Source organism: Serratia sp. Z4, assembly GCF_009900725.1.
Taxonomy (GTDB): Bacteria; Pseudomonadota; Gammaproteobacteria; order Enterobacterales; family Enterobacteriaceae; genus Serratia; species Serratia nematodiphila.
The window spans coordinates 57,672-114,031 of the sequence record NZ_JAAABD010000006.1 but is presented as its reverse complement, the minus strand read 5'-3'; the positions used below and the strand labels follow the sequence as shown (position 1 = coordinate 114,031).

54 protein-coding genes, 2 pseudogenes and 1 riboswitch (2 of these 57 cut by a window edge) are annotated in these 56,360 nt (G+C 61.5%); of the genes and pseudogenes, 37 read left to right on the top strand and 19 right to left on the bottom strand.

Annotated elements, in window-relative coordinates; all coding sequences use genetic code 11:
- On the top strand, window positions 1-506 hold the final stretch of the coding sequence (locus GT753_RS19675) for a 3-phenylpropionate MFS transporter (RefSeq protein WP_021504511.1). The gene continues 640 nt to the left of window position 1, outside the view; only the last 506 of its 1,146 coding nucleotides appear in the window; the start codon falls outside the window, past its left edge; the stop codon is at window positions 504-506.
- On the opposite strand, the gene csiE is transcribed toward GT753_RS19675, so the two are convergent.
- Complete coding sequence (gene csiE, locus GT753_RS19670) at window positions 507-1,772, bottom strand: stationary phase inducible protein CsiE (RefSeq protein ID WP_160125868.1); 1,266 nt, start codon at window positions 1,770-1,772, stop codon at window positions 507-509. It abuts the gene before it with no gap.
- Window positions 1,773-1,954: 182 nt separating this feature from the next.
- On the opposite strand from csiE, the gene GT753_RS19665 reads away from it, so the two are divergent.
- Together GT753_RS19665 and GT753_RS19660 are read left to right on the top strand one after the other, a co-directional pair.
- Complete coding sequence (locus GT753_RS19665; RefSeq protein WP_031299949.1) at window positions 1,955-2,590, top strand: DUF1007 family protein; 636 nt, start codon at window positions 1,955-1,957, stop codon at window positions 2,588-2,590.
- Window positions 2,581-3,603, top strand: a complete 1,023-nt coding sequence (locus GT753_RS19660; RefSeq protein ID WP_015378782.1) for a nickel/cobalt transporter — start codon at window positions 2,581-2,583, stop codon at window positions 3,601-3,603. The genes GT753_RS19665 and GT753_RS19660 overlap by 10 nt, the downstream gene beginning before the upstream one ends.
- A 56-nt stretch (window positions 3,604-3,659) precedes the next feature.
- Here GT753_RS19660 and suhB read toward each other — a convergent pair whose 3' ends face one another.
- Entirely contained in the window at window positions 3,660-4,463 is an 804-nt protein-coding gene (suhB, locus tag GT753_RS19655) for an inositol-1-monophosphatase (RefSeq protein ID WP_004941400.1), read from the bottom strand.
- Between the two features lie 119 nt (window positions 4,464-4,582).
- On the opposite strand from suhB, the gene trmJ reads away from it, so the two are divergent.
- The 22 genes from trmJ (at window position 4,583) to GT753_RS19545 (ending at window position 24,680) form a co-directional block, all read left to right on the top strand.
- Entirely contained in the window at window positions 4,583-5,317 is a 735-nt protein-coding gene (gene trmJ / locus GT753_RS19650) for a tRNA (cytosine(32)/uridine(32)-2'-O)-methyltransferase TrmJ (RefSeq protein ID WP_015378781.1), read from the top strand.
- A gap of 193 nt (window positions 5,318-5,510) precedes the next feature.
- Complete coding sequence (gene iscR / locus GT753_RS19645) at window positions 5,511-6,005, top strand: Fe-S cluster assembly transcriptional regulator IscR (protein ID WP_004941404.1); 495 nt, start codon at window positions 5,511-5,513, stop codon at window positions 6,003-6,005.
- 54 nt (window positions 6,006-6,059) lie between these two features.
- Window positions 6,060-7,274, top strand: a complete 1,215-nt coding sequence (iscS, locus tag GT753_RS19640; protein ID WP_015378780.1) for a cysteine desulfurase — start codon at window positions 6,060-6,062, stop codon at window positions 7,272-7,274.
- 24 nt (window positions 7,275-7,298) lie between these two features.
- Window positions 7,299-7,685, top strand: coding sequence for a Fe-S cluster assembly scaffold IscU (gene iscU, locus GT753_RS19635; RefSeq protein ID WP_004941408.1), 387 nt, complete (start codon window positions 7,299-7,301; stop codon window positions 7,683-7,685).
- A 54-nt stretch (window positions 7,686-7,739) separates the two neighbouring features.
- Window positions 7,740-8,063 (top strand): iron-sulfur cluster assembly protein IscA, encoded by a 324-nt coding sequence (iscA, locus tag GT753_RS19630; RefSeq protein WP_004941410.1) that lies wholly within the window; start codon window positions 7,740-7,742, stop codon window positions 8,061-8,063.
- A gap of 62 nt (window positions 8,064-8,125) precedes the next feature.
- Window positions 8,126-8,647, top strand: a complete 522-nt coding sequence (hscB, locus tag GT753_RS19625) for a co-chaperone HscB (RefSeq protein WP_004941412.1) — start codon at window positions 8,126-8,128, stop codon at window positions 8,645-8,647.
- Window positions 8,648-8,679: 32 nt separating this feature from the next.
- The gene (hscA, locus tag GT753_RS19620; RefSeq protein WP_015378779.1) at window positions 8,680-10,530 is read left to right on the top strand and encodes a Fe-S protein assembly chaperone HscA; all 1,851 of its coding nucleotides are present in this window, start codon (window positions 8,680-8,682) and stop codon (window positions 10,528-10,530) included.
- Window positions 10,531-10,532: 2 nt separating this feature from the next.
- Window positions 10,533-10,868, top strand: a complete 336-nt coding sequence (gene fdx, locus GT753_RS19615) for an ISC system 2Fe-2S type ferredoxin (protein ID WP_004941417.1) — start codon at window positions 10,533-10,535, stop codon at window positions 10,866-10,868.
- Between the two features lie 32 nt (window positions 10,869-10,900).
- Window positions 10,901-11,101: a Fe-S cluster assembly protein IscX gene (gene iscX / locus GT753_RS19610; protein ID WP_006327336.1), complete on the top strand. Its 201-nt coding sequence runs from the start codon at window positions 10,901-10,903 to the stop codon at window positions 11,099-11,101.
- An 83-nt stretch (window positions 11,102-11,184) separates the two neighbouring features.
- The gene (gene pepB, locus GT753_RS19605; RefSeq protein ID WP_015378778.1) at window positions 11,185-12,480 is read left to right on the top strand and encodes an aminopeptidase PepB; all 1,296 of its coding nucleotides are present in this window, start codon (window positions 11,185-11,187) and stop codon (window positions 12,478-12,480) included.
- A gap of 89 nt (window positions 12,481-12,569) precedes the next feature.
- Window positions 12,570-13,400 carry an enhanced serine sensitivity protein SseB gene (gene sseB, locus GT753_RS19600; protein ID WP_015378777.1) on the top strand — a complete coding sequence of 277 codons (831 nt, stop codon included), beginning with the start codon at window positions 12,570-12,572 and terminating at the stop codon, window positions 13,398-13,400.
- A 162-nt stretch (window positions 13,401-13,562) separates the two neighbouring features.
- Window positions 13,563-13,988, top strand: a complete 426-nt coding sequence (ndk, locus tag GT753_RS19595) for a nucleoside-diphosphate kinase (RefSeq protein WP_004941424.1) — start codon at window positions 13,563-13,565, stop codon at window positions 13,986-13,988.
- A 237-nt stretch (window positions 13,989-14,225) separates the two neighbouring features.
- Window positions 14,226-15,422, top strand: a complete 1,197-nt coding sequence (locus GT753_RS19590) for a bifunctional tRNA (adenosine(37)-C2)-methyltransferase TrmG/ribosomal RNA large subunit methyltransferase RlmN (protein ID WP_004941426.1) — start codon at window positions 14,226-14,228, stop codon at window positions 15,420-15,422.
- A 98-nt stretch (window positions 15,423-15,520) separates the two neighbouring features.
- Entirely contained in the window at window positions 15,521-16,270 is a 750-nt protein-coding gene (gene pilW / locus GT753_RS19585; RefSeq protein WP_015378776.1) for a type IV pilus biogenesis/stability protein PilW, read from the top strand.
- The gene (rodZ, locus tag GT753_RS19580) at window positions 16,260-17,234 is read left to right on the top strand and encodes a cytoskeleton protein RodZ (protein ID WP_004941432.1); all 975 of its coding nucleotides are present in this window, start codon (window positions 16,260-16,262) and stop codon (window positions 17,232-17,234) included. Before pilW ends, rodZ begins: the two co-directional genes overlap by 11 nt.
- 47 nt (window positions 17,235-17,281) lie before the next feature.
- Window positions 17,282-18,403, top strand: coding sequence for a flavodoxin-dependent (E)-4-hydroxy-3-methylbut-2-enyl-diphosphate synthase (gene ispG, locus GT753_RS19575; RefSeq protein WP_004941434.1), 1,122 nt, complete (start codon window positions 17,282-17,284; stop codon window positions 18,401-18,403).
- A 139-nt stretch (window positions 18,404-18,542) separates the two neighbouring features.
- The gene (hisS, locus tag GT753_RS19570) at window positions 18,543-19,817 is read left to right on the top strand and encodes a histidine--tRNA ligase (protein ID WP_004941437.1); all 1,275 of its coding nucleotides are present in this window, start codon (window positions 18,543-18,545) and stop codon (window positions 19,815-19,817) included.
- A 13-nt stretch (window positions 19,818-19,830) separates the two neighbouring features.
- Window positions 19,831-20,451 carry a YfgM family protein gene (locus tag GT753_RS19565; protein WP_015378775.1) on the top strand — a complete coding sequence of 207 codons (621 nt, stop codon included), beginning with the start codon at window positions 19,831-19,833 and terminating at the stop codon, window positions 20,449-20,451.
- A gap of 11 nt (window positions 20,452-20,462) precedes the next feature.
- Window positions 20,463-21,644, top strand: coding sequence for an outer membrane protein assembly factor BamB (bamB, locus tag GT753_RS19560; RefSeq protein WP_004941440.1), 1,182 nt, complete (start codon window positions 20,463-20,465; stop codon window positions 21,642-21,644).
- A 255-nt stretch (window positions 21,645-21,899) separates the two neighbouring features.
- Window positions 21,900-23,390 (top strand): ribosome biogenesis GTPase Der, encoded by a 1,491-nt coding sequence (gene der / locus GT753_RS19555; RefSeq protein WP_015378774.1) that lies wholly within the window; start codon window positions 21,900-21,902, stop codon window positions 23,388-23,390.
- A 98-nt stretch (window positions 23,391-23,488) separates the two neighbouring features.
- Window positions 23,489-24,445 carry an AEC family transporter gene (locus tag GT753_RS19550; protein ID WP_015378773.1) on the top strand — a complete coding sequence of 319 codons (957 nt, stop codon included), beginning with the start codon at window positions 23,489-23,491 and terminating at the stop codon, window positions 24,443-24,445.
- 13 nt (window positions 24,446-24,458) lie between these two features.
- Window positions 24,459-24,680 carry a zinc ribbon domain-containing protein gene (locus tag GT753_RS19545; protein ID WP_004941446.1) on the top strand — a complete coding sequence of 74 codons (222 nt, stop codon included), beginning with the start codon at window positions 24,459-24,461 and terminating at the stop codon, window positions 24,678-24,680.
- A gap of 4 nt (window positions 24,681-24,684) precedes the next feature.
- Here GT753_RS19545 and GT753_RS19540 read toward each other — a convergent pair whose 3' ends face one another.
- The 3 genes from GT753_RS19540 to GT753_RS19530 all read right to left on the bottom strand — a co-directional run bounded on the left by GT753_RS19540 (window position 24,685) and on the right by GT753_RS19530 (window position 27,197).
- Complete coding sequence (locus GT753_RS19540) at window positions 24,685-25,026, bottom strand: protealysin inhibitor emfourin (RefSeq protein ID WP_004941448.1); 342 nt, start codon at window positions 25,024-25,026, stop codon at window positions 24,685-24,687.
- The gene (locus tag GT753_RS19535) at window positions 25,026-26,051 is read right to left on the bottom strand and encodes a M4 family metallopeptidase (RefSeq protein WP_160125867.1); all 1,026 of its coding nucleotides are present in this window, start codon (window positions 26,049-26,051) and stop codon (window positions 25,026-25,028) included. Before GT753_RS19535 ends, GT753_RS19540 begins: the two co-directional genes overlap by 1 nt.
- 63 nt (window positions 26,052-26,114) lie before the next feature.
- Window positions 26,115-27,197, bottom strand: a complete 1,083-nt coding sequence (locus tag GT753_RS19530; RefSeq protein WP_004941451.1) for a LacI family DNA-binding transcriptional regulator — start codon at window positions 27,195-27,197, stop codon at window positions 26,115-26,117.
- Window positions 27,198-27,555: 358 nt separating this feature from the next.
- Between GT753_RS19530 and GT753_RS19525 the strand changes: the two genes are divergently transcribed.
- Together GT753_RS19525 and GT753_RS19520 are read left to right on the top strand one after the other, a co-directional pair.
- Complete coding sequence (locus tag GT753_RS19525; protein WP_015378771.1) at window positions 27,556-28,866, top strand: MFS transporter; 1,311 nt, start codon at window positions 27,556-27,558, stop codon at window positions 28,864-28,866.
- Window positions 28,867-28,877: 11 nt separating this feature from the next.
- Window positions 28,878-31,244, top strand: a complete 2,367-nt coding sequence (locus GT753_RS19520; protein ID WP_160125866.1) for a TIM-barrel domain-containing protein — start codon at window positions 28,878-28,880, stop codon at window positions 31,242-31,244.
- Window positions 31,245-31,247: 3 nt separating this feature from the next.
- On the opposite strand, the gene xseA is transcribed toward GT753_RS19520, so the two are convergent.
- Window positions 31,248-32,624: an exodeoxyribonuclease VII large subunit gene (gene xseA, locus GT753_RS19515; protein ID WP_004941456.1), complete on the bottom strand. Its 1,377-nt coding sequence runs from the start codon at window positions 32,622-32,624 to the stop codon at window positions 31,248-31,250.
- A 170-nt stretch (window positions 32,625-32,794) separates the two neighbouring features.
- On the opposite strand from xseA, the gene guaB reads away from it, so the two are divergent.
- The 3 genes and pseudogenes from guaB to GT753_RS19500 form a co-directional block, all read left to right on the top strand.
- Window positions 32,795-34,258, top strand: coding sequence for an IMP dehydrogenase (gene guaB / locus GT753_RS19510; RefSeq protein WP_004941460.1), 1,464 nt, complete (start codon window positions 32,795-32,797; stop codon window positions 34,256-34,258).
- Between the two features lie 103 nt (window positions 34,259-34,361).
- On the top strand, window positions 34,362-35,939 hold the full coding sequence (gene guaA, locus GT753_RS19505) for a glutamine-hydrolyzing GMP synthase (protein ID WP_015378768.1): 1,578 nt from the start codon (window positions 34,362-34,364) through the stop codon (window positions 35,937-35,939).
- A 213-nt stretch (window positions 35,940-36,152) separates the two neighbouring features.
- Window positions 36,153-36,284: pseudogene (locus tag GT753_RS19500) on the top strand (type II toxin-antitoxin system Phd/YefM family antitoxin); the annotation flags it as partial.
- A gap of 162 nt (window positions 36,285-36,446) precedes the next feature.
- On the opposite strand, the gene GT753_RS19495 reads toward GT753_RS19500, so the two are convergent.
- The gene (locus GT753_RS19495; protein ID WP_160125865.1) at window positions 36,447-38,228 is read right to left on the bottom strand and encodes a hybrid sensor histidine kinase/response regulator; all 1,782 of its coding nucleotides are present in this window, start codon (window positions 38,226-38,228) and stop codon (window positions 36,447-36,449) included.
- A complete protein-coding gene (locus GT753_RS19490) occupies window positions 38,225-38,857 on the bottom strand; it encodes a response regulator transcription factor (protein WP_160125864.1) in 633 nt (210 codons plus the stop codon). The genes GT753_RS19495 and GT753_RS19490 overlap by 4 nt, the downstream gene beginning before the upstream one ends.
- Window positions 38,858-39,032: 175 nt before the next feature.
- On the opposite strand from GT753_RS19490, the gene GT753_RS19485 reads away from it, so the two are divergent.
- Complete coding sequence (locus tag GT753_RS19485) at window positions 39,033-39,347, top strand: hypothetical protein (protein WP_015378764.1); 315 nt, start codon at window positions 39,033-39,035, stop codon at window positions 39,345-39,347.
- 194 nt (window positions 39,348-39,541) lie between these two features.
- Window positions 39,542-42,619: an autotransporter domain-containing protein gene (locus GT753_RS19480; RefSeq protein WP_160125863.1), complete on the top strand. Its 3,078-nt coding sequence runs from the start codon at window positions 39,542-39,544 to the stop codon at window positions 42,617-42,619.
- A gap of 138 nt (window positions 42,620-42,757) precedes the next feature.
- Here the strand turns inward: GT753_RS19480 and rluF are convergent, their stop codons facing one another.
- From rluF to GT753_RS25985, 3 genes and pseudogenes are all read right to left on the bottom strand, one after another.
- Window positions 42,758-43,627 (bottom strand): 23S rRNA pseudouridine(2604) synthase RluF, encoded by an 870-nt coding sequence (gene rluF / locus GT753_RS19475; RefSeq protein ID WP_021504493.1) that lies wholly within the window; start codon window positions 43,625-43,627, stop codon window positions 42,758-42,760.
- A 125-nt stretch (window positions 43,628-43,752) separates the two neighbouring features.
- Complete coding sequence (locus GT753_RS25990; RefSeq protein ID WP_041922362.1) at window positions 43,753-44,556, bottom strand: aminoglycoside nucleotidyltransferase ANT9; 804 nt, start codon at window positions 44,554-44,556, stop codon at window positions 43,753-43,755.
- A gap of 42 nt (window positions 44,557-44,598) precedes the next feature.
- Window positions 44,599-45,036, bottom strand: a pseudogene (locus GT753_RS25985) (winged helix-turn-helix transcriptional regulator); the annotation flags it as partial.
- Window positions 45,037-45,131: 95 nt separating this feature from the next.
- Between GT753_RS25985 and GT753_RS19465 the strand changes: the two are divergent.
- The gene (locus GT753_RS19465; protein ID WP_160125861.1) at window positions 45,132-46,355 is read left to right on the top strand and encodes an MFS transporter; all 1,224 of its coding nucleotides are present in this window, start codon (window positions 45,132-45,134) and stop codon (window positions 46,353-46,355) included.
- Here GT753_RS19465 and GT753_RS19460 read toward each other — a convergent pair.
- The 4 genes from GT753_RS19460 to GT753_RS19445 all read right to left on the bottom strand — a co-directional run bounded on the left by GT753_RS19460 (window position 46,352) and on the right by GT753_RS19445 (window position 50,128).
- Complete coding sequence (locus GT753_RS19460; protein WP_160125860.1) at window positions 46,352-46,777, bottom strand: GNAT family N-acetyltransferase; 426 nt, start codon at window positions 46,775-46,777, stop codon at window positions 46,352-46,354. The genes GT753_RS19465 and GT753_RS19460 overlap by 4 nt on opposite strands.
- 70 nt (window positions 46,778-46,847) lie before the next feature.
- A complete protein-coding gene (locus tag GT753_RS19455; protein WP_160125859.1) occupies window positions 46,848-48,812 on the bottom strand; it encodes an FUSC family protein in 1,965 nt (654 codons plus the stop codon).
- Between the two features lie 4 nt (window positions 48,813-48,816).
- Window positions 48,817-49,854 (bottom strand): multidrug transporter subunit MdtN, encoded by a 1,038-nt coding sequence (gene mdtN / locus GT753_RS19450; protein ID WP_015378757.1) that lies wholly within the window; start codon window positions 49,852-49,854, stop codon window positions 48,817-48,819.
- Window positions 49,855-49,864: 10 nt separating this feature from the next.
- On the bottom strand, window positions 49,865-50,128 hold the full coding sequence (locus GT753_RS19445) for a YtcA family lipoprotein (RefSeq protein ID WP_004941494.1): 264 nt from the start codon (window positions 50,126-50,128) through the stop codon (window positions 49,865-49,867).
- Between the two features lie 217 nt (window positions 50,129-50,345).
- Between GT753_RS19445 and GT753_RS19440 the strand changes: the two genes are divergently transcribed.
- From GT753_RS19440 to GT753_RS19425, 4 genes are all read left to right on the top strand, one after another.
- The gene (locus tag GT753_RS19440; RefSeq protein WP_004941499.1) at window positions 50,346-50,960 is read left to right on the top strand and encodes a TetR/AcrR family transcriptional regulator; all 615 of its coding nucleotides are present in this window, start codon (window positions 50,346-50,348) and stop codon (window positions 50,958-50,960) included.
- A 91-nt stretch (window positions 50,961-51,051) separates the two neighbouring features.
- A riboswitch (TPP riboswitch) is annotated at window positions 51,052-51,148 on the top strand.
- A 35-nt stretch (window positions 51,149-51,183) separates the two neighbouring features.
- Window positions 51,184-51,975 (top strand): hydroxyethylthiazole kinase, encoded by a 792-nt coding sequence (gene thiM, locus GT753_RS19435; protein WP_015378755.1) that lies wholly within the window; start codon window positions 51,184-51,186, stop codon window positions 51,973-51,975.
- Complete coding sequence (gene thiD / locus GT753_RS19430) at window positions 51,975-52,775, top strand: bifunctional hydroxymethylpyrimidine kinase/phosphomethylpyrimidine kinase (protein ID WP_015378754.1); 801 nt, start codon at window positions 51,975-51,977, stop codon at window positions 52,773-52,775. Before thiM ends, thiD begins: the two co-directional genes overlap by 1 nt.
- An 84-nt stretch (window positions 52,776-52,859) precedes the next feature.
- Window positions 52,860-53,318, top strand: a complete 459-nt coding sequence (locus GT753_RS19425) for an inhibitor of vertebrate lysozyme family protein (RefSeq protein ID WP_033644072.1) — start codon at window positions 52,860-52,862, stop codon at window positions 53,316-53,318.
- A 39-nt stretch (window positions 53,319-53,357) separates the two neighbouring features.
- Here the strand turns inward: GT753_RS19425 and gutQ are convergent, their stop codons facing one another.
- The 4 genes from gutQ to srlD all read right to left on the bottom strand — a co-directional run.
- Window positions 53,358-54,329, bottom strand: coding sequence for an arabinose-5-phosphate isomerase GutQ (gutQ, locus tag GT753_RS19420; protein ID WP_049278613.1), 972 nt, complete (start codon window positions 54,327-54,329; stop codon window positions 53,358-53,360).
- The gene (locus tag GT753_RS19415; protein ID WP_160125858.1) at window positions 54,322-55,095 is read right to left on the bottom strand and encodes a DNA-binding transcriptional repressor; all 774 of its coding nucleotides are present in this window, start codon (window positions 55,093-55,095) and stop codon (window positions 54,322-54,324) included. The genes gutQ and GT753_RS19415 overlap by 8 nt, the downstream gene beginning before the upstream one ends.
- Before the next feature lie 83 nt (window positions 55,096-55,178).
- Window positions 55,179-55,535 (bottom strand): transcriptional regulator GutM, encoded by a 357-nt coding sequence (gutM, locus tag GT753_RS19410; protein WP_160125857.1) that lies wholly within the window; start codon window positions 55,533-55,535, stop codon window positions 55,179-55,181.
- Between the two features lie 46 nt (window positions 55,536-55,581).
- Window positions 55,582-56,360 carry the 3' portion of a sorbitol-6-phosphate dehydrogenase gene (gene srlD, locus GT753_RS19405; protein WP_015378751.1) on the bottom strand. The gene runs 1 nt beyond the window's last position, so only the last 779 of its 780 coding nucleotides appear in the window; the start codon is cut by the window's right edge — 2 of its three bases fall inside, at window positions 56,359-56,360; its stop codon occupies window positions 55,582-55,584.

Below are 56,360 nucleotides of genomic sequence, written 5' to 3'. Positions count from 1 at the left end.
TGCTGCAGGGGGCGCACGCCGGTTACTACAGCTTCGGCTCCATTTACTGGCAGGAGGCGGGCTATTCGGCCTCGACCATCGGTTATCTGTGGTCGCTGGGCGTGGTGGCGGAGGTGATTATTTTCGCCAGCAGCAACGTGCTGTTCCGCCGCTGGAATGCGCGCAACCTGCTGCTGCTCTCCGCCTGCTGCGGCGTGTTGCGCTGGAGCCTGATGGCCTACAGCACCGAGCTGGGTTGGCTGCTGCTGATCCAGATCCTGCACTGCGGCACCTTCACCGTCTGCCATCTGGCGGCGATGCGCTTTATCGCCGCGCGTCAGGGGCAAGAGGTGATCCGGCTGCAGGCGGTGTATTCGGCGTTGGCGATGGGCGGCGGTATCGCCGTCATGACGGTGATTGCCGGGTTCCTGTTCGAACATTGGCAGGGCGGAGTGTTCTGGGTGATGGCGGCGGTCGCGGCGCCGGCCTTGTTCATCCGGCCGCCGGCGGTCAGCGTCAGCCGTTGATTAAGGCGCTTCCAGCAGCGCGCGGATGGCCTGGCGCTGCCGGGTTTCCAGCGGCAGCTCGGTGTAGATCAGCGGCGGGTGCGGAGCGCTGTGCACCGCCGCGTAGGGGGTGATCACCAGCGTGACGCCCTGCGGCGCGCCGCCGCACAGATAGTCGCTCAGCGGCAGATACTTGATGTTCAGCGGCAGCAGCGTGAGCTCGCGGATCTGATATTCCACTTCCTCTTCCAGCTGCGGATTGTCCAGCGTCAGCAGCAGCACCTGTTTTTCCTGCAGCGCGTTGTCCTGCATCAGCCAGGCGCCGAAGCTGATGGCCACCAGGCCCGCCTCCTCGTTGGAAAAATGCACGCCGTACTCCTGCTCCAGCGGTATCAGCGCTTCCTGTGTGGTGCGCATCAGCCGCGGGTATTTGCGCACCACGTCTTCCAGCAGCATATTGTCGATGCCGATGGCGAAACGGCAGCGCTCCAGCGCCGGCGCCAGGTGGGCGAACAGCTGGCTGACCAGCTCGGCCTTGCTGCTGAAGGCCATGCCGGAAAGTTGCTGGAAACGCTCGACCATGCTGCCGATCGCCGCCATCAACCGCTGCTCTTGCGCCGAGTCATTGCTGTGGTAGCTGTGATTTTTCAACAGGGTGAAGGTCAGCGCTAAAAAATCGCGCTCGTCCGCCTGCGGCGGCTGGTTAAACAGCCGGTTGCAGGCCTGATGCAGCCAGGCGGCGGCTTGCTGTTCCGGCTTTTGCCGCAGCCAGTCGCGCTGAACGGCGTCGAAACGCGGATGGCGCTGCAGGCGATTTTGCCAGGCGCAGTAGAGCAGATAATGCTGCAGGAATTGGCGGTCGCGCGCGTCGAAGTGGCGGTTGAGCAGCGGCTCGTAGGCGTCTATCGCTTGAGCCAGCTGCGACGCCGACCCGGCATCGGCCGCCAGCGCCAGCCGCAGGCGCGGGGCGAAGTCGCTTTCGACGAACTGCGGGCTGCAGCGCAGGGCCCGCCGCAGCCAATGGATCAGGCACAGGCGTTGGTCGAGCGCGCTGCCCCGCAGTTGGTAGCCATGGTCGGGATCGACGGCGATCTCCAGATGGTGGAAACGCTGGATTTCACTGGCCACCTCGGCTATATCTTGCCGGGTTATCGGGGGGGCGACGCCATTGATTCGGCTTAAGGTCTCCAGCTGTAACTCGGGCTCCGGCGTGTACAGCATCAGCAGCAGATGACAGCGCCGTTGTTGTCCGGAGAGCTCGGGCACGGGAGAGGTGTCCAGGCTCATTATCACCTTCCGGCATTAAAGGTTGCGATTATGCCTAAGCATAGCAAAAGGCTTTGTAACGTCAGGATGACAGCGCGGCTTTTACTTCGGCTTACAACTTTCGTCACAAATATCGCCGGGAGAGGCGGGCCGTTCGGCAGTTATTTGTGTTACGTTATAACAAATGCAGGTAAGACAGGATAATGATGAAGTTACGTCGTCTTTTGGCTGCCCTCGGCGCCGTGTTCAGCGCTGGAGCGGCCGCTCATCCGCACAGCTTTATCGACATGAACACCACCTTCGTCGCCAAGGACCAGCGGCTGGTCGGCCTGAAAATGGTGTGGGTGATGGATGAAATCACCTCGGCGGATCTGCTCTACGATGCGAAAAACGCCAAGAGCGATTCGGAAGTGTGGAAAAAGCTGGCGGCGGAAGTGATGGCCAACGTGCTGGGGCAGCACTATTTCACCGATCTTTACCGCGACGGCAAGCCGGTGAAATACCTGAACTTGCCCAGCGAATATCACCTGTCGCGCCAGGGCAACCAGGCGGTGCTGGAGTTCGTGCTGCCGTTGGCCGAGCCGCAGCCGCTGGCGGGCAAGCCGTTCGAGCTTTCTACTTACGATCCGACTTATTTCGTGGATATGACCTATAAAGACCAAAATGCGCTGCATTTGCCGCCGGAGATGGCGCAGCAGTGCAGCTACAAGCTGATCACGCCGAAGCCGAATGCGTCGCTGCAGGCCTATGCGCTGTCGCTCGACAAGAACGACTCGCCCGGCGAAGACCTGGCGCTGGGGCAACAGTTTGCCCAGCGGGTGACGCTGCAATGTCGCTAAATTTCTCGCCGCCGACGATAAGCCGACGCCATTGGGCCTTTGGCCTGTGGCCGCTGCTGCCGTTCACGCTGGCGCTGATGGCCGCCGCGTTGCTGGCGTGGCACTACTGGCCGCAGCTGCTGATGCAGAGCGTGGTATGGCAAAAAGCGCTGCATCAACAGATGGCGGGGCTGTTGCAGCAGGTGAAGGCCGCGCCGCAGCAGGCCGGGCTGGCGCTGATGCTGTTCAGCCTCGGTTATGGCGTTTTGCATGCGCTTGGGCCCGGCCACGGTAAAGTGGTGATCGCCACCTATCTGGCCACCCACCCGGCGCGGCTGAAAAGCAGCCTGAAGCTGACCTTCGCCGCTTCGCTGGTGCAGGGGCTGGTGGCGATCGCGCTGGTGACGTTGATGCTGGTGGTGTTGCAGCTCTCTTCGCGCCAGCTGCACCAAAGCAGCTTTTGGCTGGAGAAGGGCAGTTTTATTCTGGTGATGCTGCTTGGCGTGCTGCTGAGCTGGCGCGCGCTGAAACGTCTGTTTGCGGCGATCAAAGCGATGCGCCCGGCGCCGGCGCTGCGCATCAACAGCCTGACGCCGCTGGCGGCTGATCATGTGCACAGCGCCGACTGCGGCTGCGGCCACCGGCATCTGCCGAGCGACAGCGAGCTGCAGGCGGGGAGCGACTGGCGCACCCGAACCGCCATCGTGCTGGCGATGGGCATGCGCCCCTGCTCGGGGGCGATTTTGGTGCTGCTGTTCTCCAAGGTGATCGGCGTGTTCGGCTGGGGCGTGCTTTCCGCGCTGGCGATGGCGTTCGGCACCTCGTTGACCATCTCCATGCTGGCGTTGCTGGTGCATTACAGCCGCCGGCTGGCGGTGCGCCTCAGCCGTTCGCGCGCGCCCGCCGCCTGGAGCGCGGTAGCCTGGGGGGCGTTGGCGCTGGCCGGGGGGCTGATCCTGTTGGCCGCCGGGCTGTTGCTGTACGTCAGCGCGCAGCCGGAATTCGGCGGCGGTATCCGCCCCTTCTCCCGCTAACGGGCATAAAAAAAGCGCTGCATCGGCAGCGCTTTTTTTCGATTCGCTTCTGGCGATTAACGCTTCAGCGCTTCGCTCAGTTCTTCACGCATGGTGGCCAGCATGGCTTTCACCACGCGCGGGTTGCCTGCGACCACGTTGCCGGAGCTGAAGTGGTTGTGGCCGCCGACGAAGTCGGTGACCAGGCCGCCGGCTTCACGTACCAGCAGTTCGCCTGCGGCGAAGTCCCACGGCTTCAGGCCGATTTCGAAGAAACCGTCCACGCGGCCGGCGGCGACATAGGCCAGATCCAGCGCAGCGGAACCGGTGCGGCGGAAGTCCGCGCACTGGGTGAACAGTTTGCCGACGATGTTGATGTAAGGCGTGGCGTGCTGTTTGACTTTGAACGGGAAGCCGGTCGCCAGGATGGTGCCATCCAGATCTTTGGCGTTGGTGCCGCGCAGACGGTAACCGTTGAGCTGTGCGCCCTGGCCGCGCGTGGCGGTGAACAGTTCGTTGCGCATTGGATCGTAAACCACGGCCACTTCAGTACGGCCTTTGATGCGTACGGCGATGGAAACGGAGAAATGAGGGAAGCGTTTGATGAAGTTTGCAGTGCCATCCAGTGGATCGATCACCCATTGCACATCGCGATCTTCGCCGATCAGCTCACCGCGTTCTTCGCTCACGATACTGTGTTGCGGATAAGACTTGCGGATGACGTCGATGATCAGATGCTCTGCATCGCGATCGACGTTGGTGACGAAGTCATTGGTCCCTTTCTGGCTCGCTTCTACAGCGTCCGGGGTTTCGTAGTTTTTGGCAATCAGGTTACCGGCCTTGCGCGCAGCGCGCACGGCGATAGTCAGCATCGGATGCATGGGTATCTTCCAACTAGGATGTTAAAGAACAGGAAACGGCGCGAAGTATAGCAGCTGTTCGGCAAATTGCCTACGGCTGTGTTAAGATGCTGCGATTTTCCGCCACGCTCAGAGTTTGTATGCTGCACAATATCCGCATTGTTCTGGTAGAGACTTCACATACCGGCAACATGGGCTCGACCGCCAGAGCCATGAAAACCATGGGTTTAACCAACCTTTATCTGGTTAATCCGCTGATCAAACCCGATTCTCAGGCCATCGCCCTGGCCGCCGGCGCCAGCGACGTGATCGGCAACGCCACTATCGTCGATACCCTCGATGACGCCATCGCCGGCTGCAGCCTGGTGGTGGGTACCAGCGCACGTTCTCGCACCTTGCCGTGGCCGATGCTGGAGCCGCGCGAATGCGGCGTGCGCGCGGTGCACGAAGGCGAGCACGCGCCGGTGGCGCTGGTGTTCGGCCGCGAACGCGTCGGGCTGACCAACGATGAATTGCAAAAGTGCCACTACCACGTTGCCATTCCGGCCAACCCGGACTACAGCTCGCTGAACCTGGCGATGGCGGTGCAGATCCTGGCGTACGAAGTGCGCGTGGCTTACCTCGATCGCCAACAGGCGGGCGCGCCGCAGTTGGAAGAGACACCGTATCCGCTGGTGGACGACCTCGAGCGTTTCTATCAGCATCTGGAGCAGACGCTGCAGCGCACCGGTTTCATTCGCCCGTCGCATCCGGGCCAGGTGATGAACCGTCTGCGTCGGCTGTTCACCCGCGCGCGCCCGGAAGGGCAGGAGCTGAATATCCTGCGCGGCATGCTGACGTCGATCGAGAAACAGGATAAACATCAAGGTAATTAATTGATGTGGCATCACGGTGGGCGACAATAGTATTAGTTATCCAAAGGTTATAACATGTATTTTATATACCTTTGTTCTTGCTAAGTTCAAAACGTGCTAATACTTGAGTTAATTACTGGGTTAAATAGTTGACTGTTTTACTCGGGAATGTCAGACTTTCGGCCATATTTGACCAACAGGTAACCATTGAGCTATGAGACTGACATCCAAAGGCCGTTATGCCGTAACCGCTATGCTCGACGTAGCGCTGCATTCTCAGGAAGGGCCGGTGCCACTGGCGGACATTTCCGAACGCCAGGGTATTTCGCTCTCTTATCTGGAACAATTATTCTCCCGTCTGCGCAAGAATGGCCTGGTGGCCAGCGTGCGCGGTCCGGGCGGTGGTTATCTGCTGGGTAAAGACGCGGGTGAGATCGCCGTTGGCGCTGTCATTACTGCTGTCGATGAATCGGTAGATGCAACCCGTTGCCAGGGCAAAGAAGGCTGTCAGGGCGGCGATCGCTGCTTGACCCACGCCCTGTGGCGCGATCTGAGCGAGCGCATCAGCGGGTTCCTGAACAATATTACGCTGGCAGAACTGGTCAACAACCAGGAAGTGCTGGTGGTGGCGGATCGTCAAAACAACGATACGCGCCGCACGGCCAACGGCCGTCCGCAAGAAACTATCAACGTTAATCTGCGCGCATAAGCAGCTGGCGAAATTATTTTAGTTTTTGGAAGTGATGTACGGAGCACAAGAGCAATGAAATTACCGATTTATCTGGATTACTCAGCAACGACGCCGGTTGACCCGCGCGTTGCTGAGAAGATGATGCAGTTTTTGACCCTGGACGGCACTTTCGGCAACCCGGCTTCCCGTTCCCACCGTTTCGGTTGGCAGGCGGAAGAGGCGGTAGACATCGCCCGTAACCAAATCGCCGAACTGGTGGGTGCTGACCCGCGCGAAATCGTCTTCACCTCCGGGGCGACCGAATCCGACAACCTGGCGATCAAAGGCGCTGCCAATTTCTACCAGAAAAAAGGCAAGCACATCATCACCAGCAAAACCGAACACAAAGCCGTGCTCGACACCTGCCGTCAGCTGGAGCGCGAAGGGTTTGAAGTGACCTACCTGGCGCCGCAGAGCAACGGCATCATCAGCCTGCAGGATCTCGAAGCCGCGATGCGCGATGACACCATTCTGGTCTCCATCATGCACGTCAACAACGAAATCGGCGTGGTGCAGGACATCGAAGCGATCGGCGAAATGTGCCGCGCGCGCGGTATCATCTACCACGTTGACGCCACCCAGAGCGTGGGCAAACTGCCTATCGATCTGAGCAAGCTGAAAGTCGACCTGATGTCGTTCTCCGGCCACAAAATCTATGGCCCGAAAGGCATCGGCGCGCTGTACGTGCGTCGCAAGCCGCGCATCCGCATCGAAGCGCAGGTACACGGCGGCGGTCACGAGCGCGGCATGCGTTCCGGCACCTTGCCTGTCCACCAGATCGTCGGCATGGGCGAAGCTTATCGCATCGCCAAAGAAGAGATGACCGAAGAGATGGCGCGTCTGCGCACCCTGCGTGACCGTCTGTGGAACGGCGTGAAAGATATGGAAGAAGTGTATCTGAACGGCGATCTGGAGCACGGCGCACCGAACATCCTGAACGTCAGCTTCAACTACGTTGAAGGCGAGTCGCTGATCATGGCGCTGAAAGACCTGGCCGTTTCTTCCGGTTCAGCCTGTACCTCCGCCAGCCTCGAGCCGTCCTACGTGTTGCGCGCGCTGGGCATGAGCGATGAATTGGCGCACAGCTCGATCCGTTTCTCCCTGGGGCGTTTCACCACGGAAGAAGAGATCGACTACACCATTCAACTGGTGCGTAAATCCATCGGCCGTCTGCGCGATCTGTCCCCGCTGTGGGAGATGTTCAAGCAGGGCGTGGACATCAACAGCATCGAATGGGCGCATCATTAATTCTCAGGTTTCAGGAGCAAGGTCATGGCTTACAGCGAAAAAGTAATCGATCATTATGAAAACCCGCGCAACGTGGGTTCTTTCGACAACGAAGATCCTACCGTCGGCAGCGGCATGGTAGGGGCGCCGGCTTGCGGCGACGTGATGAAGCTGCAAATCAAGGTTAACGATGAAGGCATCATCGAAGACGCGCGCTTTAAAACTTATGGCTGCGGTTCCGCCATCGCCTCCAGCTCGCTGGTGACCGAATGGATGAAAGGCAAGTCGCTCGATCAGGCTGAAGCGATCAAAAACACCCAGATCGCCGAAGAGCTGGAATTGCCGCCGGTCAAAATTCACTGCTCGATCCTGGCTGAAGACGCCATCAAAGCAGCGATTGCCGACTATAAGAGCAAGCATAGCGCCAAGTAATTTGTCTGAGTCGGCCCGGCCGCGCCGGGCTTTGATGTGAAGTGTGAGGTTGTGATGTCTATTACCATGAGCGACAGCGCTGCGCAGCGTGTTCAGGCGTTTTTGACGAACCGCGGCAAAGGTCTCGGCCTGCGTCTGGGAGTGCGAACTTCCGGCTGCTCCGGGATGGCGTACGTGCTGGAATTTGTTGACGAAGCCAACGATGACGACATCGTGTTTGAAGACAAAGGCATCAAGGTGATCATCGACGGCAAGAGCCTGGTCTACCTTGACGGCACCGAGCTTGATTTCGTTAAGGAAGGCCTGAACGAAGGCTTCAAGTTCAACAACCCGAACGTCTCAAGCGAGTGCGGCTGCGGCGAGAGTTTCAACGTCTGACAGTCCATCGTGCTCCCCCGTTTCGGCGGGGGAACTTCATCCGCTAACGCCCAGAGCACGCTATGGATTACTTTACTTTATTCGGGCTGCCAGTTCGCTACACCGTGGACGGCAGCCTGCTTGCGTCCCGCTTCCAGGATCTGCAACGCCAATTCCACCCCGATCGTTTCGCCAACCAGCCGGAGCGCGAACGCCTGATGGCGTTGCAGCAGGCGGCGACCATCAACGAAGCCTACCAGGCGCTGAAGCACCCGTTAAAACGCGCGGAGTATATGCTATCTTTGCACGGCTTCGATCTGGGCAACGAACAGCATACGATGCGCGACACCGCGTTCCTGATGGAACAGCTGGAACTGCGCGAAGAGCTCGACGCCATTGAGCGCAAGCCGGAGGCGGAAAGCCTGCTGGCCGATTTCGGCGCGCGGCTGGCCGTCTCCATCAAACAGCGCAGCGCGCTGATGCTGCAGCAGTTGGACAGTGAGCAGTGGGCGGACGCCGCCGACACCGTGCGCAAGCTGCGCTTTTTGGACAAACTCCAGCAACAGGTTGAACAACTCGAAGAAAAACTGCTGGGTTTTGAGTAACACCTTCTGATTCTGATTGTGGAAGCTTCAACATGGCCTTATTACAAATTAGTGAGCCTGGCCTCAGCGCCGCGCCGCACCAGCGACGCTTGGCCGCCGGCATCGACTTAGGCACCACCAACTCGTTGGTCGCCACGGTGCGCAGCGGGCAGGCGGAAACGCTGGCCGACGAACAGGGGCGCCATTTGCTGCCTTCGGTGGTGCATTATCAGGCGGACGCGCAGCGCGTCGGCTGGGAGGCGCGCCAACAGGCGGCGCAGGATCCGGCCAATACCGTCAGCTCCATCAAACGCATGATGGGCCGCTCGTTGGCGGACGTGCAGCAACGTTACCCGAACCTGCCGTATCAATTTCAGGCCAGCGACAACGGCCTGCCGCTGATCGTCACCGCCGCCGGCCCGGTTAACCCGGTCGGTGTCTCCGCTGATATCCTGCGGGCCCTGTCCGCGCGCGCGCAAGCGGCGCTGGAAGGCGAGCTGGATGGCGTGGTGATCACCGTTCCCGCCTACTTCGACGACGCGCAGCGCCAGGGCACCAAAGACGCAGCGCGTCTGGCCGGCTTGCACGTTCTGCGCCTGTTGAACGAACCGACCGCGGCGGCGATCGCCTACGGGCTGGATTCCGGCCAGGAAGGGGTGATCGCGGTTTACGATCTGGGCGGCGGCACCTTTGATATCTCCATTCTGCGCCTCAGCCGCGGCGTGTTCGAAGTGCTGGCCACCGGCGGCGATTCCGCGCTGGGCGGCGACGACTTCGATCATCTGTTGGCCGACTGGCTGCGCGAGCAGGCCGGCGTGGCCGATCGCAGCGACCACGGCGTGCAGCGTCAACTGCTGGATGCCGCCATCGCCGCCAAAATCGCGTTGAGCGATGCCGACAGCGTGCGCGTCGAGGTGGCCGGCTGGCAGGGCGAGGTGACCCGCGCCCAGTTTGAAGCGCTGATCGCTCCGTTGGTGAAACGCACGCTGATGGCTTGCCGCCGGGCGCTGAAAGACGCCGGCGTCGCCGCCGACGAGGTGCTGGAAGTGGTGATGGTCGGCGGTTCCACCCGCGTGCCGTTGGTGCGTGAGCAAGTGGGCGCCTTCTTCGGCCGCACGCCGCTGACGTCGATCGATCCGGATAAAGTGGTCGCCATCGGCGCCGCGATCCAGGCCGACATCCTGGTGGGCAACAAGCCGGACAGCGATATGCTGCTGCTGGACGTGATCCCGCTGTCGCTGGGCCTCGAAACCATGGGCGGCCTGGTGGAGAAAGTGATCCCGCGCAACACCACTATCCCGGTGGCGCGCGCGCAGGAGTTCACCACCTTTAAAGACGGCCAGAGCGCGATGATGATCCACGTGCTGCAGGGCGAGCGCGAGCTGGTGCAGGATTGCCGTTCGCTGGCGCGCTTTACGCTGCGCGGCCTGCCGCCGCTGCCTGCCGGGGGCGCGCACATTCGCGTCACCTTCCAGGTGGATGCCGACGGCCTGCTGAGCGTCACCGCGATGGAGAAATCCACCGGCGTTGAAGCCTCGATCCAGGTCAAGCCGTCGTATGGCCTGTCGGACAGTGAAATCGCCGGCATGATCAAGGATTCGATGGCCAATGCGCAAAGCGACGTGGGCGCGCGCAAGCTGGCGGAGCAACGCGTGGAAGCTGCGCGGGTGCTGGAAAGCCTGCAGGGCGCGCTGGCCACCGACGCCGCGCTGCTGAGCGAGGCGGAAAGCCAGGCGATCGCCGCCGCGACCCAGGCGTTGCAGCAGGCGGCGCAGGGTGAAGATCCCGCCGCTATCGAAGACGCCATCAAAACATTAGATGCACAAACGCAAGATTTTGCCGCGCGCCGCATGGACGCTTCCATTCGCCGCGCGCTGGCTGGCCATTCTGTGGATGAGGTTTAACCATGCCTAAAATTGTTTTCCTGCCCCATCAAGATCTTTGCCCGGAAGGGGCGGTTCTGGAAGCCGAAAAAGGGGAGTCGATCCTCAACGTTGCGCTGCGCAACGGCATTGAAATCGAGCACGCCTGTGAGAAATCCTGCGCCTGCACCACCTGCCACTGCATCGTGCGTGAAGGCTTCGATTCGCTGGAAGAGAGCAGCGAGCTGGAAGACGACATGCTGGACAAAGCCTGGGGGCTGGAGCCGGAAAGCCGTCTGAGCTGCCAGGCGCTGGTCGCCGACGAAGATCTGGTGGTCGAAATGCCGCGCTACACCGTCAATCACGCGCGTGAGCATTAATTGTTAGCCGCAGCGTCAACCCGGAGATCATAATGGGACTGAAGTGGACCGACAGCCGTGAAATCGGCGAAGCCCTGTACGACCAATACCCGGACACCGATCCGAAAACCGTGCGTTTTACCGACATGCATCAGTGGATCTGCGATCTGGAAGAGTTCGATGACGATCCGCAGGCTTCCAACGAAAAAATACTGGAAGCGATCCTGCTGGTCTGGTTAGATGAAGCGGAGTAAATAGCGTAACGGGCTGCCATGGGCGGCCCGTTTATTTTGTATCCGACAAGATTAATAAAAGAATAATCCGGAGTAAGAAGGCTATGACAACAGAATTCATGCAGGTCACGCTGTCGCAACAACCTGCCGACGCCCGCTGGGGCGAGAAAGCGCTGCTGAGCACCAACGGCGAAGGGATGACCATTCACCTGACCGGCGCCGACAAGCTGGGCGCGATCCAGCGCGCGGGCCGCAAAATTGATGGCCAGGGCATCAAAAACGTCAAGCTGGCCGGCGACGGTTGGGATTTGGAAAACAGCTGGGCGTTCTGGCAAGGCTATCGCGGGCCGAAAGGGCAGCGCAACGTCGAATGGCCCGAGCTGCCGGAAGCCGCGCGTCAGGAACTGGATAAGCGCCTGAAGATCGTCGACTGGGTGCGCGACACCATCAACATGCCGGCGGAAGAGCTGGGGCCGGAGCAATTGGCGACCCGCGCCGTCGATCTGATGTGCGACGTCGGCTGCGATGCCGTCAGCTACCGCATCACCAAGGGCGAAGATCTGCGCGAGCAGAACTATGCCGGCATCCACACCGTCGGCCGCGGCTCCGAGCGCCCGCCGGTGCTGCTGGCATTGGACTTCAACCCGACCGGCAACCCGGATGCGCCGGTGTTCGCATGCCTGGTCGGCAAGGGCATCACCTTCGACAGCGGCGGCTACAGCCTGAAGCAAAGCGCCTTTATGGATTCGATGAAATCCGACATGGGCGGCGCGGCCACCATCACCGGCGCCCTGGCGCTGGCGGCGGCGCGCGGCCTGAAGCAGCGCGTGAAGCTGTACCTGTGCTGCGCCGACAACATGGTCAGCGGCAACGCCTTCAAACTGGGCGACATCATTCGCTACCGCAACGGCAAAACCGTTGAGGTGATGAACACCGATGCGGAAGGGCGCCTGGTGCTGGCCGACGGCCTGATCGACGCTTCTGAGCAGAACCCGCAGCTGATTATCGACTGCGCCACCCTGACCGGCGCGGCGAAAACGGCGGTAGGCAACGACTATCACGCGCTGTTCAGCTTTGACGACGCGCTGGCGCAGGAGCTGCTGAGCAGCGCCGCCGCCGAGCACGAGCCGTTCTGGCGTCTGCCGCTGGCCGAGTTCCACCGCAGCCAGCTGCCGTCCAACTTCGCCGAGCTGAACAACGTGGCCGGCCCGGCCTATACCGCCGGTGCCAGCACCGCGGCGGCCTTCCTGTCGCATTTCGTTAAGAACTACCAGCAAGGCTGGTTGCACATCGACTGTTCCGCCACCTACCGCAAAGGCGCGGTGGATCAGTGGTCGGCCGGCGCGACCGGTTTGGGCGTGCGCACCCTGGCCAATCTGTTGCTGAGCAAAGCCAAATAATTGAACGCCCGCCGCGTCGGGCGCTAGAATGCGCATTATCTTCGGGGCCCAGCATGCTGGGCCTCGCTATTTGATCCCTGGAGTTTGCCATGAGTGCCCATCATCACGATGCCGCCCCGAGCGAGAACGAACTTGAACGCCTGCTGAAGCTGGCGGTGACGGAGCCGGCCCACCGCCCGGCGTTCTTCCGTGAACTGCTCGAGGCCACGGTGCTGATCCTCGGCGACAGCGAGCAGGTGCAGCAGGACGGCGACATTACGCTGAACGCGGATACGCCGGTCAATATCCAGCATTGGGAAAAACAGGACGGCGGCAGCATTATTCCGTTCTTCACCTCGCTGGAAGCGCTGCAGAAGGCCGTTGAGGATGAACAGCCGTTCATCGCCATGCCGGCGCGGGTGCTGTTTGAAATCACCCAGGGCGCGGATCTGTTCCTCAACCCGAAGGCGGAATACGGCAAAGAGTTCTACCCGGAAGAGGTGGCGATGCTGCTGGCGACCGGCGGCGTCGTCAAACCGGTGGAGCACTACGTCGACAAAGAGACCCAAATCCTGCTGGGGCAGCCCGAAGAGTATCCGTCGGCGATGGTGGATGCGCTGACCACGCTGTTCAGCCAGCGCAAGCCGGTGCGCCGCGCGTTTCTGGCGCTGATGCACGACCAGGCGGCGGACGAGAAGCCGAATCTGCTGATCGGGCTGGAAGTGGATGCCGAGCCGGCGGAGATCGAGGCGTTGATCAACGAGGCCGGCAGCGTCGCCAGCGAAACGGCGCCGAATGACGAACCGGTGGATTTCTGCCTGGTATCGGAGAAAGAGCGGGGCATCAGCCACTACCTGATCGCCCATACGCAGCCGTTTTATCAGCGCCGCTGGGGCAGTTGGCTGCGCAATGTGATCCCGTCTACCGACAAGACCCAATAACGTCGGTGCGCCGCTGAAAGTGGCGAATGAAGATCATATTTTTTTAATGAAATGTTGATTTTCCCGTAGGCAAGCGTTAACGGCGCACATATAATCTGCGCCACTTGAGAAGGCCGGCAACATTGCAGACCGGCCTGTTTTGGAAGTCATACAGAGGCCATCATGACCGTAGAACGTACCTTTTCCATCGTTAAACCAAACGCTGTAGCCAACAACGACATCGGCGCTATCTACGCGCGTTTCGAGCGCGCCGGTTTCAAAATCATCGCCGCTAAAATGCTGCGTCTGACTCGCGAGCAAGCTGAAGGCTTCTACGCTGAGCACAAAGGCCGCCCATTCTTCGACGGTCTGGTAGAGTTCATGACCTCCGGCCCAATCATGGTGCAGGTTCTGGAATCTGAAAACGCCGTGCAGCGCAACCGCGACATCATGGGCGCAACCAACCCGGACAACGCACTGGCCGGCACCCTGCGCGCCGACTACGCGGACAGCTTCACCGCTAACGCCGTTCACGGTTCCGACTCCGTTGAATCCGCACAGCGTGAAATCGCTTACTTCTTCAACGAAAGCGAAATCTGCGCACGTTAATCGTGCCGTTTCTGAGCTGATAGCCAGGCATTCACCGGCTGAAACAATAAAAATGCCCTGAATGCCTTTCAGCCATAGAAACCCGCTACTAAAATTTGTACAATGCCGCGCCCCTGATAAGACGACTTGTCAGGGGCGTGTTTTTAGTGCCGCCACCCGAATCTCGCGGGCTGAAATGCACAACTTACTTTCCATTCTTTAGCGCCATAACGTGTAATAACGAGGCCAGAGATCATTATGTTAGAACCCATCACGTCCGAGCACACCGTGTCTGAAAATAATTCGCTGACTACCCCCTCCGTTAACGTGGAGCAACCGGCTGCGGCCAAAATCAACCTGCTGGATCTGAACCGCCAGCAAATGCGCGAGTTCTTCGCCGAAATGGGCGAAAAACCGTTCCGCGCCGATCAGGTGATGAAGTGGATTTACCACTACTGCTGCGACGATTTCGAGCAGATGACCGACATCAACAAAGTCCTGCGCGGCAAGCTGCAGCGCGTAGCGGAAATCCGCGCGCCGGAAGTGGCGGAAGAACAGCGTTCGGCCGACGGCACCATCAAGTGGGCGATCAAGGTGGGCGATCAGCAGGTCGAAACCGTGTATATCCCGGAAGCCGACCGCGCGACGCTGTGCGTCTCCTCGCAGGTAGGCTGCGCGCTGGAGTGCAAATTCTGTTCGACGGCGCAGCAGGGCTTCAACCGCAACCTGCGCGTGTCGGAAATCATCGGCCAGGTGTGGCGCGCGGCGAAGATCATCGGCGCGCTGAAGGTGACCGGCCAACGCCCGATCACCAACGTGGTGATGATGGGCATGGGCGAGCCGCTGCTCAACCTGAACAACGTGGTGCCGGCGATGGAAATCATGCTGGACGATTTCGGCTTTGGCCTGTCCAAACGCCGCGTGACCCTGTCTACCTCCGGCGTGGTGCCGGCGCTGGACAAGCTGGGCGACATGATCGACGTGGCGCTGGCCATTTCGCTGCACGCACCGAACGACACCATCCGCGATGAGATCGTGCCGATCAACCGCAAGTACAACATCGAGACCTTCCTGTCCGCGGTGCGTCGCTACCTGGAGAAATCCAACGCCAACCAGGGCCGCGTTACCGTCGAGTACGTGATGCTGGATCATATCAACGACAGCACCGACGACGCGCATCAGCTGGCGGAAGTGCTGAAAGACACGCCGTGCAAGATCAACCTGATCCCATGGAACCCGTTCCCGGGCGCTCCGTACGGCCGCAGCTCCAACAGCCGGGTGGATCGTTTCTCCAAGGTGTTGATGGAATACGGCTTTACGACTATTGTTCGTAAAACCCGTGGTGACGATATCGACGCCGCCTGCGGGCAACTGGCGGGTGAAGTGATCGACCGTACCAAGCGTACCCTGAAGAAGAAAATGGCCGGGGAACCTATCAACGTACGGGCGGTCTGAATCCTATAGCACCATTTTTTGTTATCTAACAGCCTGTTATGCGAAAGCGTGTCGCTGGCGGGCGTTAGCTGACGGCCGATAAGGAAATGAATGCGGGCATGAAGCTGAAACTGTGGGGGATGTGGCTGGCGGCCGGGTTGTTGGCCGGGTGTTCCGGTTCAGCGCCGGAAAAGGAAGCACAGGTCTCTGAGGCGGGCCAGACGCGCCTGCAGCTGGGGCTGGAGTACCTGCAGCAAGGCGACATGGACGCCGCGCGCCAGAACCTGGAAAAGGCGCTGGACGCGGCCCCGCAGGATTACCGCACGCAGTTGGGCATGGCGCTCTACGCGCAGCGCAGCGGTGAAAACGCCGAGGCCGAACAGCGTTATCGGCAAGCGCTCAAACTTGCGCCGGGCAATGGCACCGTACTGAATAATTACGGTGCGTTTCTTTGCGGTTTAGGGCAGTATGTACCGGCGCAACAGCAGTTTAGCGCTGCGGCGCTGGCGCCCGATTATGGCCAGGTCGCCGACAGCCTGGAAAACGCAGGTTACTGTTTTCTCAAGGCCGGACAAAACGACGAAGCGCGCACGCTGTTGAGCCGCGCGCTGAAAGTCGATCCGGACAAAGGCGCTCCGCTGCTGGCGGAGGCCGAAAAGCAATTTGGAGAAGGGAAGCGCGCCCAGTCGCAACTTTTATTGGATGTTTATCAGCATGTTCTGCCGGCCAGCGCCAGCAGCTTATGGTTACAGATTCGTTTCGCCGCGTTAGCCGGCCGCCAGGATAGCGTTCAACGCTATGGCAAGCAGCTAGCGCGAAGTTTTCCACAATCCAAACAGTACCAGCAGTTCTTAGCTAATGAATACTGAAGCCTCCCAAGATAAAACCGTATCCATGACGACGGGCCAGCGCCTGCGTCAGGCCCGTGAGCAACTCGGGCTGAGCCAACAGACCGTTGCAGAACGCCTGTGTCTCAAAATGTCCACCGTGCGCGATATCGAGGAAGACAGCGTGTCCGCTGACCTCGCGTCCACCTTCGTGCGCGGCTACATCCGTTCCTACGCCAAGCTGGTGCATCTGCCGGAAGACGAACTGCTGCCGATGTTGGCCAAGCAGGCGCCGTTGAAGATGGCGAAAGTGGCGCCGATGCAAAGTTTCTCGCTGGGCAAGCGCCGCAAGAAACGCGACGGCTGGCTGATGAGCTTCACCTGGCTTATCGTGTTCGTGGTGATCGGCCTGACCGGCGCCTGGTGGTGGCAAAACCACAAGGCGCAGCAGGAAGAGATCGCCACCATGGCCGATCAATCCTCGGCGCAGCTTTCACAGAATAACGAAGGGCAGTCCGTGCCGCTGACCGACGGCAATGCCGACGCCGGCACCAACGTGCCGTTGACCGACAACAGCGCCGCGCCGGCCGATACCGGCGCAGCGGCTCAGGCGCCGGCGGCGACCGCCCAGGCGCCGAGCGCGGCTCAGCAGCAGCCTGCCGTGGTGTCGCCAAGCCAGACCACCCTGCCGGAAACCGCGCCGGCGGCGCAAGCGCCGTTGCCGACCGCCGATGCGGGCGTGGCTGCGCCGGCGGCCGATCCGAACGCGCTGGTGATGGATTTCTCCGCCGACTGCTGGCTGCAGGTGACCGACGCGAGCGGTAAAACGCTGTTCAGCGGCACCCAGAAGCAAGGCGGCAAGCTGAACCTGACCGGCACTGCGCCGTATAAACTGACCATCGGTGCGCCGGCGGCAGTTCAGATCCAGTATCAGGGTAAACCGGTTGATTTAAGCCGGTTCGTTAAGTCAAACCGTGTTGCTCGCCTGACCGTCGCCGCGCAGTAATCGCGCGGCACCGGTCGTGATGTCAGAGCAGCAATGGAGAGTAAGTAATGCATAACCAAGCGCCCATCAACCGTCGAAAATCTACACGCATTTACGTCGGCAAGGTGCCTATTGGTGATGGCGCGCCGATTGCCGTGCAGTCGATGACCAACACCCGTACCACCGATGTTGAAGCAACGGTTAATCAGATCAAAGCGCTGGAGCGCGTGGGCGTCGACATCGTCCGCGTTTCGGTTCCAACCATGGACGCCGCCGAGGCGTTCAAACTGATCAAGCAGCAGGTCAACGTGCCGCTGGTCGCCGATATCCACTTCGATTATCGCATCGCACTGCAGGTGGCCGAATATGGCGTAGACTGCCTGCGCATCAACCCGGGCAACATCGGCAACGAATCGCGCATTCGCTCGGTGGTGGACTGCGCCCGTGACAAGAACATCCCGATTCGCATCGGCGTCAACGGCGGCTCGCTGGAAAAAGACCTGCAGGAAAAGTACGGCGAACCTACGCCGGAAGCGCTGCTGGAATCCGCCATGCGCCACGTGGACATCCTCGATCGCCTCAACTTCGACCAGTTTAAGGTCAGCGTCAAGGCGTCGGACGTGTTCCTGGCGGTGCAATCCTACCGCTTGCTGGCGTCGCGCATCGATCAGCCGCTGCACCTGGGCATCACCGAAGCCGGCGGCGCGCGCAGCGGGTCGGTCAAATCGGCCATCGGCCTGGGCATGCTGCTGTCTGAAGGCATCGGCGATACCCTGCGCATCTCGCTGGCGGCGGATCCGGTCGAAGAGGTGAAGGTCGGTTTCGACATCCTGAAGTCGCTGCGCATCCGCGCGCGCGGCATCAACTTCATCGCCTGCCCGACCTGCTCGCGTCAGGAGTTCGACGTGATCGGCACGGTGAACGCGCTGGAGCAGCGCCTGGAAGACATCATCACGCCGATGGACGTTTCGATCATCGGCTGCGTGGTGAACGGTCCGGGTGAAGCGCTGGTGTCCACCATGGGCGTAACCGGCGGCCACAAGAAGAGCGGCTTCTATGAAGACGGCGTGCGCCAGAAAGAGCGTTTCGACAACGAACAGATGATCGACCAGCTGGAAGCGAAAATTCGCGCCAAGGCCGCGATGATGGACGAAAGCAAACGCATCACGGTCAACCTGCTGGAAAAATAAGCGTTATCGCTACACGGCGGGCCTGTTGGCCCGCTTGTTTATGAACCTGAAGGGCAGAAAACCGCATCCGCGTTGAATACCGGGCGGCAAAGTCCCTATAATCGGGTTCATTTTTACAGACAACGGACAGAGAACTCACGTGGCAAAGAACATTCAAGCCATTCGCGGCATGAACGACTACCTGCCGGAAGAAACGGCATTATGGCAGCGTATTGAAGGCACCCTCAAGCAGGTGCTGGGCGGCTACGGTTACAGCGAAATCCGGTTGCCGATTGTAGAGCAGACCCCGTTATTCAAACGCGCGATCGGCGAAGTGACCGACGTCGTGGAAAAAGAGATGTATACCTTCGAAGACCGCAACGGCGAAAGCCTGACGCTGCGTCCGGAAGGGACGGCTGGCTGCGTGCGCGCCGGCATCGAACATGGTCTGCTGTACAATCAGGAACAGCGTCTGTGGTACATCGGCCCGATGTTCCGCTACGAGCGCCCGCAGAAGGGGCGTTACCGTCAGTTCCATCAGCTGGGCGCGGAAGTGTTCGGCCTGCAAGGCCCGGATATCGACGCCGAGCTGATCCTGCTGACCGCCCGCTGGTGGAAAGCGCTGGGCATCGCCGAGCACGTCACGCTGGAGCTGAACTCCATCGGTTCGCTGGAGGCGCGCGCCAACTACCGCGACGCGCTGGTGGCGTTCCTGGAGCAGCACGTCGAGGTGCTGGACGAAGACTGCAAACGCCGCATGTACAGCAACCCGCTGCGCGTGCTGGACTCCAAGAATCCTGAGGTGCAGGCGCTGCTGAACGACGCGCCGCGCCTGTCCGAGTACCTGGATGAAGAATCCCGTGCTCACTTCGCCGGTCTGTGTGAACTTTTGGCGCAGGCAGGTATCCCATATACCGTTAACGAGCGCCTGGTGCGCGGTCTGGATTACTACAACCGCACCGTGTTTGAGTGGGTGACCACCAGCCTGGGCGCGCAGGGCACCGTCTGCGCGGGCGGCCGTTACGACGGCCTGGTCGAGCAACTGGGCGGCCGCGCCACCCCGGCGGTCGGTTTCGCCATGGGCCTGGAGCGTCTGGTGCTGCTGGTGCAGGCGGTCAACCCGGAATTCAAGGCGCCGTCGGCTATCGACGTGTACGTCATTTCTTCCGGCGCGGGCACCCAGAGTGCGGCAATGCGGCTGGCTGAACAGGTGCGCGACGCGGCGCCGCAGCTGAAGCTGATGACCAATTACGGCGGCGGCAACTTCAAGAAGCAGATCACCCGTGCGGACAAATGGGGCGCGCGCATCGCGCTGATCCTGGGTGAGAGCGAAGTGGCGGCGCAGCAGGTGGTGGTGAAAGACCTGCGCAGTGGTGAACAAGAAACGCTGGCGCAAAGCGAAGTCGCTGCGCGTCTGGCTTTGATGTTAGGTTAAGGAGAAGGACACCGTGGAAGTCTATACCACTGAAAACGAACAAGTCGACGCACTGCGTCGGTTCTTTGCCGAGAACGGCAAAGCGCTGGCGGTGGGCGTGGTGCTCGGAATTGGTGCCCTGGTTGGCTGGCGTTATTGGCAGAGCCATGAAAACTCCAACATGATGGCGGCATCGCAATCCTATCAGGAAGCCAGCGATCGTCTGGCGGCCGGCAAGCCGGATGACGTGGCTGCCGCAGAGAAATTTGTCCAGGCTAACGGCAACAGCTACGGCGTACTGGCCGCGCTGCAGTTGGCCAAGCACTTTGTCGAACAGAATGATTTCGCCAAGGCGGAACAACAATTGGTGCTGGCGCAGGGCCAGACCAAAGACGACAACCTGTTGGCGATGATCGACCTGCGTCTGGCGCGCGTCCAGCTGCAGGAGAAAAAGCTGGATGAAGCGCTGAAAACGCTGGATGGCGTGAAAGGCGAAGGCTGGGTGGCGATGATGCAGGATGTGCGCGGCGATGTATTGCTGGCCAAGGGCGACGCCAAGGGCGCGCGCGAAGCTTACAGCAAAGGCATTGAGTCCAATGCTTCTCAGGCGCTGCAGGTTCTGCTGCGCATGAAATTGAATAACTTGTCCAGCTAAGGGGAATTCCCATGCAATTGCGTAAAACACTCTTGGTCGGACTGGTTTCCGCTGCCTTGCTGAGTGGTTGCTCGCTGTTTAACAGCGAAGAAGACGTGGTTACCATGTCGCCGTTGCCGAAAGTTGAAAATCAGTTTACGCCGAGCAAGGCGTGGAGCACCTCGGTGGGCGACGGTATCGGTGAGTATTACTCCCACCTGCGCCCGGCCTATCAGGACAGCACCATTTACGCCGCCGATCGCTTTGGCATCGTGAAAGCGATGGACGCCGACAGCGGCAACGAGAAGTGGAAGGTCAATCTCTCCGAGAAGACCGGCTTCTTCTCCAGCAACCTGTCTGCGCTGCTGTCGGGCGGCCTGACGGTTGCGGGCGACAAGGTTTACGTCGGCAGCGAAAAAGCGGTGGTTTACGCATTGAACACCGCCGACGGCGCCATCGCCTGGCAGACCAAAGTGGCCGGCGAAGCGATCTCCCGTCCGGTTGTCAGCGACGGCATGGTGTTGGTGCACACCTCCAACGGCATGCTGCAGGCGCTGAACGAAGCCGACGGCGCGGTGAAGTGGACGGTTAACCTGGACATGCCTTCGCTGTCGTTGCGCGGTGAATCCGCGCCGGCCGTCGCTTTTGGCGCCGCCATCGTCGGCGGTGACAACGGCCGCGTCAGTGCGGTGCTGATGCAGCAGGGCCAGATTATCTGGCAACAGCGTATTTCTCAGCCGAGCGGCGCGACCGAAATCGATCGTCTGAACGACGTGGACACCACGCCGGTGATCGTTGACGGCGTGGTCTACGCGCTGGGTTACAACGGCAACCTGACGGCGCTGGATCTGCGTTCCGGCCAGATTATCTGGAAACGCGAGCTGGGTTCGGTGAATGATTTCATCGTCGACGCGGGCCGCATCTACCTGATCGACCAGAACGATCGCGTAGTGGCACTCAGCACCGAAGGCGGCGTGACCGTGTGGACGCAGAGCGATCTGCTGCACCGCAACCTGACGCCGCCGGTGATGTATAATGGTTATCTGGTGACCGGTGACGCCGAAGGTTATCTGCACTGGATCAACACCACCGATGGCCGTTTTGTCGCCCAGCAGGAAGTGGACAGTTCCGGCTTCCTGTCTGCGCCGATGGTGGCCAGCGACAAGCTGATCATCCAGGCTCGCGGCGGGAAAGTTTACGCTTTCACCCGCTAACGCCGCTCGTCGTGACCCTTCTTGCACCCGAAAGCTTTCGGGTTGCAGCCAGGCGGCAAGCGCATGAGTCCTCGGGAGCTCAGTGAACTGAGTGACCGAGGCGAGGGTGCGCAGACAACGCCGCTGTGGCGCGAAAGATGAAGGGGAAAACGGCTCCTGAGTGTTCAGGGGCCGTTTCGTATTTTATAAGCTGCACCGCTGGTGTCTATCCACAGTGCAGTAACGCATTGATTATTAAGTAATGAGGCTTCAACAATGATACCTGTCGTCGCGCTGGTCGGGCGCCCGAATGTGGGTAAATCCACCTTGTTCAACCGTTTAACCCATACGCGTGATGCGCTGGTGGCGGATTTCCCGGGGCTGACGCGTGACCGCAAGTATGGTCGTGCTGAAATCGAAGGCAATGAATTTATCATCGTCGATACCGGCGGCATCGACGGCACCGAAGACGGCGTCGAAACGCGCATGGCCGGTCAGTCGCTGCTGGCGATCGAAGAAGCGGACATCGTGCTGTTCATGGTCGACGCCCGCGCCGGCCTGATGCCGGCGGATCAGGGCATCGCCCAGCACCTGCGCAGCCGCCAGAAGGCGACCTTCCTGGTGGCCAACAAGACCGACGGTCTGGATCCGGACACCGCCACCGCCGATTTCTACTCGCTCGGCCTGGGTGAAGTGTTCGCTATCGCCGCTTCTCACGGCCGCGGCGTGACCCAGCTGATTGAACACGTGCTGGTGCCGTTCGTGCCGGAAAAACCGGAAGACGTCGAGCTGACCGAGGAAGAGGCCAACGCCGCTTACTGGGCCGAGCAAAACGGCGAAACGCTGGAAGGCGAAGAAGACGAAGAGCCGGAAGAAGCGTTCAATCCGCAGGATCTGCCGATCAAACTGGCGATCGTCGGCCGCCCGAACGTCGGTAAGTCTACGCTCACTAACCGCATCCTCGGCGAGGAGCGCGTGGTGGTGTATGACATGCCGGGCACCACCCGCGACAGCATCTACATTCCGATGGTGCGCGACGAACGCGAATACGTGCTGATCGACACCGCCGGGGTGCGCAAACGCGGCAAGGTGACCGAAACCGTCGAAAAATTCTCGGTGATCAAGACCCTGCAGGCGATTGAAGACGCCAACGTGGTGCTGCTGGTGATCGACGCGCGTGAAGGCATTTCCGATCAGGACCTCTCGCTGCTCGGCTTTATCCTCAATAGTGGGCGCTCACTGGTGATTGCGGTCAACAAGTGGGACGGCATGAGCGAAGAAGATCGCGAGCACGTGAAAGAGATGCTCGATCTGCGCCTGGGCTTCGTCGACTTCGCGCGCGTGCACTTCATTTCCGCCCTGCACGGCAGCGGCGTCGGCAACCTGTTCGAATCGGTACAGGAAGCCTACGAATGCGCAACCCGCCGCGTAAACACCTCGATGCTGACCAAAATCATGCAGATGGCGGTTGACGATCACCAGCCGCCGTTGGTGCGCGGCCGCCGCGTGAAGCTGAAATATGCCCATGCCGGCGGTTATAACCCGCCGATCGTGGTGATCCACGGCAACCAGGTCAGCGATCTGTCCGATTCGTACAAACGCTATCTGATGAACTACTTCCGCCGCTCGCTGAACGTGATGGGGACGCCGATCCGCATCCAGTTCAAAGAGGGGGACAACCCGTTCGCCGGCAAACGCAACCTGCTGACGCCAACCCAGATGCGTAAGCGCAAGCGCCTGATGAGCCACCTGAAAAAGAGCAAGTAATCGCTTATGAGGGGCGCGGCAGTGATGCCGCGCCCTTTTTTATTGGCCCGAAATCGTTTTATTATCTGAAGATTACCTCGCCTGCCTGAAGGAACACCATGTCCTGGGAAACCTGGAGTTTTGCGTTTAACGTCACCGTGCCGAATCTGCTGATGATGCTGCTGGGGATCCTGCTGCGCCATTGGCGCCTGATGGATGACCGCTTCGTCGACGGTGCGACCCGCCTGGTGTTCAATCTGGCGCTGCCGTGCCTGCTGTTTTTCAGCATTGCCACCAACCATCCGCAGCTGCTCGGCAACCTGCCGCTGGTGCTGTTCGGCGCGGTCGGCACGCTGGCGACCTTCCTGCTTTTGGAGCTGGCGGCCAGGTGGTTGGTGAAAGAACCGCGTGAGCGCGGGGTATTCGTGCAGGGCGGCTTCCGCGCCAATACCGCCATCGTCGGCCTGGCCTACGCCATGACCGCCTACGGCAGCGAAGGCATTGCGCTCGCCTCGCTGTACCTGACGGTGACGGTGATCCTGTTCAATATACTGTCGGTCATCACCCTCACGCGCAGTCTGCAGGGCGGGCAGGGCAAGAAAATCAGCCACCTGTCGCTGCTGCGCAGCATCGTCACCAACCCGCTGATCATCGGTCTGGTGTGCGGGCTGGCGTATGCGCAAACCGGGCTGGGGATCCCGGCCGTGATCCGCCAAACCGGCAGCTATATCTCCGCGCTGTCGCTGCCGCTGGCGCTGCTTTGCACCGGAGCCAGCCTGGATTTTCGCGCCATGTTCCGTTCGTCCAACGTGGCGGCGCTGTCGTCGGCGGCCAAGCTGTTTCTGGTGCCGTGCCTGATGACACTGGCCGGCTGGCTGTGCGGGTTCCAGGGCGCGGCGCTGGGCATTATCTTCCTGTTTTCCGCCACGCCGACCGCTTCGGGCAGCTATGTGATGACGCGCGCCATGGGCGGCAACGCCACGCTGGCGGCCAATATTATCGCCATCACCACCGTCGGTTCGTTCTTCACCACCGCGTTGGGGATCTATTTTTTGCGCTCATGGGGCGCGATTTAACCTGGGAGTCGTTATGGACGCGCACTGTCCGCACTGTCGTCAGACCATGAATTGGGTAGCGGGTCACTACCATTGTGCCGCCTGTCAGCGCGATTATCGGCAGCTGGCGAGCTGCCCGGAGTGCGGGCAGCCGCTGCAAGAATTGAAAGCCTGCGGGGCGGTGGATTACCTGTGCCAGAACGGGCACGGGCTGATCTCCAAAAAGCGGGTGAATTTCAGCTATCAGCCGCTGTAAGCCCTCACTCATCCACCTGGCCGGTTTTCCACAGATCCACCAGCGCCTGCGGCGCGCTGCTTTCCGGGATTAACAGCACGATCTCGGTGCTCAGGGTGGGGCTGGTGTAGTTGATCTGTATGCGGTAGTAGCGTTGGTCGCCGCAGCCGGGGGAGTTGGGCTGGCCTTCTTCCTGCGCATAAGGCAGCGTCTGGTTCAGCAGCTGATTCAGGCGCTGCCGCTGCTCCGGCGTGATATCGGCCAGCGCGATGCGGCGCTGGCCCGCCAGTTTGGGAATGTAGGCGAAGCCTCCCTCGCGCGCCAGCTCAATGACCGTATCCTGATTGAGCGTCGGCAGCGGTTTCATTATTCCACCCCCACCTGATGCCAGGCCTGCTGCACCTTGTCCGCCACGCTCTGGTCGAAACGCGCTTGCGCATGTTTCACCGTGGCGCGGGCGAAGGTGGCGAAATCGGCATTTTGCGGCAGCGCTTTGTCGCATACCGTGTCATACCAGACGTAGCCGGCTTTCTCCCAGGCGAAGCTGCCCAGCGCCGTCGCCGCCAGGTAGAAGGCGCGGTTGGGGATGCCGGAGTTGAGGTGCACGCCGCCGTTGTCTTCCTTGGTCTGGATATAATCCTTCATGCTGGCGGGCTGCGGGTCTTTGCCCAGCAGCGGGTCATCGTAGGCGGTGCCGGGCGCCGACATCGAGCGCAGCCCTTTGCCTTTGATGCCCTTGGCGAGCAGCCCGGCGCCGATCAGCCAGTCGGCTTTATCGGCGGTTTGCTGCAGGTGGAACTGCTTGACCAGCGAACCGAACACGTCGGACAGCGATTCGTTGAGCGCGCCGGACTGCTGGTAGTAGATCAGCCCGGCTTCGCTCTCGGTCACGCCGTGCGCCAGCTCGTGGCCGACCACGTCGATGGCGATGGTGAAACGGTTGAAAATCTCGCCGTCGCCGTCGCCGAACACCATCTGCTGGCCGTTCCAGAAAGCGTTCTGGTACTCCTTGCCGTAGTGCACGCTGCCGACCAGCGGCAGCCCCTGGTTATCCAGTGAGTTGCGGCGGTAGGCCTGCCAGAAGAAATCGTAGGTGACGCCGAGGTAGTCGTAGGCTTCGTCCACCGCCACGTCGTGGTTGCTGGGCTGGCCCTCTTTACGCACCTGTTTGCCGGGCAGTTGGGTGCCGTTCTGGGCGTCGTAGATATCGCGGAGCGCTTCGCCGGCTCGGGCGTTTTTCTCGGTCGGTGAACGCAGCGGCTTGTTGCCGAGCAGGCTTTGCACGTGGTTCAGGGTGTGCAGCGCGCAGTCGCGCTGCGGGGCGTTGCCGTGTTCAATGATGCGGCGCAGCATGTAGGGAGGAATGACGGAACGCATGCGCTGGGCTGGCATAGTGGCTCTCCTTAGGCAAAAAATTTTACCTCATCGAATGAATGCACTGTGCCTAAGTGTAGCCTACTCGTCATAAAGCCTGTGGTCATGCGTGCTCACCGCCGGCGCAGTCTTGTGCGGGCTGATGCGCCGCACCGAGGCGCGTACCGCCAGCCGACCGTGCAGCAGCAGGTTGCACGGCGGCGCGTCGGCGCGCAGCATGCGCCGCTGCAGCAGTTGGATCGCCTCGTAACCCAGTTCGTCGCGCGGCACCTGCACCGAGGTCAGCGGCACGTCATGGATTTCCGCCAGGTTGAAGCCGTCGGTGCTCATCACCGACACGTCGCCCGGCACGTTCAGCCCTCGCTTGTTGAGCGCCTTGACCGCCCCGACCGCCATGTAATCGCCGCCGGCCAGGATCGCCGTCGGCAGCGGGGCGTGGCCGTGGATGCCATCGAGATAGGTGGTCAGCGCCTGCTCGGCCTCTTCGCTGCCGAAGCCGGAGGTGGTGACCAGATGGCGGCCGTCGTCGAACGGCAGATGATGCCGCGCGTAGGCTTGCCGGATGCCCGCCAGCCGCAGCTCCATGGTGTGGCGGCGCAGACACTGCAGGTTGAGAATATGGCTGTGCCCCTGCTGGAACAGGTAGCTGGCGGAGTAATCGCCGATCAACTGATGATCCGGCGAGACGCTGTCCAGCCGCATCTGCCGATCGCTGCAGTTGATCAGCACGCAAGGTTTGTGCAGATCGGCCGCCAGGGTGTGGATATGCTCGTCGTCGATGCCGATGATCAGCGCCGCTTCGGTGTGCGGATCGCTCATCTTTTCCAGAAACAGCGCGCCGTCGCTGCGCTGCTCTTCCAGCCCGCAGTAGCGGATGCGCACCTCATGCTCCATCAGCGCGGCGGCAATGCCCTGAATGACCTTGTAGTAGAAGATGTCGGTGCGCACGTCGAACGCGCGCTGCGGCGCGAACACCATCACGTTGTTCAGCATCAGCCGGCCGCTGGAAATGCCCTGCAGAATGCCGTTTTGCTGCGCACAGTCCAGCACCTTGCGGCGCGCCTCGGCGCTGGTGTTGGCCTTGCCGGCCAGCACGCGGGAAACGGTGCTGATCGACAGCCCGGTTTGGCGGGCGATCTCCTGGATTTTCAGCTTTCCGTTCATTTTGTGATCTCCTTCAAATTCATCCGTGAGAATATTTTCACTACGGATTTTCAGCATTTTTACCGGCTTTGTCGGCCATTATGACTATTTTTTCACCCGCTTGTGAAAATCTTTGCAAAAAACCCCGTTTCGCTGTGCGTTATCGCTGAGTAGTCTGCATTGGTACACCAATTTTGGGACATGTCAGTCCAATTTTAACGGTGTGCGAAAAAGAAAACAAAAAATAAATCATGGGGTTGTGATGGACTGCCGGTCTGTTATGCGAGCGTTGGCCTGTGTTCACCGTCCCCTTTTGATAGCGCAACGTACCTTACCAATGCGCGCGTCGCTGTCACAGGCGGCCGCGGGGAGATAACCGATGAGTGTGGAGATCAATCAGGCGGTCGCGCAGAGCGGCCGGCGCAAGTTCAAATCGCTGCGCTGGTGGATGCTGGCGCTGTTCTTGCTGGGCGTCACGGTCAACTACATCACCCGCAACTCGCTGGGCATTCTGGCGCCGGAGCTGAAAACCAGCCTGAACATGAGCACCGAGCAATATGCCTGGGTGGTGGCGTCGTTCCAGCTGGCCTATACGGTATTTCAGCCGATCTGCGGCTGGCTGATCGACGTCATCGGCCTGAAGATGGGCTTTCTGATCTGCGCCGGCATTTGGGCGGTGGTATGCATGCTGCACGCCGGCGCCGGCAGCTGGCTGCAACTGGCCATTCTGCGCTTCTTCATGGGGGGCGCGGAGGCGGCGGCCACCCCGGCCAACGCCAAGGCGATCTCCGACTGGTTCCCGAAAAAGGAGCGGCCGATCGCCGCCGGCTGGGCGGGCGTCGGTTTCTCCATCGGCGCCATGTTGGCGCCGCCGATCATCGTTATCGCTCACGTCTCCTTCGGCTGGCAGGGGGCGTTCCTGTTCTCCGGCGGGCTGGCGCTGATCTGGGTCGTGCTGTGGTGGCTGTTCTACCACTCCCCGCAGCAGCACCCGAACCTCAGCCAGCAAGAGCTGGATCTGATCCGCGAAGACAACGAGCCGGTGTTGCCGAAGCTGCCGTTTTTCACTTCGCTGGCCAGCCTGTGCAAGAACAAGAAGTTTTACGGCATCGCCATCCCGGCCTTTCTCGCCGAGCCGGCCTGGGCGGTCTTCAGTTTCTGGGTGCCGCTGTACCTGGCCACCGAACGCGGCATGGATCTGAAACAGATCGCGATGTTCGCCTGGCTGCCGTTCCTGGCGGCGGATATCGGCAGCGTCGCCAGCGGCTATCTCACCACCCTGTACCGCAAATGGTTCGGCTGCAGCCGCGTCAACTCGGTGGTCGCCAGCTCGGTGACCGGCGCTTTCCTGATGGTGTCGCTGGCGTTCGTGGCGATCACCCAAGATCCCTATGTGGCGATCGCGCTGATCTCGATCGGCGGTTTCGGCCATCAGGTGATCTCCTGCATGCTCAGCGCCCTGGTGGTGGAATCGTTCGATAAAAACCAGATGGCGACGGTCAACGGCATGCGCGGCTCCAGCGCCTGGATCGCCAGCTTCCTGTTCACGCTGCTGATCGGCGCGGTATCCGACACCATCGGCTTCAACCCGCTGTTCATCGCGATGGGCTTCTTCGATCTGATCGGCGCTGTGTTCCTGATTGCCCTGATCGCCGAGCGCGGCGGTAAGAAAACCCCTTCACACAGCTAAGTGGAATATGTATGAAAACCTTGAAAAATTGGACATTGGCGGCGCAGCATGCCGACCATGTCGAGCTGCTGGTCGATGAACGCCATCGTTTCTGCCTGTACGTGCTGGAAGACGGCCTGTTCCGCGTGTTGATCAAACGTGAGGGCGAGCTGGCGCTGGATCGCACCTGGAGCATCGCGCCGCAGAACGATGTGCCCTGGGAGGGGCGCGATCGGCTCAGCGTCGCCGGTTTCAGCCTGCCGGGCTATCAGCTGCGCCAGGCGGGCGATCGGCTGGTGGTCAGCACGCCGCTGCTGCGCGTGACGGTGCATCAGCCGCTGTGGTTGGAATGGGAGCATTGCAATGCCGCCGGCGAGTGGCGGCCGCTGGCGGCGGATCGGCCGACCAGCGCCTACCTGCTCAATGCGCACGGCGACGGCGTGGCGCACTACCAGCGGCGTTTTGCCGATGAGCGCTATTACGGCCTGGGGGAGAAAGCCGGCGATCTGGAACGCACCGGCCGCCGCTTCGAGATGCGCAATCTGGACGCCATGGGCTACAACGCCGCCAGCACCGATCCGCTGTACAAGCACATTCCGTTCACCATCACCCGTGGGCCGGAGGCGAGCTTCGGCCTGTTCTACGACAACCTGAGCAGCTGCTGGCTGGATCTGGGCAACGAGATCGACAATTACCACGCGGCCTATCGCCGCTATCAGGCCGAAGCGGGCGATCTGGATTACTACCTGTTCCTCGGGCCGAAGGTTTTGGACGTCACCAAGGCCTTCGTGCGCCTGACCGGCCGCACCCACTTCGGGCCGAAGTGGAGCCTGGGCTACAGCGGCTCGACCATGCACTACACCGACGCGCCGGACGCCCAGCAGCAGCTGCAGCAGTTCATTGCGCTGTGCCGCCAGCACGCCATTCCCTGCGACTCCTTCCAGCTGTCGTCGGGCTACACCTCGATCAACCACAAACGCTACGTGTTCAACTGGAACTACGACAAGGTGCCGCAGCCCAAGCTGCTCAGCCAGGCGTTTCACGACGCCGGCCTCAGGCTGGCGGCCAACATCAAGCCGTGCCTGCTGCAGGATCATCCGCAGTATCAAGAGGTGGCGGCGCAGGGGCTGTTTATCCGCGATTCGCAAAGCGACGCGCCGGAACGCTCCAGCTTCTGGGACGATGAAGGATCGCACCTCGACTTCACCAACCCGGCGACGGTACGCTGGTGGCAGCAGGGCGTCACGCAACAGCTGCTGGAGATGGGCATCGATTCCACCTGGAACGACAACAACGAGTACGAAGTGTGGGATGGCGAAGCGCGCTGTCACGGCTTCGGGCGGCCGATCGCCATCAAGCACATCCGCCCGGTGATGCCGCTGCTGATGATGCGCGCCTCGATGGAGGCCCAGCAGCGCTTCGCGCCGCAGAAACGCCCGTACCTGATCTCGCGCTCCGGCTGCGCCGGCATGCAGCGCTATGTGCAGACCTGGAGCGGCGACAACCGCACCAGTTGGCAGACGCTGCGCTACAACATCCGCATGGGGCTGGGCATGAGCCTGTCCGGCTTGTATAACCTCGGCCACGACGTCGGCGGCTTCTCCGGCGACAAACCGGACGCGGAGCTGCTGGTGCGCTGGGTACAAAACGGCGTGATGCACCCGCGTTTCACCATCCACTCCTGGAACGACGACGCCACGGTCAATGAGCCCTGGATGTACCCGGCCGCTACCCCGGCGGTACGTGAGGCGATCAACCTGCGTTACCGGCTGCTGCCGTATTTCTACACCCTGTTGTGGCAGGCCTGCGCCGACGACGAGCCAATGCTGCGCCCGACTTTTCTCGATCACGAACAGGATGCGCGCACCTTCGGCGAGAACGACGATTTTCTGATCGGCCGCGATCTGCTGGTGGCCAGCGTGGTGGAGCCGGGGCAACGTCGCCGTTCGGTATATCTGCCGGATAATGGCGAAGGCTGGTACTGCTTCTACAGCGGCCAGTGGTTCGGCGGCGGGCAGACGGTGACGCTGGCGGCGCCGTTGGAGCGTCTGCCGCTGCTGGTGCGCGCCGGGGCGGCGCTGCCGCTGTCGCAGCGGCTGGCGCATGTGGACGTGGCCGCCGACGATCGGCGCGAGCTGCGGCTGTTTCCGCTCAAGGGGGGCGGCGTGAGCAGCGGGCTGCTGTTTGAGGACGACGGCGAAAGCGAAGGTTGGCGGCAGGGCGATGCGCTGTGGCTGCGCTGGGAAATGCGCTGCGACCATCAGCGCATCATGCTGGACATCGCGACGGAAGGGCGTTTTCGTCCGGCCTGGCGCACGCTGACGCTCAGCCTGCCGGAAGGCGAAACGCGCGCGCTGTGGGTGAACGGCGAACCGGGCGAGCGTTTTACGCTGGAGTAGGGCTTACTCGGCCGCGCGCTTCTTGCGCGGCTTTTTAGCGACGGTGATGGTTTTCACCTCGCTTTCCACCCAACCATCCTGCAGGCGGGTTTTCAGCAGTTCGCCGACCTGCGCCTGCTTGGTGGTTTTCAGCAGCTCGCCGCGCGGAGTTTGCGTCACGCTGTAGCCGCGTGCCAGCGTCGCCAGCGGGCTGACGGTCTCCAGCTGGCTGCAGGCCACGCCGAAGCGCTGGCGGTAGGCGTTGAGCTGCCGCTCCATCGCCTGCTGCAGACGGTATTCCTGCTGCTGCACGCGCTGTTGGTAGCGGTGAATGCGGCCCTGCGGCTGCACCTGCGCCAGCCGCTGCTGGGCGCGCTCGCTGCGGCGGGCGGCCAGGCGCAGCTGTTGCTGCATGCCGTCTTCCATCCGGCGCTGCAGCTTGAACAGCAGCGTCTGCTGACGCGCCAGGCGCAGATGCGGATGCTGCTGCTGTAAACGGTGGTGAATGCGGGTGAACTGCTGCTGGCGCTGCGCCAGGTAGTAATCCATCGCCATCTCCAGCCGCTGCTGCTGCGACTGCAGCTGGCGCAACAGCTCAAGCTGATTGCGGCTCACCAGTTCGGCGGCGGCGGATGGGGTCGGCGCGCGCAGGTCGGCAACGAAGTCGGCGATGGTGACGTCGGTTTCATGGCCGACGGCGCTGACGATCGGAATGCGGCTGGCGAAGATCGCTCGCGCCACGCGTTCGTCGTTGAAGCTCCACAGATCCTCCAGCGAACCGCCGCCGCGGCCGACGATCAGCACGTCGCATTCATCGCGGCGGTTGGCGGCCTCGATGGCGCGCACGATCTGCATCGGCGCTTCGGCGCCCTGCACCGAGGTGGGGTAGATGACGATCGGCAGCGACGGATCGCGCCGCTGCAACACCTGCAGAATATCGTGCAGCGCCGCGCCGCTGGCGGAGGTGATCACCCCGACGCGTTTGGCCGGCGCGGGCAGCGGCTGCTTGAACTGCTGATCGAACAGCCCTTCGGCGCTCAGGCGCTGTTTCAGCTGCTCGAACTGTTGCTGCAGCAGGCCGTCGCCGGCGGGCTGCATGCTCTCGGCGATCAGCTGGTAGTCGCCGCGCGGTTCATACAGCGTGATGCTGGCGCGCACCAGGACCTGTTGGCCGTTTTGCGGCCTGAAGGTGACGCGGCGGTTGCTGTTGCGGAACATCGCGCAGCGCACCTGGGCGCGGTCGTCTTTCAGCGTGAAATACCAGTGGCCGGAGGCGGGCTGGGAGAGGTTGGAGATCTCGGCGGAGAGCCAAATCTGCCCCATTTCCCTTTCCAGCAGTTGGCGAACCGTCTGATTGAGGCGGCTTACGGTAAAAATGGAAGGCGAAACAGGTAGCGACATGTGACCCAGATCAAATTTCAAAACAATCACTTAATTGGTCGATACTACATGGCTGAAAAAGGTAATCAAGACTTTTTGTAAGAAAGTGCTGGAGGCAACCGATTCCGCTCTGTATAATGCCGCGGCAATATTTTATCTTTTTCACAGCCCACCCTGGTGAGATATTGCCCATGCTACGTATCGCTAAAGAAGCTCTGACGTTTGACGACGTCCTCCTGGTTCCAGCCCACTCCACGGTTCTGCCTAACACCGCAGAGCTCGGCACTCAACTGACCAAAACCATCCGCCTGAACATCCCTATGCTGTCCGCAGCCATGGATACCGTTACCGAATCCGGCCTGGCCATCGCGCTGGCGCAGGAAGGCGGCCTGGGCTTCATCCACAAAAACATGTCCATCGAGCGCCAGGCTGAAGAAGTCAGCCGCGTGAAGAAACATGAAAGCGGCGTAGTCACCGACCCGCAGACCGTTACTCCGGCCACCACGCTGCAGGAAGTGAAAGAGCTGACCGCGCGCAACGGCTTCGCCGGTTACCCGGTCGTTACCGAAGACAACGAACTGGTCGGCATCATCACCGGCCGCGACGTGCGCTTCGTGACCGATCTGACCCAGCCGGTGACTGCGGTGATGACGCCGAAAGATCGCCTGGTCACCGTGAAAGAAGGTGAAGCGCGCGACGTGGTGCTGCAGAAGATGCACGAAAAGCGCGTAGAAAAAGCGCTGGTGGTGGACGACAGCTTCCATCTGCTGGGCATGATCACCGTTAAAGACTTCCAGAAAGCGGAACGTAAGCCGAACGCCTGTAAAGACGAGCACGGCCGTCTGCGCGTGGGCGCGGCGGTCGGCGCCGGCGCCGGCAACGAAGAGCGCGTCGACGCGTTGGTGGCGGCGGGCGTTGACGTGCTGCTGATCGACTCCTCGCACGGCCACTCCGAAGGCGTGTTGCAGCGCATTCGCGAAACCCGCGCCAAATACCCGGATCTGCAGATCGTCGGCGGCAACGTCGCGACCGCCGCGGGCGCCAAAGCGCTGGCTGAAGCCGGCGTGAGCGCGGTGAAAGTGGGTATCGGCCCTGGCTCCATCTGCACCACCCGCATCGTGACCGGCGTGGGCGTGCCGCAGATCACCGCCATCGCCGACGCGGTGGAAGCGCTGGAAGGCACCGGCATCCCGGTTATCGCCGACGGCGGCATCCGCTTCTCCGGCGATATCGCCAAAGCGATCGCCGCGGGCGCATCCTGCGTGATGGTTGGCTCCATGCTGGCGGGCACCGAAGAATCTCCGGGCGAAATCGAGCTGTATCAGGGCCGTTCGTTCAAATCTTACCGCGGCATGGGCTCGCTGGGCGCGATGTCCAAAGGCTCTTCCGACCGTTACTTCCAGACCGATAACGCCGCCGACAAACTGGTGCCGGAAGGTATCGAAGGCCGCGTGGCCTATAAAGGCATGCTGAAAGCCATCGTGCACCAGCAGATGGGCGGCCTGCGCTCCTGCATGGGCCTGACCGGCTGCGCCACCATCGACGATCTGCGCACCAAAGCGGAGTTCGTGCGCATCAGCGGCGCCGGCATTCAGGAAAGCCACGTGCACGACGTGACCATCACCAAAGAGTCACCGAACTACCGCATGGGCTGATGCCTTAACCTCTCCTGAGTGAGAGGCCGGGGTGGGGCGCCAAGCCCCATCCCGAAAACATACATTTTCGCTCTTTTTCTCTTGTTGCTGGAATTCGCCTCACATGACACAAAATATCCATAAGCATCGCATCCTCATACTGGACTTCGGTTCGCAATACACCCAACTGGTCGCCCGCCGCGTGCGCGAAATCGGCGTTTACTGCGAACTGTGGGCCTGGGACGTTAGCGAAGCGCAGATCCGCGAATTCAACCCAAGCGGCATCATCCTGTCCGGCGGCCCGGAAAGCACCACCGAAGCCGGCAGCCCGCGCGCCCCTGACTACGTGTTCAACGCCGGCGTGCCGGTGCTGGGCGTGTGCTACGGCATGCAGACCATGGCGATGCAGCTGGGTGGCCATGTGCAGGGCTCCAACGAACGCGAGTTCGGCTACGCGCAGGTGGAAATCGTCAACGAGAGCGCGCTGCTGCGCGACATCGAAGACGCCATCAGCCCGGCCGGCAAACCGCTGCTGGACGTGTGGATGAGCCACGGCGACAAAGTGACCGCGATCCCGTCCGACTTCGTGACCGTCGCCAGCACCGATACCTGCCCGTTCGCCATTATGGCCAACGAAGAAAAACGCTTCTACGGCGTGCAGTTCCACCCGGAAGTGACCCACACCCGTCAGGGCCAGCGCATGCTGGAGCGCTTCGTACTGGACATCTGCCAGTGTGAAGCCCTGTGGACGCCGGCCACCATTATCGAAGATGCGGTCGAGCGCATCCGCGAGCAGGTGGGTGAAGACCACGTGATCCTCGGTCTGTCCGGCGGCGTTGACTCCTCCGTCACCGCGATGTTGCTGCACCGCGCCATCGGCAAGCGCCTGACCTGCGTGTTTGTCGACAATGGCCTGCTGCGCCTGAACGAAGCCAAGCAGGTGATGGAAATGTTCGGCGACCACTTCGGCCTGAACATCGTGCACGTCGAGGCGGAAAACCGCTTCCTGACCGCGCTGGCGGGCGTGGACGAACCGGAAGCCAAGCGTAAAATCATCGGCCGCGTGTTCGTTGAAGTGTTCGACGAAGAAGCCTGCAAGCAAGAGCAGGTGAAATGGCTGGCGCAGGGCACCATCTACCCGGACGTGATCGAATCCGCCGCTTCCGCCACCGGCAAAGCGCACGTGATCAAGTCGCACCACAACGTGGGCGGCCTGCCGAAGGAAATGAAGCTGGGCCTGGTCGAGCCGCTGAAAGAGCTGTTCAAAGACGAAGTGCGCAAGATTGGCCTGGAACTGGGCCTGCCATACGACATGCTGTACCGTCACCCGTTCCCGGGTCCGGGTCTGGGCGTGCGCGTGCTGGGCGAAGTGAAGAAAGAGTACTGCGATCTGCTGCGCCGCGCCGACGCCATCTTCATCGAAGAGCTGCACAAAGCCGATCTGTACAACAAAGTCAGCCAGGCGTTCACCGTGTTCCTGCCGGTGCGCTCGGTCGGCGTGATGGGCGACGGCCGCAAATACGACTGGGTGGTCTCCCTGCGTGCGGTAGAAACCATCGACTTCATGACCGCGCACTGGGCGCACCTGCCGTATGACTTCCTCGGCCGCGTCTCCAACCGCATCATCAACGAAGTGGACGGCATCTCCCGCGTGGTGTACGACATCAGCGGCAAGCCGCCGGCGACGATTGAGTGGGAGTGATTTAACACTTCCTGCAGCCTGTTAGTAACCAGGCCTTAGTGACTAAAGCCCTCTGTTTTTACAGAGGGTTTTTCTTTATATGGCCATATCTTTTCCGCCTGGTTCCAGTCATGGGTAAAGCAGATTATTGTTTGTGGTCTAAATATGGCCTATGTTCGGACCTTGGTATGATTGGTAGCACCAGGGGGCATAATGAAAGTAGAGACCATCAACTACGTTATAGAATCCTATGAGCAGCAGGAGCGAGAGAACGCCATTGCTCTGCTGAAATTGCTGACGCTGTCAGAGAAGGATAAAGCGGAAGGGCGCGTGTTCTCAAAGGAACCGCTGTTGGATGGGCTTTAAGCACTACAGTGCTCAGCATTAAGGGATTGCAATGGAACAGCGGGTGGCCTTGGAGTACACGCGTACCGTAAGGCGCTGTATTGACTCCATTGTCACATCGGTCGGATATCCAGCAGCTGCTGTTTAAGCGTTTAATCATGGCCTGATAGCCCTCAATATGCGCTAGCCCGCCCCCCACTGCGTCAGCAGCGCATGCAGCCTGGCCGGCTCCAGCGGCTTGCGCAGCACCAGATAGCCTTCTTGCTCGGCCTCTTGCAGAACTTGCGAATTGAACTCGCCGCTGACCATGGCGCCGCTTACGTTCGGCAGGCGTTCGAACAATGCCTGCAGGATGTCGAAGCCGCTCTCGCCGGAGCGCAGCCGCTGGTCGCACAGCACGGCGAACGGCGTGAAGCCGCCGTCGACAATGGCGAAGGCTTCCTCGGCGGAGGCCGCGCAGCGCACGGTGATGCCCCAGGTGCTCATCAGGCTTTCCCAGGCGGAGGTCACCAAGGGATCGTCGTCCACCACCAGGCAGGCGCCGCGCAGCGGTGCATAGCGGGTAGGCGTGGCGGTGTTGTCGTAGGCGGCGGCGGTTTCCGGCGCTTTATCTTCGCCGATGTATTGCGTGAAGCGCATCCAGAAGCGTGAGCCTTTGCCTTCGACGGAGTGCATGCCGTACTTCACCTTCATCAGCTTGGCGCAGCGCGCCACCACCGCCAGCCCCAGCCCGTGGCCGGCGCTGTCGATTTTCCACGCCAGCTCGGGGCGGTAGTAAGGGGAGAAGATTTTGCTTTTCTCTTCGTCGGCGATGCCCACGCCGGTGTCCCACACTTCCACCAGGCACTCGGCGCCGCGCGGGCGGATGGCAATCAGCACGCCCCCCCGTTGCGTGTAGCGCAGGGCGTTCTGGATCAGGTTGATCAGCGATTGCCGCACCAGCAGCGGATCGCCCATCACGCTGATGCGCCGTTTGGGCCGCCAGGTGCGCAGCGCCAGGGCGCGGCTGTTGGCCTCTTCGCGGAACAGGGTGACCACCGAGTCGAGCAGGGCGCCGATATCCACATGGGTGGCGGCGGTGCGCACGTTGCCGGATTCGATCTTGCTGAGATCGAGCAGCGAATTGAACATCAAATGCACCGAACGCACGCTTTGTTGCAGATCCAGCAACTGCGGCATCAGGCTGTCGTCGAGGTTTTTGTGGATGATGGCTTCGATCAGAAAGCCCATGGCGTGCACCGGCTGGCGCAGATCGTGGCTGGCGGTGGTCAGGAACTGGTTCTTATCCAGCAGCGCCTGTTCCGCCTCTTCTTTGGCCTGACGGAACTGCTCCGCCAGGCGCGAGCTTTGTTCTTCGAGCAGCGCCTGCTGAATAAAGAACGCATGCGAGGTTAACGCGTGGCGGTAAATGGCGAAGCCGTACAGCAAGTTCAGCATCAGCACGATGAACATCACGTCTTCCAGCCGCCAGATGATGCCGAGGTTCAGCAGCCCCCAGGAGGCGAAGAAAAAGCGGGTAAAGGTGCTGATGACCGGCGTCAGGTGCGTTGCGTTGGCGGCGACGATCGCGGCGATGCTGATATTGAGCAGCAGAAAAAAGTCAAAGTTATGGGTCTGCGGCGTAATTAAATAGAGTGAGGAGATCCCCAAGCCGTGAATAAAGGCCACCTTATTAATGCGCGGCAGCCAGCGGCGCAGCACGGCGTCTTCATCATTTTCTTTGGCCTCGCGCAGGTAGCGCCGATGCCATATTCTGATCGCCACGGCGCATAGCAGGTAAACCATGATCCAGGCAATGGTTGGGCCAAGTTCATCCCCCAGCAAATAAATCCAGATGGCGAATGGGATGCCGACGAAAGGCACGGCGGTGAAGCTGAACACCAGCCGCATGAAGGTGTTGTCCAGCAGGCGGATCTGCGCGCGTGGGGAGATGCCATCATTTTGTAAATGCTGGAAAAACCTCATGACGACGGATCCCGTTTGCCGTGCAACAGCGTGATGGCTTCCACCCGGCTGTTGACGCCGATCTTTTTCAATATATTGCTGATATGTTCTTTGACGGTGGGTTCGGAAATAGACAGTTGCGTCGCAATTCTTTTATTTGGCAGGCCGCGCAGCATCATAGTTAATACGTCGATTTGCCTCGGCGTTAAATTGAATTTATTTAAGTGCTCATGATGGCTTTTAATGCAGGTTTCATTACCGTCAGGGAACCAATTCTGATTATTATTCAACGCAAAAACCGCCCTGGCGAATAATTCAGGTGGTTCGTTTTTTAATACAAATCCATGCCCGCCGGCAGTGTACACTTTCTGCCAGATATCGTTATTCTCGTCGCCGCTAACCACCAAGATCCGCACCTGAGGGTAAAGTTGCTTTACTTCTTTGAGTAATTTCAACGCTGTACCGGAAGAAAGCCAAAAATCGATCACCAGTAAACGCGGTGGGCCATTTTCCCTAATATGGCGGTAGCAATTCTCTTCATTGGTCACCACATGCGCCTGTTTGAATCGGCAATTCGTGCTGAGAAAATTGGCGATGCCGCTTGCTACCAATGGATGGTCATCAACGACCAACGCATAATCCTGCCCCAAAGGATTCTCCTTTCGCCTTCAAATATCAGATAGGTCTGATGAATTATTATCAACCCTCCCTACTTTAGGAGGGTTTTTTCGTTTAGGAAAGGGAAATATATTATTCGAGGATTTGGATAAGAGAAAACATAAAGCCAATCGGTAATTTTAACTGATTGGTTATAAAGGATAATTTATGAAGAAACCACTTATCGCTTTAACCGTTACGATGATGGTAGCCGGTTGTTCCACCTTGAAAACCGATCAGGCTATTCCATTACTGCAGGCGGAAACCGCCAAAATGCTGGGGCTGGGATCGTCGGACGAAATTACCGTGACCAACGTCAATGGCGCACAGCCGGATGCGCTGGGCGGCCAAAAACTTTCATATCGCGCCACCACGGAAAAAGGCCGCATTTTCGATTGCTCGTCGCTGATGATGCCGGGAATTTTAGGTTCCTCGCCGTCGCTGAGCGCGCCGACCTGTACGCCGGTGGTCACGCATAAATAATTCGCTTTGGGGGCGGTATTACCGCTTCCTGGTTTTTCATCGTCGGAGCGTCAGCGCCGGGGGGCAATAAGCTTTTGCTTCGACGATCACTAAACCGGCGTGCGCGAAATAACGCCTCACTTCTCCTCTAGTGTATTGAGTTCCCTATAACAATAAATTTCGCGACATCACGCTAACGAGTACGGAGATAGCCCGTGAATGACAAAACATCGCACCCTTTAGCGGTTAGAACACCGCTTTCCAAACTTTACCTCGCTCTATTTTCCGCGCCGTTGTTGATGCTGGCGCCCGCCGATCTCGCTCGCGCAGACGATGCCATTTTTGACGGCGACTCAAAAATTACCGAATCATTGGCCTACACCGGGGACGTTTACGTCGGCCGTAATCAAAGCGGCAACTTGCTGATCGAGAATGGCAAGATCAGCGCCTATAACATCAATATCGGCCGGATGTTCAACGGCCAAATTCACGACAGCGTGGTCACGGTTCGTGGGCCGAACGCCGAGCTGAACGCGGTGAACGATCAGTTCGTGCTGCGCGGCGGCCTGAATCTGGGGCGGGGCACGCTGCGGGTTGAAGACGGCGCGCTGGCCAGCGCGAAAGAGATCGTGGTCGGCACCACCCGTGGCTACGACAGCCACCTGATCGCCACCGGCGCCGGTTCTCGCGTCACCAGCAATTTTCTCAGTGTCGGCACCGATTTAGGGGCACGATCCACGCTGGCGATCGAAGACGGCGCGGTGCTGAACACCGCCTTTGACGCGCGCATCGGCAATGGCAGCGGGCCGGGTGAGACCGATACGCTGAGCCCGAAAGCCACGGTCACGGGGGCTAATTCCCAGTGGAACGTCGGCCGCGCGCTCACGCTGTACGGCGATCTGGACGTGCTGAACGGCGGTGCGGTCAATGTCGGCAACATCCAGGTGGCGGGTGTCTCGGGCGCGCGTAAAACCGCTGAGCTGGTGGTCGCCGGCAACGGCTCGCGCTTTACCAGCGGCAGCAGCGTCAACGTCGGCGATTACGGCAACGGCGTGTTGGCGGTCATGGACGGCGGGACATTCTCCGCCGGCGGCAACGAAGTGGTGCTGGGCAAGACCGGTTCCGGCTCGAACCGCGGCGCGCTGATTATCGGCAGCCGCGGCAATATGGACACCGGCACCGGGTTGACCGAGCCGACGCTTGGCGCGGCGGGCGCTGCTGGAGCCATCGATGCCCAGACGGCGATCGCCCTGCGGGGCGGATTGTTCCGCAGCTATGTGTACTTTAACCATACCGACGGCAATTACGTTTTCAGCAACAAGATGAGCGGCGAAGGCGAGGTGATCAACAGCGCCGGGCACACGACGCTGAACGGCGATCTCTCTGAGCTGCAGGCGAACGTCACCGCGCGCGGCGGCAAGCTCATCATCGCCAGCGACATCAATACCCAGAAAGAAGACGACATCTTCGAGATCCAAACCCTCGGCGCCGAGAACGGCGGCACGCTGATCCTGAACGCGACGGCGGGTACCGACGTCAATAACGGGCTGGGCTACAGCAGCGCCGCGTCGATCAAGGCCGGCGGCACGCTGGGCGGCAACGGCACGCTGGGCCAGACCGAGATCCAGTCCGGCGGCCATATCTCGCCCGGCGACGGCAATATCGGCACGTTGACGCTGAAACGCTACCTGAACTTTATCGGCGAATCCTTCTACGACGTTGATATCGCCGGCGACGGCCGCAGCGACCAGCTGCTGGTGGCGGGCAAAACCACCATCAGCGATCAGGCCAAAGTGCAGGTGACGGCGCTGGATCCGCAAACCAGCTATAAAACCGGCCAAAGCTACCGCATTCTGACCTCGGACGGCGGCATTGACGGCCAGTTCGCGTCGGCGGTCTCCAAGTCTGCCTTCCTCGATGTGGCGCTGAACCACAGCGCCAACGCCGTGGATCTGACCATCGCGCAGAAAGATACGGGCGGTGAAAATCCGGGTGGTGAGAATCCAGGAGGCGAGAATCCGGGCGGGGAAAACCCGGGCGGTGAGAATCCTGGGGGCGAGAACCCGGGCGGAGAAAACCCGGGCGGTGAGAATCCTGGGGGCGAGAACCCGGGCGGAGAAAACCCAGGCGGGGAAAATCCGGGGGGCGAGAATCCAGGCAACGGCAAGCCGGGCATTTTCCAAACGGTGGCCGAGAGCGGCAACCAGTGGAATACCGCTGGCGCGCTCTCGACGCTGACGCAGAGCGGACCTTCGCTGGCGCTGTACAACTCGCTGCTGCTGCTGAGCGCGCCGGAAGCGCGCGAGGCGTTCAATCAGCTATCCGGCGAAGTCTATCCGTCGATGCAGTCTAACCTGATCGCCGGCAGCACCCAGCTGTTCAATGTGCTGAACCAGCGCATGCTGCGCCTGTTCGACAACGACAGTCTGCCGGTACCGCCGTTGGCGATGTCGCTGGTGCAACCGGCGCCGGCGCAAAACAGCGGCGTCTGGGGGCAGACCTTCAGTTCCTGGAGCCGAAACAGCGGCAACGGCAACGTGGGCAAGCTGGATGGCAACACCACCGGCTTCCTGTTGGGGGCGGATCGCAAACTGGCGGACCATAACGTGCGCATCGGCGGTTACTTCGGTTACAGCCGCGGCGACTATGACGTCGACAGCCGCCGTTCCAAGGCCGATACCGACAACTACCACCTCGGCCTGTATGCGGCCGGGCAGCAGGATGCGTTCTCGCTGCGCGGCGCGTTGGGTTACACCTGGCACAAGATTGAAGGCAAACGCAACGTCGATTTCAGCGGCTTCTCGGATCGGCTGAAGTCGGATTACGACGCGAACTCGCTGCTGGCGTTCACCGAAGCGGGTTACCGTTTCGGCCAGCCGGAGATGAACGTCGAACCGTTCATCAACCTGAGCTACATCCGCCTGCATACCGATAGCTTCCAGGAGTCGGGTGGCGCGGCGGCGCTGAGCGTGCGCAATGAAACGATGAACACCTTCTACTCCACGCTCGGGGTGCGCGGCGTGACCGAACTGCCGAAGAACGTCAGCCTCTACGGCTCGCTCGGCTGGCAGCATGCTTACGGTGATAAGAACACCTCATCGCGCATGGCGTTTGCCGGCAGCGACGCGTTCGTCACGCAGGGCCAGGCCGTGGATGACAACGTGATGGTGGGCGATATCGGCGTGAGCGTGAAGCTGTCGCGCGCTGCGACGCTGGATGTCGGCTATCAGGGGCAATTCGGCGCCGATACCCGCGTTAATTCGGTCAACGCCAACCTGCGCTGGTCGTTCTGATTTTCCCTCTAGACTTCTCTGGTACCGACGGGCCCGCATGATGCGGGCCTTTTTTATGGTGAGAACTCAGTGGCGGCCTGTGGCTGACTTTCACGATAAAAAAGCCCGCGCAACGGCGGGCTGAACGGGGGAAGGCGTTTAACGCCCTTTTTTCTTGCGCCCCGGCTGGGTAAAGCGCTTGCGGCCGGCCGGCGCAGCGGCTTTGTCGGCGCTTTTCGGCCCGCCGGCGCTCGGCTTTTTCGCCGCAGCGGATTTGGCCGGGGCCTTCTTCGCCGGCTTGGCCTCGGACGAGGAGCCTTCAATCAGCTTGAACAGTTCAATCAGCTCGTCATCGGTCAGATCGCGCCACTCGCCCAGCGGCAACCCTTTCAGGCTGACGTTCATGATGCGCGTGCGTTCCAGCTTGGTGACCTCGTAGCCGAAGTGTTCGCACATGCGGCGGATCTGGCGGTTCAGCCCCTGCACCAGCGTGATGCGGAACACGAACGGCGCCTCTTTCTTCACCTTGCACTTTTTGGTCACGGTGCCCAGCATCGGCACGCCGGCGCCCATGCCGCGAATAAACTCGTCGGTCACCGGTTTGTTGACCGTCACCAGATACTCTTTCTCGTGATTGTTGCCGGCGCGCAGGATCTTGTTGACCAGGTCACCGTGGTTGGTCAGAAAGATCAGTCCCTGCGAATCCTTGTCCAGGCGGCCGATCGGGAAGATGCGTTTGCTGTGGTTGACGAAGTCGGCGATGTTGTCGCGCTCGCCGTCTTCGGTGGTGGTGACGATGCCGACCGGTTTGTTCAGCGCGATCAGCACCAGATCTTCTTCATTGCGCGGTTCGATCAGCTGACCGTTAACCTTCACGACATCGCCGGCAAATACCTGGGCGCCAACGGTGGCGCGTTTACCGTTGATGAAAACGTTGCCCTGTTCGATGTATCGATCGGCGTCGCGGCGTGAGCAGATGCCGCTCTCGCTAATGTATTTGTTCAGACGAATGGATGAGTTAGTCAGCATGGGTTCTCCGTAAAACGCGGACTATACATTACCCGGATGACGCTGCGAAGCGAATCATGCAGGGGGCGGCGGCCATGAACAAAATCCGTCCCTGCATCAATAAGTGGTGTCGACAGGCTTGCGTCTTATTGCGATGCTGTTGTCGTCAATAGACTTGCGATCGTCGTTTTGGCATAGCCGATGAATGCTGCCAACGGCTGCTGATGCTGAGGCAGATCATCTATCGCTTGTCCGAGATAAATTCGCCGCGCGGTGCTGAGTACCGGCTGGTGTTCAGATGGCAAGTGTTCCAGCAGCCATTCGGCGGCCACATCTTTGGGGGCGATCCGACCGGTCGCCGCGCTGAACCAGATGCGCGCCAGCGCCAGCACAATGTTGCATTCGTCGCCATGCCAGTCATCAGGCTCGTTCCATTGACTCAGGGTATCGGTGAGCGCGGCGATGAAGTCGCTGCGAGGGACGCTGTCATACAGGAGTTCAAAGGAGGCGCCGAACAGATGTCGATGATGCTGCCGGGCTTTGGTAAGCAGGATCGCCACATCAGGATCCAAGGTGGCGGGGGAGACAATTCCCACCAGCAACTCTTCACGCAGCCATTCGCCAAACTGTAGCTCACGTCGTGGCGGATAGCGCCAGGGTTTGATGTCGGTCTGTACCAGCACGGTGACTTCCAGCGGGCGAAAAATACTGTCGGCACCTGGCGGAGCCGACACGGTCAGCAAAGCTTTCATAAGGGCGGCCCGAGTGGTTGACATCAGCGGCTTGCTGATGACGACCAAGATGTCGATATCGCTGTTGGGTTTAAGACCGCCATCGACCGCGGATCCATACAGATGGATGCCCAAGAGTTTCTCGCCGAGTTGTTCTGTCAGCACGTTGCATGCGGCGTCGATCTGTGCGGCGATTTCGGTTGGAAGTGTTTCTTTTATCGCTAATTGGGGATTGTTAAAAGACGGCTCAAAGCGTTCCCCCACCTTCACCACTCGGGTATTCAGCGGGGTGAGCGTCTGCCCGGCGCTGCCGGTCGGCGTCAGGCGCGGCACGGGGCGGCCGCTGTCGCTTTCCACCAGCGTCGAATGCGCCTCTCCCTCGGCGAACAAATGATCCTCTCCCCACTGGCGCAGGCCGACGATCACCGGAAACAGCGCGCGGCCTTTCTCGGTCAGCACATACTCCTGATAGGCGCTGCCGTCCGCGGCGGGCACGATCTCCAGCACGCCGTGCGTCACCAGGGCGCGCAGCCGGGTGGCAAGAATGTTCTTCGCCATCCCCAGTCCTTTTTGAAACTCGCTGAAACGGGTGACGCCGTCGAAGGCGTCGCGCACGATCAGCAGCGACCACCAGTCGCCAATCACATCCAGCGTGCGCGCCACCGGGCAGGGCGCGTCTTCCAGGCTTTTACGTTTCACGGCGTTTATCTCCAGCGACATATTCTGGTTGCATTATAAAACCTCCGCATCTAAAGTTCATTGGGTTTAATTATGAAACCAGATTGAGGTGTGCGATGAGCGACAAACTGCTGGATCCCCCCTGTGCGGCGCTGGGGCGCCTGCCGGCCGCCCTGGTGCTGCTGTTGGCCGGTGCCAGCGCCTTTAGCGTGGCCAACGTTTACTATGCGCAGCCGCTGCTGGACGCCATTGCCCGTGATTTTTCCATCAGCCTGGCGGCGGTCGGCATGGTGATCACCGTGACTCAGTTGGGCTGCGCGCTGGCGTTGCTGTTGGTGGTGCCGCTGGGGGATCGGTTGAACCGGCATCGATTGCTGGCGGGGCAACAGCTGGGGCTGATCGGCGCGCTGCTGCTGGTGGGATGGGCGCACGGCGCGCCCTGGCTGCTGGCGGGGATGTTGCTGGTGGGGCTACTGGGCACCGCCATGACGCAGGGGCTGATCGCATTCGCCGCGGCCCTGGCGGCGCCGCAGGAGCGCGGGCGGGTGGTCGGCGCGGCGCAGGGCGGGGTGGTGCTGGGGCTGTTGCTGGCGCGCACTCTCTCCGGCGCGCTGGCGGACGTCGGCGGCTGGCGCACGGTGTACTTCTTCTCAGCCGGAGTGACGCTGGTATTGCTGCCGATCCTGTCGCGCCTGCTTCCTGCGCCGCGCACCGCGCCCAGCACGCTGAGTTATCCCGCGCTGCTGCGTTCAATGCTGAGCCTGTTGCGGCGTGACCGCACGCTGCAAATTCGCGGCATGTTGGCGCTGCTGATGTTCGGCGCTTTCAGCCTCTTTTGGAGTTCGCTGGTGTTGCCGCTGAGCCGGCCGCCGTTCAACTTCACCCATGCCGCGGTGGGAGCGTTCGGCCTGGTCGGCGCGGTGGGCGCGCTGGCGGCGGTGCGCGCCGGGCATCTGGCGGATCGCGGGCTGGGGCAGGCGGCCAGCGGCGCGTGTCTGCTGCTGTTGACGCTGGCCTGGCTGCCGCTCGGTTTGCTCGGCAGCGGCCTGGTTTGGCTGGTGGCGGGCATTGTGCTGCTGGATCTGGCGGGCCAGGCGATCCACGTGCTGAACCAGAGCATGATCTTCAGCGCCCACCCGCAGTCGCATAGCCGGCTGGTGGGCTGCTACATGCTGTTTTACGCCGTCGGCAGCGGGCTGGGCGCCTTTGCCGGCACCCATATGTACGCCTGGGCGGGGTGGAGCGGCGTCTGCTGGCTGGGGGCAGGCGTCAGCCTGAGCGCGCTGCTGTTTTGGCGGCTGACGCTGCGCGGGATGCCGGATGCGGCGGGTAAGAGCTAGCGTGCCGGTGAGTGCATCAGGTAATAATCTTCTTCGCCGTCGTTGCCGGTGGAGATGATGCGCCAGCCGTGTTTGCGGTAGAACGTCAGCGCCTTTTCATTCTTCACCAGGCATTTCAGCGAGCCGGTGGCGGTGAAGGTGGCTTGCGCCGCTTGCAGCAGCGCACTGCCGACGCCGCGCGGCGGCTGATGGGGCTCGACATACAGGTTATGAATGAAGTTGTCTTCGCGGTAGACGGAGACGAATCCCAGCAGCACGCCGCCGTCTTCCGCCACCCAAATCGCTTCGCCCAGCGTCGCGCGGTCGAAATCTTCCAACTGATAGTTCGAGGTATCGCGCCAACCGAACGCCGCCTTGCGCGACGCCAGGTACAGCGTGCGCAGGAAGGGGCGATCGGCCTCTTGGTAAGGTCTTATTTGCATGGCATCTCCCGGTGGTTTTTGCTCACTATAGCGCATGGCGCCGGGCGTGCATGGCCGCAAACGGAAAATGCTAGGCGTCGCCCCAGGCGGGCAGGCGATTGACCCCGTCGCTCAGCTCCTGAGCCAGGTGGCGCACGGTGTCGGCGTGCAGGGCGGCCAACGGTGGATGAAAGTCGGGCGCCCGCAACGCTTGCGGCGCACGGGAAAGCTGCGCCGCATACTCGGCGAGAACGCGCCCGCCCTGACGTTGCACCTCGAACAGCGCCTGGCGTTCCTGCGCGGACAGCGCCGCGCCACTGCCTGCCAGATAGGTGTTGAGCTTTTCGCTGGTCAGCAACAGGCTGCGCGTCTGGTTAAAGATCAGTTGGATATGCCGGGTGAAGCTTTCATGGTTATCGTCCGCCAGCTGCCAGGTTGGCTCCAGCGTCACCCGGGCCACTACCGCTTCGCAGCCCTCGATCTTTTGCCAGATGCCGATGGCGTTTGTGTTCTCGCCGCCGAGGAAGCGCGACAGTTCCCGCAGCACGTTGGCAACCTGCTGCCGCAGTGACTCCCCTTCGTATTCCGGCCACAGCGTGGCGTGAATGAAGGTGGCGAACCCTACCCCCAGCACGATGCCGATCAGGCGATCGCGGATCTCGGTCAGCCCGGTGACCGGGCCGAAGCTTTCCAGCAGCGCCAGGGAAAAGGTGAACAGGATCTGTACCCCGGCATAGCTTATTTTCTCGGAGCCGGCGGCGATCCAGGCGGAGAGGGCGATCACCGGCAGCGTCAGCAGCAGCAAGCCGACGAGGCTGTCGAGGTGAGGCATGATCCACACCACCGAGATCAGCGCCAGCAGGCTGCCGATCGCCGCGCCGCCGAGACGCAGCCGCGCCCGCCGCTGTGTGGCGCCGAGGCTGGGCTGCGCCACGATCAGGCAGCTCAGCATGATGGTATGAATGCCGGACCAATCGACGGCGGTATAAAACACGTAGGCGACCAGTACGGTCAGCAGCGTTTTCAACGAAAACTGGATGTAAACCGGGTTGGTCAGGGCGTCGGGGGTAAAGAAGGGCACTTTCGGCGGCGGCGCGGCCTGCAGGGCGTCGGCGTAGTCGCTGCGGTTGGCGTAGACCTGCAGGAGGCTGGCCATTTCATTGAGCGGCGCTGGCACCTGCGGATCGTCGCTGCCGGCGATCGCGACGGAAAATCGCAGTGCGCTTTCGTGGCTTATCGCGGTTTGCAGTGCGCGGCAGGCGGCATCTATCTCTTGCGCCAATTGACGCGCGGCCGCGCCGAAAGCCGGCGGCAGCTGGTAGGCCAGGATATTGAGCTGCAACACCAGGGTGATCAGCGCCAGATAACCGGGCTCGTTGGCGCGGCAGCGATCGCTGCGCATCACCGAAAAGCGCAGCAGCTTATGCAGCTCGGTGGCGTGCTGGGAGATGGCGCTCAGATCGCGCGTCTCGCCGCCGTTGGTCAACATAGCGCGGGTTTCGTCCAACACCGCGTTCATCCGACCCTTTAGCTGTTTCAGCGGTTCGGCCGGCAGCAGCAGGGTATTAACGATCAGGGTGAGCAGGATGGCGTAGTTGATCGCCACCCATACCCACAGCACCAGCCGTATCACCACTTCCGCCTGCGGAGTGAGATCGACAAAGCTTTGCGTGTAGATCACCACCAGCGCCATCAGGAAGAACAGCACCCCAACCTTGGTCACCCGCATCAGGAACACGCTGAGGAAAAACAGCGCGCTGGAGAGCAAGATGCGCAGCATCGGGTAGTCGTAGGTGAACTTCAGCACCAGAATAGCGGCGCCGATCGCCAGCGTGGAGCTGACGAAAAACAGGATACCGATCGCGCGGGTGATCACGATATTGGACTGCGTGATAAAGAAGACCGCGATCAGCGACAGCGCCAGCCACGGTACCTGCAGCGTCTGCGAGATCACGATGGCGATCGCGCTGGAGAGCAGGGCGCGGATCACCAGGTTTATGCGGCTGTCCGAAGGGCGCAGCTCGTCGATCAACCGGGACAGCCAGCCGCGAGACATCGTTTTATTCTTCATGGCGCAGGTTCAGCTTGGCCACCGCCGAAGCGCCCACGCGGAACAGCGCCGGGTTGGGAGCCTCTACCGCGATCTTGACCGGGAAGCGCTGAGAAACGTGCACCCAGTTGATGTTGCGCGACACGTTGGGCAGCCCGCCCAGCACGCTGCCGCCGTCGTCGGGCTGCACGCCGTAGCTGACCGACTCTACCTTGCCGCTGAAGGTCTGGCCGGCGTCGCTCATTAAATACAGCGTGGCCGGCACGCCGGGATGCACGCCTTTCAGATCGGTTTCGCGGAAGTTGGCGACCACGTACCAGTGGCGGGTGTCGATCAGCGTGAACACCGGTTTGGCGCTGGAGGCATATTGGCCGACGGTGGTTTTCAGGGAGGCGATGCGGCCGTCGAACGGCGCTCGCACCTCGGTAAATTCCAGATTCAGCTTGGCGATGGCGATGTCGGCCTGCACTTCGGCGCGCTGCGCGACCAGGGCTTCGACGCCGCTGACGGCGGCTTCCGCCTGTTTCGCCTGCAGCAATGCGGCCTGCAGTTCCGCCTGCGCCGAGCGCTGGGAGGTGCGGGCGGTTTCCACTTCTTCCGCCGAAACGTAGTTCTTGCCGAGCAGCTTCTGCCGGCGGTTGAGGGTGTCGGTCGCCTGCGCCACCAGCGCCTGCGAGCGTTTGACGATGGCGTTCATCGATTCGGCGTTGTACTGCTGCGCGTTGACCGAACGCTGCGTCAGTTTGATCTGTTCATTCAGCGTGATCAGGCGCGCTTCGCTGGCCGCCAGCGCGTCCTGGTAAGGGCGCGGATCGATGCGGAACAGCAGATCGCCTTGCCGCACTTCCTGGTTGTCGCGGATCGGCATCTCGACGATGCGGCCGTTCACCTCCGGCACTACGTCGATGGTGTCGGCATAGGCGTAGGCATCGTCGGTAGTGGGGGCGTTTTCCACCCGCCAGACGACGACGGCGGCCACGATGAGCGTCAACGCCAGGATGGTAAGCACCAGCAGTCTGCGCTTGTTAGAGGTTTGTGGTTGGGTCATGGCGTCAGTCTCAGTGGGGGAAAACCAGTAACCAGGTCAGCATGGCGATCAGCGCGGTCAGCGCCGGATACGTCAGCAGCTGCGGCGCCAGCCAGGCGCGTTTTTCCGGGGTGCGCAGCAGCAGGTGGATCGCCACCATGCCCGCCACGCCGCCGCACAGGCAAAACAGCCAGTCGGGGAATGAAGCGCCGAACACCACCATGGACGGTGCCGGTGAGCACCCGGTGAGCAGCAGCGCGGTCAGGCAGGTGATAAGCAGTTTTTTGTCGGGCATAGGGCTTTCTCTGGCGATTGGCTTGGTCGACGGGCCGAATGGAATGACTCTTTTTCAGTGAGTGAGGTCACTGTTTGTCTTCCTCACGCTTGCGCAAGGAGAAACTAGAATAAATACTCTACTCTAAACTAGAGGAGTTAATCTAGTTTTTTGTGTCACCCTGCCTTCGCGGCGGCAAATGGGTATAATGCGTTGATGACAGCGGGCAGAAACGAATATGCAAATCGACGAACACATCACCGGGCGGGAGCCGCAGCAGGAAAGAGGGCGGCAACGCGTACAAACCATTCTGGATTCGGCGGCGGCGATCGTGGCGCAGGACGGGCTGGCGGCGCTCAGCATGCAGCGGCTCGCCAAGCACGCCAAAACCTCCATCGGCTCGATGTATCACTTTTTTCCCGATCGCCACGCGGTGATCAAGGCGCTGGCGGATCGGCACACCGAATCGATCGAGGCGCTGGTGCGCGACATGGCGTTGGCCAGCGACGACGAGTGGAGGCGCCTCTCCGCTGAAGAGGTGATCCAGCGACTGTTTTCTCCCTATGCGCAGTACCTGCGCGAGCACGCCGACTACCTGCCGGTGATGCGGGAAATGAACCTGCCGGATGAAAAGTCCAGCTTCCTGGCGCTGATCGCCCGAGTGCTGCAGCTGCGCCGCCCCGAGACCGCCGAAGCGGAGATCCTGCAGCAAACCCGGCTGTTGCAAAGCCTGGTGGCCGGCACCTTGCACCACATCTTCAAAACGGCGCCGCAGAACGTGGCGTTTACCCTGGCGGAGCTGCCCGGCGTGCTGAGCCTGTATCTGGCGGGAAAAGAGGGAAGCATCGCTTAGGCGCGAGCCAATTTAATCGCTTGTTTGTCCGCGCCGCCGCTGGCATGATCCCCTGCAGGGATTAACGCAACGTTGATCACAACCTATTGATTTTCATGACTCGGGGTGCCCTTCTGCGTGAAGGCTGAGAAATACCCGTATTACCTGATCTGGATAATGCCAGCGTAGGGAAGTCACGGCCGCTCAACCGGCGCCGCCTTCTTGAACGCCGGTTGGGAGGAATATGATCGCTCGACCTGATGCACTACCCGGCGCCCGCGCCGCGGCCTGCCTGACCCAATTCCAACAGCGGCCTCCGCTGATCCACTGCCTGACCAACGAAGTGGTGCAATCGCTGACTGCCAACGTGCTGCTGGCGCTCGGCGCCTCCCCGGCGATGGTGGTGGAGCCGCAAGAGGCGGCGCAGTTCAGCGCGCTGGCCGACGGCCTGCTGATCAACGTCGGCACCCTCAATGCGCTGCGCGCCGAATCGATGCGGGCGGCGGTGGCCGCCGCCAATCAGGCCGGCAAGCCCTGGACGCTGGATCCGGTGGCGGTCGGCGCGCTCTCCTACCGCACCGCCTTCGCTAAACAGCTGCTGGACGAGCAACCGGCGGCGATACGCGGCAACGCCTCGGAAATCATGGCGCTCAACGGGTTGCTGGCCAGCGGCCGCGGCGTGGACAGCGGCGACGATTCCTTGGCGGCATTGCCCGCCGCGCGTGAGCTGGCGCGGCGCAGCGGCGCGGTGGTGGCGGTCACCGGCGCGGTGGATTACGTCACCGACGGCCAACGCGACTGGGCGATCGAAGGCGGCTCCCCGCTGATGACGCGGGTGGTGGGCACCGGCTGCGCGCTGTCGGCGGTGGCGGCGGCGTTTTGCGCCCTGCCGGGCGATCGCCTGGACAACGTGGCGACCGCCTGTCGGGTGATGTCACACTGCGGCGGCCTCGCGGCCAGGCAGGCCGCCGGGCCGGGCAGCTTTACGCCGGCGTTCCTCGACGCCCTGTATCAACTGCGCGGGGAGGATCTGTGATGAAACGTATTAACGCGCTGACCATCGCCGGCACCGATCCCAGCGGCGGCGCCGGCATTCAGGCCGATTTGAAGGCCTTCTCGGCGCTTGGCGCCTACGGCACTTCGGTGATCACCGCGCTGGTGGCGCAGAATACCCGCGGCGTGCAGTCGGTGTATTACATCGATCCGGCGTTCGTCGCCGCGCAGCTGGACTCGGTGTTCAGCGACGTGCGCATCGACAGCGTCAAGATCGGCATGCTGGCCAACGCCGACATCGTGCAGGCGGTGGCCGAACGGCTGCGCCATTACCGGCCGGAATTCGTGGTGCTGGACACCGTGATGCTGGCGAAAAGCGGTGATCCGCTGTTGGCGCCGGAGGCGGTAGAGTCTATCCGGCGCGAGCTGTTGCCGCTGGTGTCGATCATTACGCCGAACCTGCCGGAAGCGGCGGCGCTGCTGGCGTGCCCGCCGGCGGAAGATGAAGCGCAGATGCGCGAGCAGGGGCGGGCGCTGCTGGCGATGGGCTGCCGGGCGGTGCTGATGAAGGGCGGCCACCTGAGCGAAAGCGAGAGCCCGGACTGGCTGTTCACCGTCGAAGGCGAGCAGCGTTTTACCGCGCCGCGCGTCGCCACCCGCCACACCCACGGCACCGGCTGCACGCTCTCGGCCGCGCTGGCGGCGCTGCGCCCGCGCCATGCCGACTGGGCGGCCACGGTGGCCGCCGCCAAGGACTACCTGCAACAAGCGCTGCAACAGGCGGATACGCTGGAAGTGGGGCACGGCATCGGGCCGGTGCATCATTTTCACGCCTGGTGGTGAGTCAACTTTTTGCCGCAACCGTGGTCTGACTAGTTCAGGCCCGGTTTTATGGGCGAAACCTGATTTAACCTAGGGAGAAGGACTATGACGGGACACCAGGCGCTGCGTTGCGCCCTCTTCGGCGCACTGCTCAGCTTCAGCGCGGGCAGCTTTGCCCAGCAGATCGTCACCACATCGGATTTGATTCAGCAGCCGGGGTATCAGGCCAGCTGGCAAAACATGGTCAAAGGCCAGGCGCGGATGCCGGGCTGGGCGCGCAAGGGCGTCGGCACCTCTACGCCGGCGCAAAACTTGAGCTGGAAGGGCAAAGAGTATCTGGTCGGCAACCTGTGCAAGCCGCACGACTGCGGCAACAACTTTTTGATCGTGGCGTTCAGCGCGGACAAATCCCAGGCCTGGGGCGTGCGGGTGGAAGTGGAAGATCGGCCGGAAGCCGTCGATCATCCGAAGAAATACGCCAAGTACCAGTGGCTCGGCAAGCCGGATGACGACATGAAAGCGCTGCTTAAGCAGCAGTTCGAGAACAATCCCGACTGGAAATGATCTGACCGGGGGCGCTGACGATGCCGCCCCCGGCGTTGATCAGCCGATGCCGGCCTGATGCAGATCGTGCAGGTTGAGCGCCCCCACCAGCACGCCGTCCATGTTGACCACCGGGGCCGCGCTGATGTGCTGTTCGTGCAGCGCTTCCAGCGCTTCGCCGGCGCGCCACTGCTCCGGCAGCCGATAGCCGGGGCGGGTGATCGCCGGGCTGAGCGGATCCTGCAGGCTGTTGCCCTTCACCAGCCAGCGGCGCAGGTCGCCGTCGGTAAACACGCCCACTACCCGCTGCTGCGCGTCGCACACCGCCACCAACCCGAGCCCGGTGCGGCTCAGTTCCAGCATCGCTTCCATCACGTTGGCGCTTTCGCTCACGCGCGGCAGGCGATCGCCGGTGCGCATCAGGTGATGCACGCGGTTCAACAGGCGCGCCCCCAGGCTGCCGCCCGGGTGCGAGCGGGCGAAGTCTTCCGCATTGAAACCGCGCTGGCGCATCAGCGCCATCGCCAGGGCGTCGCCCATCATCAGGGTGTTGACCGCGCTGGAGGTCGGCGCCAGCCCCATCGGGCAGGCTTCGCGCTCAACGCCGATATCCAGTACGCAGGCCGCAGCCTGCGCCAGCGGCGACTCTTTGCCACCGGTGATGGCGATCACCGGAATGCCGTTCTCCGCCAGCAGCGGCAGGATCAGATCCAGCTCTTTGGCGCGGCCGGAATAGGAGATGAACACCACCACGTCATCGGCGCCGATCATGCCGAGATCGCCGTGCAGCGCCTCCGCCGGATGCACGAAGAACGACGGCGTGCCGGTGCTGGCCAGCGACGCGGCGATCTTCTTGCCGATATGGCCGGACTTGCCGATGCCGGAAATCACCGCTTTGCCGCGGCAGTTCAGCAGCAGCTCGCAGGCGCAGACGAAGTTGTCATCCAGGCGCGCCAGCAGGCGCTGCGCTTCGGTCAGCTCGATCTCCAGCGTTTCGCGGGCAAAGGCGAGCAGGGCGTTGGCGTTACTCATCGGGGTCTCCTACCAGAAGGATATTGATGCCTTTCGCCTGCAGGGCGGCGAGATAATCGGGGTTGATGTCTCGGTCGGTGATCAGCGTGTCGACGGCGCTGAGCTCGCACACCACGTTCGGGCTCTTGCGGCCGAATTTCGAGGAGTCTACCAACAGAATAATGCGGCCGGCGGCTTCGCACATCGCCTTGCTGACGTTGTGCACTTCGTTGAAGGTGGTGACGCCGGCGTTGAGATCGACGCCGTCCGCGCCGATAAACAGCTTGTCGAAGCTGAATTGCTGAAACGCCGATTCCGCCAGGCTGCCGTGGAACGAGGCCGATTTTTTGCGGTAGGTGCCGCCGGGCATCAGGATGGTCTGATCGTTGTCCAGCTCCACCAGCGCGTTGACGATGGTCAGGCTGTTGGTCATCACCGTGATGTTGTTGAACTGTGCCAGGTGCGGCACCATCTGCAGCACCGTGCTGCCGGCGTCGAAGATCAGCGAGTCGCCGTCGGCGATCAGCGCCACGGCGGCGCTGGCGATCTGGCGTTTTTTCTCGGTGTTGATATGGGTTTTGCGGTCGATCGGCTGATCGCCGTCGTCGCGGCTGAGCACCACGCCGCCGTAGGTGCGGATCACCTCGCCTTCTTCTTCCAGCAGGGTGAGATCCTTGCGGATGGTGGTGCCGGTAGTGGAGAAATGCTCGGCCAGGGCGTCCACTGCCGTTTTGCCATGCCGCTGCAGATATTCAAGGATAGCGGACTGCCGCTGCTTTGGTTTCATCGCGATTCCCGTTCACAAGAGTTGGGCATTTCCCCTCGCTGAATAATTCACTATGAAAGGTAATGTCTTTTAATGTGAAAATATCACGATTTGGGTTCAATCGCTAACGATAGTGCAGACTGGCATGCGCGATCCTCGGGGAAGATCACATCTGGGCGCAAATCCCGCTGATGCAAACCGTGCAAATGAGGCAGCGGGCGGGGCCGGGCGAAAACGGTCAGGCCGCGCAGCAACAGGCTGCCGCACACCCGCCGATCGGCGTCGAAGGCCAGCGCCAGCACCACCCGCGGGCGGAAACGGCCGCCGGAACGGCCGACGCCGACGGCGCCCAGCCGGCATAAACCGTCGAAGGCGCGGTTGAAGCGCTGCAGTTGCCACCAGCCGAAGGCGATTTGCAGCAGCCAGGGCAGCAGCGCGAAGGCGATCAAAGCTTGTGTCATGGGGTTCTCCTTACGCCCCCTTCCGCGGAAGGGGGCGCCGGTGGCGTCAGAACATCACCTGGCCGCCGGTGATGTTGATCGATTGGCCGGTGCAGTAAGAGGCCTTGTCGCTGGCGTAGAACAGCAGGGTGTTCAGCACATCCTGGTAGTCGCAGCCGCGCTTCAGCGGCACCTTGTCGATGTAGTACTGCTCCACCTGATCCGGCGCGATGCCCAGTTTTTGCGCGTACTGCGGCAGCAGCGACTGGAACATCGGCGACTTCAGCAGGTTGCCGAGCATCAGCGAATGCACGGTGATGCCGTACTCCGCCAGATCGAGCGCCAGCGACTGCGTCAGCCCCACGCCGCCGAACTTGGCGGCGCTGTAGCCGGAGTTGTGCTTGCTGCCGACCTTGCCGGACTTGGAGTTGATCTGGATGATGCGCCCGGCGATGCCGTCGCGGATCATCAGGCGCGAGAACTCGCGGGCGCAGAGGAAATAGCCCACAAGGTTCACCTGCAGCGAGCGGTCGAAGTCGCCCAGCGGGAAATCGGTGATCGGTGCCGCCTTGGCGATGCCGGCGCTGTACACCAGCAGGTTGGCCTGGCCGAACGCCCGGTCAACCGCCGCCGCCAGCGCGATCACGCTCTGCTCGTCGGTGGCGTCGGCCTGAAAACCGCAGGCGCTGCCTGTGCCGTACTCTTCGTTGATCTGCTGTGCCACCAGACTGGCGTTGTCGGCGTTCAGATCGGCCACCGCCACCCGATAACCGGCCTGCGCCAGCCCGTGGCTCAAAAAGGCGCCTAACGTTTGGCCGCCGCCAATCACTACAGCTACTTCAGACA

Coding starts and splice junctions, on each gene's coding strand:
- GT753_RS19665 (WP_031299949.1), top strand. CDS start 1,955: ATGATGAAGTTACGTCGTCTTTTGGCTGCCCTCGGCGCCGTGTTCAGC.
- pilW (WP_015378776.1), top strand. CDS start 15,521: ATGAAGCTGAAACTGTGGGGGATGTGGCTGGCGGCCGGGTTGTTGGCC.
- GT753_RS19540 (WP_004941448.1), bottom strand. CDS start 25,026: ATGAAACCGCTGCCGACGCTCAATCAGGATACGGTCATTGAGCTGGCG.
- thiM (WP_015378755.1), top strand. CDS start 51,184: ATGATCGCTCGACCTGATGCACTACCCGGCGCCCGCGCCGCGGCCTGC.
- thiD (WP_015378754.1), top strand. CDS start 51,975: ATGAAACGTATTAACGCGCTGACCATCGCCGGCACCGATCCCAGCGGC.
- rluF (WP_021504493.1), bottom strand. CDS start 43,627: ATGCTGACTAACTCATCCATTCGTCTGAACAAATACATTAGCGAGAGC.
- GT753_RS19660 (WP_015378782.1), top strand. CDS start 2,581: ATGTCGCTAAATTTCTCGCCGCCGACGATAAGCCGACGCCATTGGGCC.
- guaB (WP_004941460.1), top strand. CDS start 32,795: ATGCTACGTATCGCTAAAGAAGCTCTGACGTTTGACGACGTCCTCCTG.
- sseB (WP_015378777.1), top strand. CDS start 12,570: ATGAGTGCCCATCATCACGATGCCGCCCCGAGCGAGAACGAACTTGAA.
- GT753_RS19445 (WP_004941494.1), bottom strand. CDS start 50,128: ATGCCCGACAAAAAACTGCTTATCACCTGCCTGACCGCGCTGCTGCTC.
- suhB (WP_004941400.1), bottom strand. CDS start 4,463: ATGCATCCGATGCTGACTATCGCCGTGCGCGCTGCGCGCAAGGCCGGT.
- iscS (WP_015378780.1), top strand. CDS start 6,060: ATGAAATTACCGATTTATCTGGATTACTCAGCAACGACGCCGGTTGAC.
- rodZ (WP_004941432.1), top strand. CDS start 16,260: ATGAATACTGAAGCCTCCCAAGATAAAACCGTATCCATGACGACGGGC.
- fdx (WP_004941417.1), top strand. CDS start 10,533: ATGCCTAAAATTGTTTTCCTGCCCCATCAAGATCTTTGCCCGGAAGGG.
- GT753_RS19545 (WP_004941446.1), top strand. CDS start 24,459: ATGGACGCGCACTGTCCGCACTGTCGTCAGACCATGAATTGGGTAGCG.
- mdtN (WP_015378757.1), bottom strand. CDS start 49,854: ATGACCCAACCACAAACCTCTAACAAGCGCAGACTGCTGGTGCTTACC.
- iscX (WP_006327336.1), top strand. CDS start 10,901: ATGGGACTGAAGTGGACCGACAGCCGTGAAATCGGCGAAGCCCTGTAC.
- GT753_RS19525 (WP_015378771.1), top strand. CDS start 27,556: ATGAGTGTGGAGATCAATCAGGCGGTCGCGCAGAGCGGCCGGCGCAAG.
- GT753_RS19530 (WP_004941451.1), bottom strand. CDS start 27,197: ATGAACGGAAAGCTGAAAATCCAGGAGATCGCCCGCCAAACCGGGCTG.
- GT753_RS19485 (WP_015378764.1), top strand. CDS start 39,033: ATGAAGAAACCACTTATCGCTTTAACCGTTACGATGATGGTAGCCGGT.
- gutM (WP_160125857.1), bottom strand. CDS start 55,535: ATGACACAAGCTTTGATCGCCTTCGCGCTGCTGCCCTGGCTGCTGCAA.
- GT753_RS19440 (WP_004941499.1), top strand. CDS start 50,346: ATGCAAATCGACGAACACATCACCGGGCGGGAGCCGCAGCAGGAAAGA.
- bamB (WP_004941440.1), top strand. CDS start 20,463: ATGCAATTGCGTAAAACACTCTTGGTCGGACTGGTTTCCGCTGCCTTG.
- der (WP_015378774.1), top strand. CDS start 21,900: ATGATACCTGTCGTCGCGCTGGTCGGGCGCCCGAATGTGGGTAAATCC.
- csiE (WP_160125868.1), bottom strand. CDS start 1,772: ATGAGCCTGGACACCTCTCCCGTGCCCGAGCTCTCCGGACAACAACGG.
- hscB (WP_004941412.1), top strand. CDS start 8,126: ATGGATTACTTTACTTTATTCGGGCTGCCAGTTCGCTACACCGTGGAC.
- GT753_RS19460 (WP_160125860.1), bottom strand. CDS start 46,777: ATGCAAATAAGACCTTACCAAGAGGCCGATCGCCCCTTCCTGCGCACG.
- hscA (WP_015378779.1), top strand. CDS start 8,680: ATGGCCTTATTACAAATTAGTGAGCCTGGCCTCAGCGCCGCGCCGCAC.
- GT753_RS19415 (WP_160125858.1), bottom strand. CDS start 55,095: ATGAAACCAAAGCAGCGGCAGTCCGCTATCCTTGAATATCTGCAGCGG.
- trmJ (WP_015378781.1), top strand. CDS start 4,583: ATGCTGCACAATATCCGCATTGTTCTGGTAGAGACTTCACATACCGGC.
- GT753_RS19495 (WP_160125865.1), bottom strand. CDS start 38,228: ATGAGGTTTTTCCAGCATTTACAAAATGATGGCATCTCCCCACGCGCG.
- iscR (WP_004941404.1), top strand. CDS start 5,511: ATGAGACTGACATCCAAAGGCCGTTATGCCGTAACCGCTATGCTCGAC.
- GT753_RS19550 (WP_015378773.1), top strand. CDS start 23,489: ATGTCCTGGGAAACCTGGAGTTTTGCGTTTAACGTCACCGTGCCGAAT.
- ndk (WP_004941424.1), top strand. CDS start 13,563: ATGACCGTAGAACGTACCTTTTCCATCGTTAAACCAAACGCTGTAGCC.
- xseA (WP_004941456.1), bottom strand. CDS start 32,624: ATGTCGCTACCTGTTTCGCCTTCCATTTTTACCGTAAGCCGCCTCAAT.
- GT753_RS19425 (WP_033644072.1), top strand. CDS start 52,860: ATGACGGGACACCAGGCGCTGCGTTGCGCCCTCTTCGGCGCACTGCTC.
- iscA (WP_004941410.1), top strand. CDS start 7,740: ATGTCTATTACCATGAGCGACAGCGCTGCGCAGCGTGTTCAGGCGTTT.
- gutQ (WP_049278613.1), bottom strand. CDS start 54,329: ATGAGTAACGCCAACGCCCTGCTCGCCTTTGCCCGCGAAACGCTGGAG.
- GT753_RS19455 (WP_160125859.1), bottom strand. CDS start 48,812: ATGTCTCGCGGCTGGCTGTCCCGGTTGATCGACGAGCTGCGCCCTTCG.
- ispG (WP_004941434.1), top strand. CDS start 17,282: ATGCATAACCAAGCGCCCATCAACCGTCGAAAATCTACACGCATTTAC.
- guaA (WP_015378768.1), top strand. CDS start 34,362: ATGACACAAAATATCCATAAGCATCGCATCCTCATACTGGACTTCGGT.
- GT753_RS19520 (WP_160125866.1), top strand. CDS start 28,878: ATGAAAACCTTGAAAAATTGGACATTGGCGGCGCAGCATGCCGACCAT.
- GT753_RS19590 (WP_004941426.1), top strand. CDS start 14,226: ATGTTAGAACCCATCACGTCCGAGCACACCGTGTCTGAAAATAATTCG.
- GT753_RS19535 (WP_160125867.1), bottom strand. CDS start 26,051: ATGCCAGCCCAGCGCATGCGTTCCGTCATTCCTCCCTACATGCTGCGC.
- GT753_RS19465 (WP_160125861.1), top strand. CDS start 45,132: ATGAGCGACAAACTGCTGGATCCCCCCTGTGCGGCGCTGGGGCGCCTG.
- pepB (WP_015378778.1), top strand. CDS start 11,185: ATGACAACAGAATTCATGCAGGTCACGCTGTCGCAACAACCTGCCGAC.
- iscU (WP_004941408.1), top strand. CDS start 7,299: ATGGCTTACAGCGAAAAAGTAATCGATCATTATGAAAACCCGCGCAAC.